The organism is Eoetvoesiella sp. (assembly GCF_035555955.1).
Lineage (GTDB): Bacteria > Pseudomonadota > Gammaproteobacteria > Burkholderiales > Burkholderiaceae_B > Eoetvoesia.
On sequence record NZ_DATMGA010000023.1, the window covers coordinates 1 to 48,784 of the forward strand.

Annotated in this window: 42 protein-coding genes; 25 read left to right on the forward strand and 17 right to left on the reverse strand. The window is 62.5% G+C overall.

The features are described from left to right. From VNT00_RS07060 to VNT00_RS17885, 10 genes are all read left to right on the forward strand, one after another. A partial coding sequence (locus VNT00_RS07060; protein ID WP_325585894.1) for an NADH-ubiquinone oxidoreductase-F iron-sulfur binding region domain-containing protein occupies positions 1-507 on the forward strand: 507 nt, incomplete at its 5' end. Positions 508-521: 14 nt separating this feature from the next. Then, the gene (gene nuoG / locus VNT00_RS07065; protein ID WP_325585896.1) at positions 522-2,849 is read left to right on the forward strand and encodes an NADH-quinone oxidoreductase subunit NuoG; all 2,328 of its coding nucleotides are present in this window, start codon (positions 522-524) and stop codon (positions 2,847-2,849) included. Then, the gene (nuoH, locus tag VNT00_RS07070; protein ID WP_325585898.1) at positions 2,850-3,923 is read left to right on the forward strand and encodes an NADH-quinone oxidoreductase subunit NuoH; all 1,074 of its coding nucleotides are present in this window, start codon (positions 2,850-2,852) and stop codon (positions 3,921-3,923) included. Positions 3,924-3,941: 18 nt separating this feature from the next. Further along, positions 3,942-4,430 (forward strand): NADH-quinone oxidoreductase subunit NuoI, encoded by a 489-nt coding sequence (gene nuoI / locus VNT00_RS07075; protein ID WP_325585900.1) that lies wholly within the window; start codon positions 3,942-3,944, stop codon positions 4,428-4,430. Between the two features lie 14 nt (positions 4,431-4,444). Continuing rightward, on the forward strand, positions 4,445-5,074 hold the full coding sequence (locus VNT00_RS07080) for an NADH-quinone oxidoreductase subunit J (protein ID WP_325585902.1): 630 nt from the start codon (positions 4,445-4,447) through the stop codon (positions 5,072-5,074). After that, positions 5,071-5,379 carry an NADH-quinone oxidoreductase subunit NuoK gene (gene nuoK / locus VNT00_RS07085; protein WP_325585904.1) on the forward strand — a complete coding sequence of 103 codons (309 nt, stop codon included), beginning with the start codon at positions 5,071-5,073 and terminating at the stop codon, positions 5,377-5,379. Before VNT00_RS07080 ends, nuoK begins: the two co-directional genes overlap by 4 nt. 16 nt (positions 5,380-5,395) lie before the next feature. Further along, positions 5,396-7,411, forward strand: a complete 2,016-nt coding sequence (gene nuoL, locus VNT00_RS07090; protein ID WP_325585906.1) for an NADH-quinone oxidoreductase subunit L — start codon at positions 5,396-5,398, stop codon at positions 7,409-7,411. Then, positions 7,408-8,910, forward strand: a complete 1,503-nt coding sequence (locus VNT00_RS07095; RefSeq protein ID WP_325585965.1) for an NADH-quinone oxidoreductase subunit M — start codon at positions 7,408-7,410, stop codon at positions 8,908-8,910. Before nuoL ends, VNT00_RS07095 begins: the two co-directional genes overlap by 4 nt. A gap of 9 nt (positions 8,911-8,919) precedes the next feature. Next, complete coding sequence (gene nuoN / locus VNT00_RS07100) at positions 8,920-10,407, forward strand: NADH-quinone oxidoreductase subunit NuoN (RefSeq protein ID WP_325585967.1); 1,488 nt, start codon at positions 8,920-8,922, stop codon at positions 10,405-10,407. 9 nt (positions 10,408-10,416) lie between these two features. Next, the gene (locus VNT00_RS17885) at positions 10,417-10,950 is read left to right on the forward strand and encodes a DUF2818 family protein (protein WP_414650903.1); all 534 of its coding nucleotides are present in this window, start codon (positions 10,417-10,419) and stop codon (positions 10,948-10,950) included. Between the two features lie 590 nt (positions 10,951-11,540). On the opposite strand, the gene VNT00_RS07115 is transcribed toward VNT00_RS17885, so the two are convergent. The 3 genes from VNT00_RS07115 to mfd form a co-directional block, all read right to left on the reverse strand. Beyond that, positions 11,541-11,966: a nucleoside deaminase gene (locus VNT00_RS07115; RefSeq protein ID WP_325585908.1), complete on the reverse strand. Its 426-nt coding sequence runs from the start codon at positions 11,964-11,966 to the stop codon at positions 11,541-11,543. Between the two features lie 62 nt (positions 11,967-12,028). Then, positions 12,029-12,874, reverse strand: coding sequence for a phosphoserine phosphatase SerB (gene serB / locus VNT00_RS07120; protein WP_325585910.1), 846 nt, complete (start codon positions 12,872-12,874; stop codon positions 12,029-12,031). Positions 12,875-12,902: 28 nt separating this feature from the next. Then, positions 12,903-16,400 carry a transcription-repair coupling factor gene (gene mfd, locus VNT00_RS07125; RefSeq protein WP_414650904.1) on the reverse strand — a complete coding sequence of 1,166 codons (3,498 nt, stop codon included), beginning with the start codon at positions 16,398-16,400 and terminating at the stop codon, positions 12,903-12,905. Between the two features lie 29 nt (positions 16,401-16,429). Between mfd and ispD the strand changes: the two genes are divergently transcribed. Both ispD and ispF read left to right on the forward strand, forming a co-directional pair. Beyond that, positions 16,430-17,158, forward strand: a complete 729-nt coding sequence (gene ispD / locus VNT00_RS07130; RefSeq protein ID WP_325585914.1) for a 2-C-methyl-D-erythritol 4-phosphate cytidylyltransferase — start codon at positions 16,430-16,432, stop codon at positions 17,156-17,158. After that, entirely contained in the window at positions 17,155-17,640 is a 486-nt protein-coding gene (gene ispF / locus VNT00_RS07135) for a 2-C-methyl-D-erythritol 2,4-cyclodiphosphate synthase (RefSeq protein ID WP_325585916.1), read from the forward strand. The genes ispD and ispF overlap by 4 nt, the downstream gene beginning before the upstream one ends. Positions 17,641-17,643: 3 nt before the next feature. Here ispF and VNT00_RS07140 read toward each other — a convergent pair whose 3' ends face one another. The 3 genes from VNT00_RS07140 to risA all read right to left on the reverse strand — a co-directional run bounded on the left by VNT00_RS07140 (position 17,644) and on the right by risA (position 20,410). Continuing rightward, a complete protein-coding gene (locus VNT00_RS07140) occupies positions 17,644-18,192 on the reverse strand; it encodes a peroxiredoxin (RefSeq protein WP_325585917.1) in 549 nt (182 codons plus the stop codon). Between the two features lie 81 nt (positions 18,193-18,273). Continuing rightward, complete coding sequence (locus tag VNT00_RS07145) at positions 18,274-19,641, reverse strand: sensor histidine kinase (protein ID WP_325585919.1); 1,368 nt, start codon at positions 19,639-19,641, stop codon at positions 18,274-18,276. A gap of 34 nt (positions 19,642-19,675) precedes the next feature. Beyond that, positions 19,676-20,410, reverse strand: coding sequence for a response regulator transcription factor RisA (risA, locus tag VNT00_RS07150; RefSeq protein WP_113931762.1), 735 nt, complete (start codon positions 20,408-20,410; stop codon positions 19,676-19,678). 472 nt (positions 20,411-20,882) lie between these two features. Between risA and tsaB the strand changes: the two genes are divergently transcribed. Together tsaB and VNT00_RS07160 are read left to right on the forward strand one after the other, a co-directional pair. Next, positions 20,883-22,169 carry a tRNA (adenosine(37)-N6)-threonylcarbamoyltransferase complex dimerization subunit type 1 TsaB gene (gene tsaB / locus VNT00_RS07155; protein ID WP_325585922.1) on the forward strand — a complete coding sequence of 429 codons (1,287 nt, stop codon included), beginning with the start codon at positions 20,883-20,885 and terminating at the stop codon, positions 22,167-22,169. A gap of 58 nt (positions 22,170-22,227) precedes the next feature. Beyond that, positions 22,228-23,103 (forward strand): uracil-DNA glycosylase, encoded by an 876-nt coding sequence (locus VNT00_RS07160; protein ID WP_325585924.1) that lies wholly within the window; start codon positions 22,228-22,230, stop codon positions 23,101-23,103. Here VNT00_RS07160 and lplT read toward each other — a convergent pair. Beyond that, positions 23,095-24,399 carry a lysophospholipid transporter LplT gene (gene lplT, locus VNT00_RS07165; protein ID WP_325585926.1) on the reverse strand — a complete coding sequence of 435 codons (1,305 nt, stop codon included), beginning with the start codon at positions 24,397-24,399 and terminating at the stop codon, positions 23,095-23,097. The genes VNT00_RS07160 and lplT overlap by 9 nt on opposite strands. A 276-nt stretch (positions 24,400-24,675) precedes the next feature. Between lplT and smc the strand changes: the two genes are divergently transcribed. Genes smc through ligA form a run of 3 tightly spaced genes read left to right on the forward strand, consistent with a single transcriptional unit; the run spans position 24,676 to position 31,368 of the window. Continuing rightward, positions 24,676-28,200, forward strand: coding sequence for a chromosome segregation protein SMC (gene smc / locus VNT00_RS07170; protein ID WP_325585928.1), 3,525 nt, complete (start codon positions 24,676-24,678; stop codon positions 28,198-28,200). A 40-nt stretch (positions 28,201-28,240) separates the two neighbouring features. Continuing rightward, positions 28,241-29,254: a cell division protein ZipA C-terminal FtsZ-binding domain-containing protein gene (locus VNT00_RS07175; RefSeq protein WP_325585930.1), complete on the forward strand. Its 1,014-nt coding sequence runs from the start codon at positions 28,241-28,243 to the stop codon at positions 29,252-29,254. Continuing rightward, on the forward strand, positions 29,251-31,368 hold the full coding sequence (gene ligA / locus VNT00_RS07180; protein ID WP_414650905.1) for an NAD-dependent DNA ligase LigA: 2,118 nt from the start codon (positions 29,251-29,253) through the stop codon (positions 31,366-31,368). Before VNT00_RS07175 ends, ligA begins: the two co-directional genes overlap by 4 nt. 46 nt (positions 31,369-31,414) lie before the next feature. On the opposite strand, the gene VNT00_RS07185 is transcribed toward ligA, so the two are convergent. After that, entirely contained in the window at positions 31,415-31,759 is a 345-nt protein-coding gene (locus tag VNT00_RS07185) for a glycine zipper 2TM domain-containing protein (protein ID WP_325585932.1), read from the reverse strand. A 209-nt stretch (positions 31,760-31,968) separates the two neighbouring features. On the opposite strand from VNT00_RS07185, the gene VNT00_RS07190 reads away from it, so the two are divergent. After that, positions 31,969-33,096: a zinc-binding dehydrogenase gene (locus VNT00_RS07190; protein WP_325585934.1), complete on the forward strand. Its 1,128-nt coding sequence runs from the start codon at positions 31,969-31,971 to the stop codon at positions 33,094-33,096. A 67-nt stretch (positions 33,097-33,163) separates the two neighbouring features. Here VNT00_RS07190 and VNT00_RS07195 read toward each other — a convergent pair whose 3' ends face one another. Genes VNT00_RS07195 through msrB form a run of 4 tightly spaced genes read right to left on the reverse strand, consistent with a single transcriptional unit; the run spans position 33,164 to position 35,181 of the window. Then, positions 33,164-33,940: a peptidylprolyl isomerase gene (locus VNT00_RS07195; protein ID WP_325585936.1), complete on the reverse strand. Its 777-nt coding sequence runs from the start codon at positions 33,938-33,940 to the stop codon at positions 33,164-33,166. A 13-nt stretch (positions 33,941-33,953) separates the two neighbouring features. Then, a complete protein-coding gene (locus VNT00_RS07200) occupies positions 33,954-34,214 on the reverse strand; it encodes a BolA family protein (protein WP_325585938.1) in 261 nt (86 codons plus the stop codon). Then, positions 34,211-34,789 carry a septation protein A gene (locus tag VNT00_RS07205; protein WP_325585940.1) on the reverse strand — a complete coding sequence of 193 codons (579 nt, stop codon included), beginning with the start codon at positions 34,787-34,789 and terminating at the stop codon, positions 34,211-34,213. The genes VNT00_RS07200 and VNT00_RS07205 overlap by 4 nt, the downstream gene beginning before the upstream one ends. Continuing rightward, positions 34,786-35,181, reverse strand: a complete 396-nt coding sequence (gene msrB / locus VNT00_RS07210) for a peptide-methionine (R)-S-oxide reductase MsrB (protein WP_325585941.1) — start codon at positions 35,179-35,181, stop codon at positions 34,786-34,788. Before msrB ends, VNT00_RS07205 begins: the two co-directional genes overlap by 4 nt. 433 nt (positions 35,182-35,614) lie before the next feature. Here msrB and VNT00_RS07215 point away from each other — a divergent pair, with 433 nt between their 5' ends. The 3 genes from VNT00_RS07215 to VNT00_RS07225 are packed head-to-tail and all read left to right on the forward strand — an operon-like array spanning position 35,615 to position 39,265. Continuing rightward, positions 35,615-36,652, forward strand: coding sequence for a branched-chain amino acid ABC transporter permease (locus VNT00_RS07215; RefSeq protein ID WP_325585943.1), 1,038 nt, complete (start codon positions 35,615-35,617; stop codon positions 36,650-36,652). A 4-nt stretch (positions 36,653-36,656) separates the two neighbouring features. Beyond that, entirely contained in the window at positions 36,657-38,501 is a 1,845-nt protein-coding gene (locus VNT00_RS07220) for a branched-chain amino acid ABC transporter ATP-binding protein/permease (protein WP_325585945.1), read from the forward strand. Then, entirely contained in the window at positions 38,498-39,265 is a 768-nt protein-coding gene (locus tag VNT00_RS07225; protein WP_325585947.1) for an ABC transporter ATP-binding protein, read from the forward strand. Before VNT00_RS07220 ends, VNT00_RS07225 begins: the two co-directional genes overlap by 4 nt. Before the next feature lie 176 nt (positions 39,266-39,441). Here the strand turns inward: VNT00_RS07225 and VNT00_RS07230 are convergent, their stop codons facing one another. From VNT00_RS07230 to fdxA, 5 genes are all read right to left on the reverse strand, one after another. Next, positions 39,442-40,155: an ABC transporter ATP-binding protein gene (locus tag VNT00_RS07230; RefSeq protein WP_325585949.1), complete on the reverse strand. Its 714-nt coding sequence runs from the start codon at positions 40,153-40,155 to the stop codon at positions 39,442-39,444. A 202-nt stretch (positions 40,156-40,357) separates the two neighbouring features. After that, positions 40,358-40,996 (reverse strand): endonuclease III, encoded by a 639-nt coding sequence (nth, locus tag VNT00_RS07235; protein WP_325585951.1) that lies wholly within the window; start codon positions 40,994-40,996, stop codon positions 40,358-40,360. After that, complete coding sequence (locus VNT00_RS07240) at positions 40,993-41,625, reverse strand: RnfABCDGE type electron transport complex subunit B (RefSeq protein WP_325585953.1); 633 nt, start codon at positions 41,623-41,625, stop codon at positions 40,993-40,995. Before VNT00_RS07240 ends, nth begins: the two co-directional genes overlap by 4 nt. Positions 41,626-41,803: 178 nt before the next feature. Beyond that, positions 41,804-43,114, reverse strand: coding sequence for a polyhydroxyalkanoate depolymerase (locus VNT00_RS07245; protein WP_325585955.1), 1,311 nt, complete (start codon positions 43,112-43,114; stop codon positions 41,804-41,806). Between the two features lie 348 nt (positions 43,115-43,462). Then, positions 43,463-43,786, reverse strand: coding sequence for a ferredoxin FdxA (gene fdxA / locus VNT00_RS07250; RefSeq protein ID WP_325585957.1), 324 nt, complete (start codon positions 43,784-43,786; stop codon positions 43,463-43,465). A 290-nt stretch (positions 43,787-44,076) separates the two neighbouring features. On the opposite strand from fdxA, the gene pncB reads away from it, so the two are divergent. From pncB to VNT00_RS07270, 4 genes are all read left to right on the forward strand, one after another. Then, complete coding sequence (gene pncB, locus VNT00_RS07255) at positions 44,077-45,246, forward strand: nicotinate phosphoribosyltransferase (protein WP_325585958.1); 1,170 nt, start codon at positions 44,077-44,079, stop codon at positions 45,244-45,246. 47 nt (positions 45,247-45,293) lie between these two features. Then, the gene (locus VNT00_RS07260) at positions 45,294-45,644 is read left to right on the forward strand and encodes a RidA family protein (RefSeq protein WP_325585959.1); all 351 of its coding nucleotides are present in this window, start codon (positions 45,294-45,296) and stop codon (positions 45,642-45,644) included. 69 nt (positions 45,645-45,713) lie between these two features. Further along, on the forward strand, positions 45,714-47,960 hold the full coding sequence (locus VNT00_RS07265) for a RelA/SpoT family protein (RefSeq protein WP_325585961.1): 2,247 nt from the start codon (positions 45,714-45,716) through the stop codon (positions 47,958-47,960). 114 nt (positions 47,961-48,074) lie between these two features. Then, on the forward strand, positions 48,075-48,784 hold a 710-nt coding region (locus VNT00_RS07270), incomplete at its 3' end, for a tryptophan synthase subunit beta (protein ID WP_325585963.1).

Consider the following 48,784-nt stretch of genomic DNA (forward strand, 5'->3'; position numbering starts at 1 on the left):
CTGGGCACGCCGTTCTCGACCTTGCTGGAACTGGCCGGCGGGGTCAGGGGCGGGCGCAAGCTCAAGGCCGTGATTCCCGGCGGCTCGAGCGCCCCGGTGCTGCCCGCCGACATCATGATGGACACCACCATGGATTACGACTCGATCGCCAAGGCCGGGTCCATGCTGGGGTCGGGCGCGGTCATCGTCATGGACGAAACCCGCTGCATGGTGAAGTCGCTGCTGCGCCTGTCGTATTTCTATTTCGAAGAAAGCTGCGGGCAGTGCACGCCGTGCCGCGAAGGCACGGGCTGGCTGTGGCGCATGGTCAACCGCATCGAGAACGGGCAGGGCCGTCCCGAAGATCTGGATGTCCTCGACTCGGTCGCTTCCAACATCATGGGGCGCACCATTTGCGCTTTGGGCGATGCCGCCGCCATGCCGGTGCGCAGTTTCATCAAACATTTTCGCGACGAGTTCGCACACCACATCGAGCACAAGAGCTGTGTGGTGCCCAAATATCTGTAGGCTCAGGACACGCAATGGTTGAACTTACCATCGACGGCAAAAAGGTTGAAGTCCCCGAGGGCAGCATGGTCATGCAGGCCGCCCACAAGCTGGGGCTTTACGTGCCGCATTTTTGCTACCACAAGAAACTCTCCATCGCGGCCAACTGCCGCATGTGCCTGGTCGAAGTCGAAAAGGCGCCCAAGGCCATGCCGGCCTGCGCCACGCCCGTCACCAACGGAATGATCGTGCATACGGCTTCCGCCAAGGCCGTCGCCGCGCAGAAAAGCGTCATGGAATTCCTGCTCATCAACCACCCGCTCGATTGCCCGGTGTGCGATCAGGGCGGCGAGTGCCAATTGCAGGATCTGGCCGTGGGCTACGGCGCCTCGGCATCGCGCTACCAGGAAGAAAAGCGGGTCGTGTTCCACAAGGAAATGGGCCCTCTGGTGTCCGCCGAGGAAATGCAGCGCTGCATCCATTGCACCCGCTGCGTGCGCTTCGGGCAAGAGGTCGGCGGCATCATGGAGCTGGGCATGGTCAACCGCGGCGAACATTCTGAAATCACGTCGTTCGTGGGCCGTGCCGTCGAGTCCGAGCTGTCGGGCAACATGATCGACATCTGCCCCGTGGGCGCGCTGACCTCCAAGCCTTTCCGCTATACGGCCCGCACCTGGGAACTGGCCCGCCGCCGTTCCGTCAGCCCGCACGACAGCGTGGGCGCCAACCTGGTCGTGCAGGTCAAGGGCGACCGTGTCATGCGCGTCGTGCCGTTCGAGAACGAAGACGTCAACGAGTGCTGGATCAGCGACCGCGATCGCTATGCTTATACCGGGCTTTATACCGAAGACCGCCTGGCCCATCCCATGATCCGCACGGCCGACGGCCAGTGGCGCGAAGCCTCCTGGAGCGATGCGCTGCAGGCGGTGGTCAAGGGGCTCAACCAGGTGCGCGACCAGCACGGCGCGACGCAGATCGGCGCCCTGGGCACCCAGGAGGCCACGCTCGAAGAGCTGGCCCTGCTGGCCCGGCTGACCCGCAGCCTGGGCTCCGAGAACGTCGATTTCCGCCTGCGCCAGACCGACGCCGGCCTGGATAAGGCCGTGGCCGGCGTGCCCTGGCTGGGCATGCCCATTGCCGAACTCGGCAAGCTGGACCGCGTTCTGGTGGTGGGTTCGTTCCTGCGCAAGGACCACCCCTTGTTCGCGCAGCGTCTGCGCCAGGCGGCCAAGCACGGCACGCAAATCTCCTTTATCGACTGTGGGGCCGACGACCCCCTGTTCCCCGTTCAAGGGCGTTTGACTGTAACGCCTGGCGCCTTGCCGAATGCCGTGGCCGAAGTGCTGGTCGCGCTGGCCCAGGCCACCGAGCAGACTGTGCCCGATGCCTTCGGCGCGCAGGAACCTTCGGAAGAAGCCAAGCGCATTGCAGCCAGCCTGGCTTCGGGTGAAAACGTGGCGGTGCTTTTGGGCAACCTGGCCGTGGCTTCGCCCCAGGCCTCGCTCATCGCCGCCAATGCGCAGGCCCTGGCCCAGGCGGCCAAGGGCAGGCTGGGCTTCCTGACCGCCGGCGGCAATACGGTGGGCGGCTACGTTGCAGGCGCCACGCCCCGGGCGGACGGCCTGACGGCGGCCCAAATGCTGGCCGACGGCTTGAAGGCCTATATCGTGCTGCATGCCGAGCCCGCGCTCGACGCCGACAACGGCGCGCAGGCGTTGCAGGCGCTGCAGGCGGCCGAGTTCACGGTGGCGCTCACTTCCTATCGCTCCGCCGCCCAGGACTGGGCGCATGTCATGCTCCCCGTTTCGCCGTTCACCGAAACCTCGGGCACGTTCATCAACGCCGAAGGGCGCGCGCAAAGCTTCAAGGGCGCCGCCGCGCCGTTCGTCGACACGCGCCCGGCCTGGAAGGTTCTGCGTGTGCTGGGCAACTTGTTCGAACTGCCCGGCTTCGATGACGAAACCTCGGAATCCATCCGCGACAGCGTTCTGGTCGGCGGCGTCGAGGCGCATTTGTCCAACGATGTGCAAAGCGCCATCGGGCTTGCCGCGGCGCCGGCGGGACTCGAGCGCGTTGCCGACGTGCCCATCTATCGCAGCGACGCCATGGTGCGCCGCGCCGAACCGTTGCAACAGACCGCCGCCTCCCAGGCTCCGCAGGCCCGCATGTGCGCCGCCACGCTGGCCAGCCTGGGTGTGGAATCGGGCCGGACTGTGCGTGTCCGTTCCCCGCAAGGAGAAATCACTGTGACAGCATTGCTGGACAATGCCGTGGCGCAGGGCGCGGTGCGCCTTTCCGCCGCATTCGCCGAAACCCTGCCGCTGGGCGGCGCTTTCGGGCAGCTTTCGGTGGAGGGCGTCTAAATGGAATGGGTGACCGCACTCGATAACTTCGGTACCAGCCTTATCGGCGCAACGCCCTGGTACGTGGTCTGGACGATTATCAAGATCGTCCTGATCGCCGTTCCCGTGATTCTTTGCGTGGCCTATCTTACCTATTGGGAACGCAAGATGATCGGCGCCATGCACATACGGCTGGGGCCCACCCGCGTGGGCTATCGCGGCTTGCTGCAGCCGTTCGCCGACGTGTTCAAGCTGCTGAGCAAAGAGCTCATCATGCCCAGCAAGTCCAACAAGGTGCTGTTCGTGCTGGCGCCCGTCGTCACGCTGATGCCGGCCCTGGCGGCCTGGGCGGTCATACCGTTCAGCCCGCAGCTGGTCCTGTCCAACGTCAACGCCGGCCTGCTGTACATCATGGCGGTTACGTCACTGGGCGTATATGGCGTCATCGTCGCCGGCTGGGCTTCCAACTCCAAGTACGCTTTGCTGGGCGCCATGCGCGCCGCGGCGCAAATGGTGTCTTACGAGCTGGCCGTCGGTTTCGTCATGATCACTGTGCTGCTGGTGTCGGGCTCGCTCAACATGAGCGACATCGTGATAGGGCAGGACAAGGGCTGGTTCGCGTCGCATGGCGTCAATTTCATGTCCTGGAACTGGCTGCCGCTGCTGCCGCTGTTCGTCATCTACGTGGTGTCCGCCGTGGCCGAGACCAACCGCCACCCCTTCGACGTGGTCGAGGGCGAGTCGGAAATCGTGGCGGGCCACATGGTGGAATACTCGGGCACGGCGTTCGCGCTGTTCTTCCTGGGCGAATACGCCAACATGATCCTGCTGTCGGCGGTGGCCTCCATCATGTTCCTGGGCGGCTGGCTGCCCATCATCGATGCGGCGCCCTTTACCTGGGTGCCGGGCTGGCTGTGGCTGGGCATTAAAACGTTTTGTGTGGTGTCGATGTTCATTTGGTTCCGGGCGACGTTTCCCCGTTATCGCTACGACCAGATCATGCGCCTGGGCTGGAAGGTATTCATTCCCTTCACCGGCATATGGCTGCTGATCGTTGCGATCTGGATGCAAACGCCGTGGAACATTTGGCATTGAGGCGGACTGGGGCAAGATATGGATGCAATTAAAGATTTCTTCGGCAGCTTCATGCTGTCCGAAATGCTGAAGGGCATGCGCCTGACCGGCAAGTATTTTTTCAAGCGCAAGATCACTCTGCGCTACCCGCAGGAAAAAACGCCTGCTTCGCCGCGTTTCCGGGGGCTGCACGCGCTGCGTCGCTATCCCAATGGCGAAGAGCGCTGCATTGCCTGCAAGCTTTGCGAGGCTGTGTGCCCGGCGTTGGCTATTACTATCGAATCCGAGGAACGCGAGGACGGTTCGCGCCGCACGACGCGCTACGACATCGATCTGGCCAAGTGCATTTTCTGCGGCTTCTGTGAAGAGAGCTGTCCCGTGGACTCCATCGTGGAAACGCATATCCATGAATACCACGGCGAAAAACGCGGCGACCTGTACTACACCAAGGACATGCTCCTGGCCATCGGTGATCGGTACGAGCCGGAAATTGCGCGTCGTCGAGCCGAAGACGCTCCTTATCGTTGATTCCAGGGCCTGATATGACTTTTGCTACCGTCCTGTTCTATGTGCTGTCCGTCATCCTGGTGGTGGCGGCGTTCCGCGTCATTTCGGCGCCCAACCCCGTTACCGGGGTGCTGCATCTCATTCTGGCCTTCTTTACGGCGTCCATGCTGTGGGTGCTGGCGGGGGCCGAGTTCCTGGGGCTGCTGCTGGTGCTGGTGTATGTCGGCGCCGTCATGGTGCTGTTCCTTTTCGTGGTCATGATGCTGGACATGCGCATGGCCTCGCTGCGCACTGGCCTGAAGGTTTACCTGCCGCTCGGTCTGGGCATAGGCCTGATCATGGTTCTGGAAATGGCGTTCGTCATCGCCAAGCTGTGGGCCGGCGCCGGCCCGCAGGCCTCAGTCCCGGCCGACTACAACAACACGCGCGCGCTGGGCACGCTCATGTATACCCAATACGTGTTCGCCGTCGAAGTGGGCGCCGTGATCCTGTTGCTGGGCATGGTTTCGGCGATTGCGCTGACCCTGCGCCGCCGGCGCGACGTCAAGTACAACAATCCCGCCGACCAGGTTCGCGTGCGCGCCAAAGACCGCCTGCGCCTGGTGAGCATTCCTTCGCAAACCGAGCCCAAGGCCCAGCCCGCCGCATCGGGAGAATCGAAATGACCATAACACTTGCCCATTACCTGGTTCTTGGCGCCATCCTGTTCGCCATCGGCGTGTTCGGCTTCTTCCTGAATCGCCGCAACCTGCTTATTTTGCTGATGTCGATCGAGCTTATCCTGCTTGCCGCCAACTTCAACTTCGTGGCGTTCTCGACCTGGTTCGGCGACGCTTCCGGCCAGGTGTTCGTTTTCTTCATCTTGACGGTGGCCGCCGCTGAAGCCGCCATCGGCCTGGCGATTCTGGTGCTGCTGTTCCGCAACCTGAATACGATCAATGTCGAAGAACTAGACCACCTTAAAGGTTGATGGGATTACAAATACTATGAGTTCAACCAGTCTCTATCTACTTATAGCATTGGCGCCGCTGGCCGGCGCTTTGCTTGTCGGCCTGTTCGGCACCGGCTTTCTGGGCCGCCAGGTAGGCCGCCAGGGCGCGCACATCATTACCATCCTGGGCGTGCTGATCTCGTTCATCGGCTCGGTCGTCGTACTGTTCCAGGTGCTCAATGGCCAGACCTTCGACGGCACGGTGTATACCTGGAACTTCATCGGCTCGGCCAAGCTGGAAGTCGGCTTCCTGATCGATTCGCTTACCGCCCTGATGATGGTGGTGGTCACCTTCGTGTCGCTGATGGTGCACGTGTACACCATCGGCTACATGGCCGACGATCCCGGCTACCAGCGTTTCTTCGCCTACATTTCGCTGTTCACCTTCTCCATGCTGATGCTGGTGATGTCGAACAATATGCTGCAGCTGTTCTTCGGCTGGGAAGCGGTGGGCCTGGTCTCGTACCTGCTGATCGGTTTCTGGTATACGCGGCCCACGGCCATTTTCGCCAACCTGAAGGCCTTCCTGGTCAACCGCGTGGGCGACTTCGGTTTCATCCTGGGCATCGGCCTGCTGTTCGCCTACACGGGCACCATGAACTACGGCGAAATCTTCCACCAGACCGACAAGCTGGCAAGCCTGGGCTTTCCCGGCACGGACTGGAAGCTGGTGACGGTGGCCTGCATTTCCTTGTTCGTAGGCGCCATGGGCAAGTCGGCGCAAGTGCCGCTGCATTCCTGGCTGCCCGACTCCATGGAAGGCCCTACGCCGATTTCCGCCCTCATTCACGCGGCAACCATGGTGACGGCCGGCATCTTCATGGTGGCGCGCTTCTCGCCGGTGTTCGAGCTTTCGTCCACGGCGCTGTCATTCGTCATCATCATCGGCGCCATCGGCGCGCTGTTCCTGGGCATACTGGGCATCATCCAGAACGACATCAAGCGCGTGGTGGCGTACTCCACCCTGTCGCAGCTGGGCTACATGACCGTCGCGCTGGGCGCCTCGGCCTACTCGGTGGCCATCTTCCACCTGATGACCCACGCCTTCTTCAAGGCGCTGCTGTTTTTGGGCGCCGGCTCGGTCATCATCGGCATGCACCACGACCAGGACATCCGCAACATGGGCGGCCTGCGCAAATACATGCCGATCACCTGGATCACCTTCCTGATCGGCACGCTGGCCCTGGTGGGCACGCCGTTCTTTGCGGGCTTCTATTCCAAGGAGCACATCATCGAGGCCGCCGGCGCGGCCAATGTATGGGGCGCGGGCTTCGCCTACTACGCGACGCTCATCGGCGTGTTCGTCACGTCGCTGTACTCTTTCCGCGTGTACTTCCTGGTCTTCCACGGCAAAGAGCGTTTCAATGCCGAGCCCGCCGCGCATGGGCATGACGACCATGGCGAACATGCCGAGCATCATGGCCATCACGGCACGCCGCATGAGTCGCCGTGGGTGGTGACCGTGCCGCTGGTGCTGCTGGCCATTCCTTCCGTCATCGCCGGCGCCTGGGCCATCGATCCGCTGCTGTTCGGCGGCTATTTCAAGGGCGTCATCGCCGTGCTTCCCCAGCATCCGGCCATGGCCGATCTGGCCGAGCACTGGCACGGCTGGGTCGAGTTCGCCCTGCACGGCTTCCTGACCCTGCCGTTCTGGCTGGTGGTTGCGGGCTTCGTGGTGTCCTGGTACGGCTATCTGGTCAATCCGCGCCTGCCCGAGGCCATAAAGAACAAGCTTTCCTGGCTGTACACCATCCTGGAAAACAAGTACTACGCCGACTGGTTCAACGAACAAGTCCTGTCGCGCGGCGCGCGTTGCCTGGGGCGCGGGCTGTGGCAGGGCGGCGACCGCGGCATCATCGACGGCATCGTGATCAATGGCAGCGCGCGCGTGGTGGGCATGGTCGCATCGATCAGCCGCTATCTGCAGTCGGGCTACATCTACCATTACGCTTTCGCGATGATCATCGGCATCATGGCGTTTCTAACCTTTTTCGTGCTGACGGTTCACTGATGACTAGCGATATGGCGTCTTCTACCTTTCCCTGGCTAACTCTTTCCATTTTCGTTCCCATCGTGGCGGGGCTGATCGTCCTGCTGGTGGGGCGCGACGACCGTCCGGGCCTTACGCGCTGGCTGTCCCTGATCGGCTCGGTATTGGGTTTCCTGGTGACCTTGCCGCTTTACACGGGTTTTCGCTACGACACGGCAGACATGCAGTTCGTCGAAAACGTGCCCTGGATCGAGACCTTCGCGGTCAACTATCACCTGGGCATCGACGGCATCTCGATGTGGTTCGTGCTGCTCACCGCTTTCTTCACCATTGTGGTGGTGCTGGCGGGCTGGGAAGTCATCACCAAGCGCGTGGCGCAATACATGGCGTCGTTCCTGATCCTGTCCGGTCTCATGGTGGGGGTTTTCTGCGCGTTGGACGGCATGCTGTTCTACGTGTTCTTCGAAGCCACGCTCATTCCCATGTACCTGATCATCGGCGCCTGGGGCGGCCCCAACCGCGTGTATGCCGCGTTCAAGTTCTTCCTGTATACGCTGGCCGGCTCGCTGCTTACACTCATTGCCTTCATCTATTTGTGGCATGTGGCGGGCGGTTCGTTCGACATCCAGACATGGCAGCACATGAAGCTGGGCTATACGCCGCAGCTCCTGGTCTTCCTGGCGCTGCTTGCCGCGTTCGCGGTCAAGGTTCCCATGTGGCCGGTGCATACGTGGTTGCCCGACGCGCACGTCGAGGCGCCTACGGGCGGTTCAGTGGTGCTGGCGGCCATCATGCTCAAGCTGGGCGCGTACGGTTTCCTGCGTTTTTCCCTGCCCATCGCGCCCGACGCCTCGCACAGCCTGGCAGGCCTGATGATCGCCTTGTCGCTGATTGCCGTCATCTACATCGGCCTGGTGGCCATCGTCCAGGACGACATGAAAAAGCTGGTGGCGTATTCGTCGGTGGCCCACATGGGCTTCGTCACGCTGGGTTTTTTCATCTTCAATACGGCAGGCCTGGAAGGCGCCATCGTGCAGATGCTCTCGCACGGCTTCGTGTCGGGCGCCATGTTCCTGTGCATAGGCGTGCTTTACGACCGCCTGCACACGCGCCGAATCGATGCCTATGGCGGGGTCATCAACGTCATGCCGCGCTTCGTCACTTTCTTCCTGCTGTTTTCGCTGGCCAATTGCGGCCTGCCGGCCACCAGCGGCTTCGTGGGTGAATTCACGGTCATCATGGGCGCGGTCGAGCACAACTTCTGGATCGGCCTTCTGACCGCCACCGCCTTGATCTGGGGCGCCGCCTACTCGCTGTGGATGTTCAAGCGCGTGGCGCTGGGCGACATTGTCAATGAAGAAGTGCGCGCCATGGCCGACCTGGGCAAGCGCGAGTTCTTCATCCTGGGAGTCCTGGCCATCCTGGTTCTGTACATGGGCATCCATCCCAAGCCGTTTACCGACGTCATGCATGTATCGGTGCAGGCATTGTTGCAACACGTCTCCGTCTCGAAACTGTAAGCCCGGATCATTATGCAAAATCATTTTCAATTCGCCCTGGCTTTGCCTGAGATTCTGCTGCTGATTTTGACCGTTGTGGTATTGATCTTCGACGCGTTCAGCAAATCGAAGAACCGCCATTCGACGTTCATCCTGAGCCTGCTGTCCTTGCTGATCGTTGCCGTGGCCAATGCGGTGCAATGGAGCGACGGTGTCGCCGGCACCACGTTCAACGGCATGTTCGTGGTCGACTCGCTGTCGCATTTCCTCAAGATTGCGTCGTACATTACGGTTGCCATTACGCTGATCTACGGCCGCCAATATGCCGAGGAGCGCGAAATGCTCAGCCACGGCGGCGAAATGTACACCTTGTCGCTGTTTGCCTTGCTGGGCCAGATGGTCATGATCTCGGCCGGCAGCATGCTTACTGTGTACCTTGGCGTGGAGCTCATGTCTTTCGCCCTGTATGCCCTTATCGCGCTGCGCCGCGAAAACGTCAAGGCCACCGAGGCGGCCATGAAGTATTTCGTGCTGGGTTCGCTGGCGTCCGGCATCTTGCTGTATGGCCTTTCCATGATCTACGGCGCCACCGGCCAGCTCGACCTGGCCCGCATCGCCCACATCATCGCCACCGGCCAGGTTCACACCTTGCCACTGGTGTTCGGCGTGGTCTTCATTGTGGCCGGCCTGGCCTTCAAGCTGGGCGCCGTGCCTTTCCACATGTGGGTGCCCGACGTCTACCACGGCGCGCCCACGGCGGTGACGCTGCTGGTTGCCGCGGCGCCCAAGCTGGCCGCCTTCGCGCTGATACTGCGCCTGCTCATCGAAGGCCTGCACGGTCTGGCGCTGGACTGGCAGCCCATGCTGCTGATCATGGCGGTGCTGTCGTTGGCCATCGGCAACATCACCGCCATCGCGCAGACCGATTTCAAGCGCATGCTGGCGTACTCCACCATTTCGCACATGGGCTTCGTGTTCCTGGGCCTGCTCTCGGGCGTGGTCGAGAACAATCCCCAGGCCACGGGGCAAGCATACGGCTCGGCGCTGTTCTACATGGTCATTTACGTGCTGACTACCCTGGTCACCTTCGGGCTCATCCTGCTGCTCAGCCGCAAGGGTTTCGAATGCGAGAATATCTCCGACCTTAAAGGCCTGAACCGGCGCAACCCGGTGCTGGCCGGCGTGCTGCTGCTTTCCATGTTCTCGTTGGCGGGCATTCCTCCGCTGGCGGGCTTCTACGCCAAGCTGGCGGTGCTGCAGGCCCTGGTCGGCGCGGGCCACGTCGCCATGGCTGTCGTGGCGGTCCTGTTCTCGCTGGTCGGCGCCTTCTACTACCTGCGCGTGGTCAAGATGGCGTATTTCGACGAGCCCGAGGGCGAGACGGCGCCTGTTGCGGGCGGGGTGTTGCCGCATGGCCTGATGTCGCTGAACGGCCTGGCGCTGATTGTCCTGGGCGTGTTGCCCGGCGGCCTGATGGCGCTTTGCGTGCATGCAATTCAAACATCGCTGGGTTTTTAAAGGGTAGTCATGGAGCAGCCGGTGGCGGTCTGGATTCTTATCGTCCTTGCATTGGCAACCGCCAGCCTCCCGTTTTTGATTCGGCGCCCGCTATTGATGCTGCCCTGGCTTCAAAAGGGGGAAGACCGCCGGCCGGCCTGGCTGCGCCTGCTGGAATCGATTGTGTTTTTCGCCATTCTGGTCGGCCTGCATTTTGCGATCCTGGGCTGGGTAGGGGGCGCGCTGGTCGGCGCCGACGCGGCGTCGATGGGCCTGTTCCTGGTCAAGATCGCGGTATTGGCCGTGGCCGTGGTGCTGCTGCTCAGCTATCCGGGCTGGCGTGACATCAACAAGCGCATCCACAAGTCGTTCGTGGTGCGTTTGCTTGAGGTCCTGGTGCTGTATGCCCTGGTGGGAACGCTGGGCCTGGCCTTCGAAATCAATATCGGCAACGCCTTTCCCAAGGACTGGGAGTTCTACGTCATCAGCTTGTGCCTGTACCTGGTGCTGGCTTATCCGGGCTTCGTGTACTGCTATCTGTTGCGGCATCGGCACCGGGGATAAGGGGCCAGTGTCGGCTTCCTTAAGCGGCCGATTTTGGAGTCCTTAACCGGCCGTTGCGGCCCCGCGGGTTTTGCTCAGGTCGCCACGGCCCCGGCTACGCCGGGGCTTCCCATTTCAACGCTTGTTTTCAGGCGCTCGCAAAACTCGCGCGAACGGCCAGCCCCCGGCTGGCCGTAAACGCCGCGCTCGAACAGATGCTCGCTTGCCTCCTGAAAACAAGCGCCGAAATGGCTTGCTCCAACTTCGCAAAACCCGCGGGGCCGCAACGGCCTTATGCATGTGTGTTGGGAGATTTGCGCCATCCATGGCAAGCATTGAATTTGCCTCAACCTTCATATCTGCAAGGCGGCTTTAGCTTGGCTGGATTTGTGAAGTTGGAGCCAGCCGGCTAGGCGAGTCAAATCGGGAGGCAAGTGAGCGGCTGTTCGAGCGCGGCGTTTACGGATACCCAGTGGGTATCCGTTCGCGCGAGTTCCGCGAGCGCCCGATTTGGCTTGGCTGGCCGGGTAGCTCCGGCGCAGCCGGAGCCGCAGCGACCTGAGCAAAACCAGCTAGGCTAAAACCGCCGGTCAAGGACTCAAAGACGCCTTTTATACCCCGATATCTTCGTTCCACAGCTCTGGCTTCAAATCGATGAAGGACTGCATCAATCCGATGCAGTCAGCGTCCTGCAGTACTTCGACCTCGACCCCGCGGGACCGCAGCAGGTCTTCATCGCCCATGAAGGTTTTGTTCTCGCCCACCACGATTTTCGGAATTCCGTACAGAAGGATCGCCCCGCTGCACATCGGGCAGGGCGACAGCGTGGTATAGAGAACCGATTCCTGGTAAACCTTGGCCGGTTGCCGGCCCGCGTTTTCGAAGGCGTCCATCTCGCCGTGCAGGATGGCGCTGCCTTTTTGCACGCGCCGGTTGTGGCCTCGGCCGATGATCTTGCCGTCGTGGACGATGACCGAACCGATCGGGATACCGCCTTCCGCCAGGCCGAGCCGGGCCTCTTCAATTGCCGCCAGCATAAAAGGGTCCATGAGCCGCTCCTTCTTGATTATGGGAATATCGCGCTACTGCTGGAATAGTACTATGCCCGGAACCAGTTAAGCACCGCGTCCAGCCCGCTGACGTTCAGGGCGAAGCGTGCCTGCGCGCGCACCACCGGCTTGGCCCGGTAGGCGACGGAATAGCCCGCCAGCGCCAGCATCTTCAGGTCGTTGGCGCCGTCGCCCAGGGCGATGATCTGGTGCTTTTGCGCGCCGGTGGCTTGCGCCAGCGCCTGTAGGCGATCCGCCTTGCCCTGGGCATCGACAATGTCGCCCAGCACCTTGCCGGTGAGCTTGCCGTCGGAAACGTCCAGCACGTTGGCGTGCGTTTCGTCCAGGCTCAGCCTCTGTTTGAGCTTGTCGGTGAAGAACGTGAATCCACCCGAGACCAGCATGATTTTCAGGCCGGCTTTTTTGGCGGCCTGGATCAGCGGCTCGGCGCCTGCGTTGAGCCGTAGCCGCTCGGCATAAACCTGTTCCAGGGCCTGCACGGACACTCCTTCGAGCAAGGCTACGCGCCGGCGCAGACTTTCGGAAAAGTCGGTGATCTCGCCGCGCATCGCGGCTTCGGTGATGGCCGCGACCTGGGCCTTGCGGCCGGCCATGTCGGCGATTTCGTCGATGCACTCGATATTGATCAGGGTGGAATCCATGTCCATGGCCAGGATCCTGCACTCGCCCAGGCGACGGACGATATCCAGAAAAGCGTAGTCCAAGTTGAGGCTGTCGCACTGGCGGGCGACTTCTTCCTTCTCGCTGTCGTCGATATTGAGCAGCCGCGCAGCGGTGCTGCCCAGGCTTTGCACCCCCTCGGCCCGCGCGATGGCGGCGATGTTCTCGGTGTTTTCGGTGCTGAGGCTGGGCGATTGCAGGATGAGATGGGTCATGGAATGGGCTGTGTGAAAATGTATGAAATCAGGCCAGGGCCTTGAGCACGTCGCGCACCGCCTCGATGCGGGCGTTGACGGGCGCGGCTTGCGGTGCATTCGGTGCCGCCTGTTTGGCGGAGCCCGAAGGCTTGATGTCTATCTTTATCTTGTCCTGGCCGGCCAGCTTGACGTTGCGCCGGGTCTGGATAAGCTGAATGATACGCAAAGGATCCACATTGGGCTTGGCGTTGAACTGGATCATGGCTTGCGCCTCGCTGGCGTCGATCTTGATCACGCCCAGCGGTTCGGCATGCAGGCGCAGCCGGTGCGTGGCCAGCAGGTTCTGGGCGGCTTCGGGCAGTTTGCCGTAGCGGTCGATCAGCTCTTCCTGTATGCCGATGAGGCCGTCCTCGCTGTCGGCGTGCGAAAGCTTTTTATAGAAGCTCAGGCGCGCGTGCACGTCGGGGCAGTAGTCCGCCGGCAACAGGGCCGAGGCATGCAGGTTGACCTCGCAAAGCGCGGTGAAGGGCGAGTCCAGGTCGGGTTCCTCGCCGGCCTTGAGCGCGCGCACCGCGGTGTTGAGCATCTCCGAATACATGGAAAAGCCGATCTCGTGGATATTGCCCGACTGCGATTCGCCCAGCACCTCGCCGGTGCCGCGGATTTCCAGGTCGTGCATGGCCAGGTAAAAGCCCGAGCCCAGTTCCTCCATGGCCTGGATGGCTTCCAGGCGTTTCTTGGCGTTGCTGGTGATGGCGTCTTCGCCGGGCGTCAGCAGGTAGGCATAGGCCTGGTGGTGGGAGCGCCCGACGCGGCCGCGCAGTTGGTGCAGCTGGGCCAGCCCCAGCCTGTCGGCGCGGTGTATGACGATGGTGTTGGCGGTGGGCACGTCGATGCCCGTCTCGATGATGGTGGTGCAAAGCAGGACGTTGTAGCGCTGCTGGTAGAAGCCCTTCATGACCTCTTCCAGCTCGCGTTCCGGCATCTGGCCGTGGGCGACGGCGATGCGGGCTTCCGGCACCAGTTCTTCCAGGCGGGCGCGGCGGTTGTGGATGGTTTCGACTTCGTTGTGCAGGAAGTACACCTGGCCGCCGCGCTTGAGCTCGCGCAGCAGGGCTTCGCGGATGGTGCTGCCGTCCTCGCGCCGTACGAAGGTTTTGATGGCCAGCCGTTTTTGCGGCGCGGTGGCGATGACCGAGAAATCGCGGATGCCTTCCAGCGACATGCCCAGCGTGCGGGGGATGGGAGTGGCGGTAAGGGTCAGGACGTCGACTTCGGCGCGCAGGGCCTTGAGGGCTTCCTTCTGGCGTACGCCGAAGCGATGCTCCTCGTCGATGATGACCAGGCCCAGGCGCTTGAACTTGACGTCCTTGGACAGGATTTTGTGCGTGCCGATGACAATATCGACGCGGCCGTCATTGAGGCCCTCGATGGCGGCGGCGATTTCCTTGGAGGAGCGAAAGCGCGACAGCTCCACGACCTTGACGGGCCAGTCCGCGAAGCGGTCGGCAAAGGTCTGGGCGTGCTGTTCGGCCAATAGGGTGGTGGGGCACAGTATGGCCACCTGCTTGTTGTTGGCGACCGCCAGGAAGGCGGCGCGCAGCGCGACTTCGGTCTTGCCGAATCCCACGTCGCCGCACACCAGCCTGTCCATGGGGCGGCCCGACGTCATGTCGCCGATGACGGCCTCGATGGCCGCTGCCTGGTCCGGCGTTTCGTCGAAGCCGAAGCCTTCGACGAAAGCCTGGTAGTCGTTGAGCGGTAGCTTGAACGAATAGCCTTCGCGGGCTGCGCGCAGCGCATACAGGGCCAGCAGTTCGGCGGCGGCGTCGCGCACTTGTTTGGCTGCCTTGCGCCGGGCTTTGTCCCATTGGCCGGAGCCGAGCTGATGCAGCGGGGCGTGCTCGGGATCGGCGCCGCTGTAGCGCGCAATGACGTGCAGTTGCGCGACGGGCACGTACAGCGTGCTGTTGTTGGCGTATTCCAGATGCAGGAATTCCATGACGCCGTCGCCGAGGTCCATGTCGACCAGGCCGCAGTAGCGGCCTATGCCGTGTTGCGTATGGACGATGGGGTCGCCCTCGCGCAGCTCGGATAGGTCGCGCACCATGGCTTCGACGTCGCTGCCGGCCGCTTGTGCCTGTCTTCTGCGCCGCGCCGGGCCGGCCTGGCTGGGGTACAGGTCGTTCTCGGTCAGCAGTGTAAGCGCGCCCTGAGCCAGGCCGAAACCAGTGTCCAGGGGCGCAACGGCCAGCCCGAACCGGCAGTCCGACTGCAGGAATTCGTGCAGCGTGTCGAACTGTGCGTCCGGTGCAATGCCGTATTCGCTCAGCATGAGCAGCAGGGTCTCGCGGCGCCCGGGCGAATCGGCGCAAAGGGCGACGCGCCCCGTGGCTTGTGCCAGCAAGGAACGCAGCCTGGCGACGGGGTCGTCGGCGCGCCGCGCCACGGCAACGTCCGGCGCCCTGGCGAAATCGGGATGCGCCCCTTCGGGAACGAGGGCCAGCCGCTCGAAATTCTTCAGATGCAGATAAAACGTTTCGGCGTCCAGAAAAAGCGCCTCGGGCGGCAGTACGGGGCGCTCTCGATCGGCTTTCAGGAATTGGTGGCGGCTGTGCGTGTCCTGGGCGAAACGCCGCATGGTTTCTTCAAGATCGCCCAGTGTGACGGTGAGCGTTTGCTCCGTCAGGTAGTCGAACAGCGTTGCGGTCTGGTCGAAGAACAGCGGCAAGTAATATTCGACCCCGGCAAAGGCAATGCCCGAGCCGATATCCTTGTAGGGCAGGGCGCGCGATGGGTCGCCTTCGAAGACTTCCCGGAAGCGGGCGCGGAAATGGTTGCGCGCCGCTTCGTCCATGGGAAATTCGCGGCCGGGCAGAAGCTGGACTTCCTTGACGGGATACAGGCTGCGTTGGGTGTCGATGTCGAAACTGCGTATGGATTCGATTTCGTCGTCGAACAGGTCGAGCCGGTAGGGCAGGGCCGAACCCATGGGGAAGAAGTCGATCAGGCCGCCGCGGATGCAGAACTCGCCCGGCGCCGTGACCTGGGTGACATGGGTGTAGTTGGCCAGGGTGAGCTGCTGCCTGAGGGCTTCTTCGTCGAGCTTGTCGCCCTGCCTGAACGAAAAGGTGTAGGCGGCCAGGAACGACGGGGGGGCGAGCCTGTACAACGCGGTGGTGACGGGTACTGTCAGCACGTCAACGCTTTTTTGCATGAGGGCATGCAAGGTGTGCAGGCGTTCCGAGATAAGGTCCTGGTGCGGTGAAAAACTGTCGTAGGGCAGGGTTTCCCAATCGGGCAATTGCCTTACCCGCAGTTCCGGCGCGAACAGCCGGATTTCTTCGGCCATGCGTTGCGCCGCCAGCGGATCGGCGCATAGCAGGACCACGGTTCGGCCGGCGCGGCGCGCCAGATCCGCCAGCAGCCAGGCATCGCCGGATCCGGGGGGGCATGGCACGGTATATCGAAGCCCGGGTTTCAGGGCCCGAATCAGGGATGGTGTCGAGGGAAGCAAAGGAGGGGGAGCAGTGTCTGAAGCCATTTGGTTTGTCATTATAAAATCTCTTTTCCATGACACAGAAAATCATTGCCATTGTTCCCGCCGCCGGCATCGGCCAGCGTGCCCATGCCGGCGCCGCCGATGCCGCTGGGCAGGCGCTGCCCAAGCAATATCGCCTGATTCGCGGCGAGCCCATGCTGCGCCTGGCGGTCAAGGCCTTGCTGGCCGATGCGCGCGTCGAGCAGGTGCGGGTAGCGGTTGCGCCGGGGGATGGCTGGGCGGAACAGGCTCTGGCCGGCTTGCCGCGCACGGTGTGGCGCCCCTGCGGCGGGCCCGGCCGCGCGGATACCGTGGCGGCGGCCTTGCAGGAGGCATCGCTGCAGGCCGATGACTGGGTTCTGGTGCACGATGCCGCCCGCCCCGGCCTGCCGCCGGATGCCTTGGCGCGGCTCCTCGATGCTTGCCTGGAGGACGGCGTGGGAGGCCTGCTGGCCCAGCCTGTTGCCGATACCGTCAAGCGGGCGGGAACCGATACCGCCGGCGTCGAGGCGGCCGGCCGGTTTTTCGTGCGGGCCACTGTGCCGCGCGATGCGCTGTGGCTGGCCCAGACCCCACAGATGTTTCCGGCCGGCTTGCTGCGGGATGCGCTGCGCGATGCTGGGGCAAGGCACGCGGCCATTACCGACGAGGCTTCCGCCATGGAACTGGCCGGGCATCACCCCCGTCTGGTGCCCGGCTCGGCCCGGAATTTCAAGGTAACATGGCCCGAAGATTTCGAACTGATGGAAAAATGGCTATGAGCATTCCGTTCCGCGTGGGGCAGGGTTTTGACGTGCACGCCTTGATTGAAGGGCGGCGCTTGGTGTTGGGCGGGGTGTCCATTCCCCATACCCACGGCCTGTTGGGGCATTCGGATGCGGATGCTTTGTTGCATGCGGTGACCGATGCGTTGCTGGGTGCGGCGGGCCTGGGCGACATAGGGCGGCATTTTCCCGATACCGACCCTGCGTATAAAGATGCCGATAGCCGTGAATTGCTGCGGCAGGCCTGCCGGAAGGTCATGGATGCGGGCTGGGCTGTGGGCAACATCGATGCCACGATACATGCCCAGGCGCCCAGAATCAGCCCTTATGCCAAGGCCATGGTGGCGAATATCGCGTCCGATCTGGACGTGGACGAAAGCCAGGTGAACATCAAGGCCAAGACCAACGAAGGCTTGGGTTACCTGGGCCGCAAGGAAGGCATAGCGGCCACCGTGGTGGCCTTGCTGGTGAAAGCCTAGCGGTTAAAGCGTAGCGCCGCCCAGCTTGCGGTTGCAGGCGCAAAGCCCGTCGGTCTGCAGGCCGTCCAGGATGCGCAGGGTCTCTTCGGGGCTGCGCCCCACGTTGGCGGTATTGACCGATACGTGCTGGATGACGTTGTCGGGGTCCACCACGAAGGTGGCGCGCAGCGCGACACCTTCGTTGCGGTCGCGGATGCCCAGTTGATCGATCAGCGAGCCGCTGGTGTCGGAAAACTGATAGTGAGACAGTTTTTCGAGGTCCGGTTGCGCCCGGCGCCAGGCCAGCTTGACGTATTCGTTGTCGGACGACCCGCCCATGAGGACGGCGTCGCGCTCTTCGAATTGTTCGGACAGTTCGTTGAAGCCCACGATTTCGGTGGGGCACACGAAGGTGAAGTCCTTGGGATAGAAATAAATGACCTTCCATTTTCCGGGGAAGGAGCTTTCGGTGATGTCCTCGAACGCCGACACGCCTTTTTCTTCGTGTTGCGTGAACCCGGGCTTGACGCCGATGATCTTGAAGGGTTCGAGTTTGTCGCCTACCGTTTTCATATGAACTCCTGAATCGCGAATGGCATGTTCTGTTTGTGTGATTACATTATGCCATTGGATCCAGCCCGCCGTGGTCGGGCTTCAGCCTTTGCTGCGGGGGAGCTCTATGCGGGCGATGAGGCCGCCCGAAGGGCGTGAAAGCAGCTTCAGCTGCCCCCCGACCTGGCCCAGCAGGCGTTCGACGATGGCCAGGCCCAGGCCGGCTCCGCTTACGCCGGTGCGGGCGGACTCCCCCCGCGAGAACGGCCGCAGCAGGCGTTCGATGTCCGACTCGGCGATGCCGGCCCCCTGGTCCGTGACTTCGATGGCGACGATGTTGCCTTCAAGGCGGGCGGACAGGTTGATGTAGACGCTGTCGTCGGCGGGCGAGCAGCCGTAGCGGCGGGCGTTTTCGATGAGGTTGCTGACCACGCGCTTGAGATCGTGCGCCGTGATGCGGGCATACAGGTTGGGCGCCAGGGCAGCGGTAAGGTGGCCGCCCAGCGACTCGGTATGCGAACGCTCGCGTTCGAAGAGATCGTGCAGGACCCGGGAAACATTGATGCCCTGGTCGGGCACCACGCCCGCCGGCCGGGCGTACTCCATGAGCTGGCCGATGCTGTGGTTGATCTGGCCCAGGTCGTCGTCGATGGCCTGGCGGGCTTCGTCGCTGATGGAGCTCATTTCGATCTCCAGGCGCATGCGGGCCAGGGGGGTGCGCAGGTCGTGCGAGATCCCCGCGAGCATGATTTCCCGGTCGGCTTCGGTTTGCCGCAGGTCGCGCGCCATGCGGTTGAAGGCGATATTCATGTCGCGTATTTCCAGCGGGCCTTTTTCGGGCAGGGGCGAGGGGGTTTCGCCGCGGGCGAGCTGCTGCGCCACCTTGGCCAGTTGAGCCAGGGGGCGGTTGACGAAGCGCACGCTGATTGCCGACCCGATGAGGGCCAGAAGCAGGGCGGTGGCGCCCCAACTGAACCATTCGATGCCCGCGGTCAGCCCCAGTTGCTCGCGGTCGAAGACCAGCCAGTAATGGTCGCGGTTGATGTCGAAGCTGACCCAGATGCCCGGCGTGCGGTTGACCGCCCACATGACCTGGGTGTTGGCGCCCTGCCGCTTCTTGATTTCGGCCGCGACATGGTTCCAGTAATTGGAATTGGGCAGCGGCTCCAGCGTGTCGGTGGGTTCACGCGGCTGGACCCGCAGGCTTTCCTTGGTGGCCAGGTCGAGCATGAGGGCGGGGCGCACGCTGGGCGGGGCATAAATAAGCGCCGACCGCGTGATGCTGACCGAGGTCGTGACCCGTTGCGCCATTTGTATGGCGCGCGGCCCTTCTTCCATGCTGAAGAAGACTTGCAGCCATGCCCCCAGGCTGACCAGCATGAGCGCGGCCAGCAGCAGGAAGGAACGGCTGAAAAGCCCTAGCTTGAGCCGGGCGGTTATCCGGCTGAAGTGCTGCGGAAGAAGCGACATTTAAACTTGCCGGAGCGAGGCTTCCAGGAAAGTGTTATCGGCCGCCGTCCGGGACGAAGACATACCCCAGCCCCCAGACGGTTTGAATGAATACGGGCTTCGAGGGATTGGGCTCGATGAGTTTGCGCAATCGGGAGATCTGTACGTCCAGGCTGCGGTCGAAGGCTTCGTATTCGCGCCCTCTGGCCAGTTCCATGAGCTTGTCGCGGGACAGCGGGATTTTGGGGTGGCGCGCGAACACCTTGAGTACGGAGAATTCGCCGGTGGTGATGGGAACCTGTTCGTCGTTGCGGGTAAGCGTGCGCGTGGACAGATTGAGCACGTAAGGCCCGAACTCGATGGATTCGTTTTCCTGGCTGGGGGCGCCGGGGTGTTCTTCGGTGCCGCGTCGGCGCAGGATGGCGTTGACCCGGGCGAGCAGTTCGCGGGGATTGAACGGTTTGGAAAGGTAATCGTCCGCGCCCATTTCGAGACCGACGATGCGGTCGATTTCCTCGGCCTTGGCGGTAAGCATGATGATGGGGGTGTTGTCGTGCCCGCCGCGCAAGCGCCGACAGATGGATAGCCCGTCTTCACCGGGCAGCATCAGGTCGAGCACCAGCAGGTCGAAGTGTTCACGCTGCCAGATTTTGCCCATTTCTTTCGCGTCTTCGGCAACGAAGACGTTAAATCCTTGCTCCGACAGGTAGCGGCGCAGCAGGTCGCGCAGCCTGGGGTCGTCGTCGACGACAAGGATTTTGCGTGTCAGGGATTGGTTTTGTGTGTTCATGGCTGAAAATGTAACAGGGACGAGAAGGCCCGTGAAGGGGCGGGTAGCAAGATATTACATATTAAGCGTTTGGTAGAATGCCTTTTACAGTTGTCAATCAATGCAAACGCCTGTCGATTCAACCTGATTACCTACCTGACTAGCTTATCATTACATATGTAAATTCGATAGAAATTTTTATCAATTCCGCCAAACAGCCCATAACGCCTCGTCAAAATCCCGTTATTTTGCTTTATGGCTCCGGCTGGCAAACAGGCCGCCGGGGGTGGGTGAAACGGCCCGCGAAACGCCTCCGCATGCCCCGCACAATGCACCAGATGTAAAAGTGTATCTGCGATTTTTGCAATTCGGGTACCCAAAATGCCGCACGAGACCGGCGTGGATTCATGCTGTTTTGGGCCGTATTTTCTTTTTTGCCTCGATTTTTCCCGCATTGTCGGGTTCAGGGGGTTCCTTGCGTAAAATGTCGCCCATGGATCTACATATTCTTGCGCTGGAAACCTCGTCCAGCCTGTGCGGCGTCGCCTTGCTTTCGGCCTGTGAAGGGCAGTTGCAGGTGCGCTCCATGGGGCACGATGCGACCGGAGAACACGCCGAGCGCCTGCTTCCCATGGTGGACGCCCTGCTGGAAGAGGCGGGCATCGTCCGTACGCAACTCAATGCCATTGCCTTCGGGCAGGGGCCGGGGGGATTTACGGGCTTGCGGGTGGCGTGCGGCGTGGCGCAGGGTATTGCCTATGCCTTGAGTCTGCCGATCATTCCGGTGCCTTCCCTGCTGGCGGTGGCCGAGCAGGACCAACCTGGCGACGCGGTGCGCGTCGTGTTGCAGGATGCGCGCATGAACGAGCTTTATGCCGCCGCCTACCGTCCGGCGCCGACGGGTGAGCCGGCCTGGCAAGCGGTGCGCGAGGCCGTGCTGCTCAATGTGCAGGATGCGGCTGCCTGGTTGGCGCAGTTGATGCGGGAATTGCATCACGAACCGGCAATGGTCTCTTCATCGGCGGGCGCCGATGGTTTTTCAGGGCATATCCGCCTGTTGGGAGATGCGCTTGCCGCGTATCCGGTGCTGGCCGCCCTGGGAGACGCCGGCGCCGCCTCGCCCCGCAGCATCCGCTGGGGCAATGTCCAGCGGGCCACGGCCGAAGGGGTCGTTCGCTTGGCGTACGGGGCCTGGATGCGAGGCGAATTTATTCCGCCCGATCAGGCGGCGCCGCTGTACGTGCGCGACAAAGTAGCCTATACGGTGGCCGAGCGCGAGCGCGGGCTGGGCGGCAATCCCAGGGCCCAGGCTCCTGTCGTCATCGAACCCATGCAGGCCGCCGACTTGCAGGCTTCGGCGGCCATCGAGGCCAGTGTCCAGGCGTTTCCCTGGACGCTGGGCAATTTCCGCGATGCGCTCGAGGCGGGGTACGGCGCCTGGGTGGCACGCCAGGGCGAGCGGGTGGTGGGGTTCAGCCTGGTACTGTTCGCCCCGGATATCGCGCATTTGCTGCTCATTGCCGTCAGTCCCGATGCCCAGCGCAAGGGGGTCGGCTATGCCCTGTTGCGCCATTGTGAACAGGAAACCTTGCGGCGGGATCTGCCGGCGCTGATGCTCGAGGTGCGGCCTTCCAATGAACAGGCCGTGGCTTTCTACCGCAACCGGGGGTTTGTGCATACGGGCACGCGCAAGGGGTATTACCCCACCGGCAAGGGCGAGCGCGAAGATGCCTGGGTCATGGAGCGGCCCCTGAAGGCGCCGGATGAGAGGGAATCATGACCACACGCCAAAACGTCCGGCCCTTGGGCCGGGGCTCTTCACTGCCGGCGGCCATCCCATGGTGCAACTGACTCCCGTTCAGCTTGCCTGGCTGCAGGAAATCGGCATGGACCGGCGCCAGTTGCAGCCGTATGCGCGGCGCGCCGAGGATGTTTCCGCCGCTGCGCCAGCCGTGTCGGCCCAGGGGCCTCAGGCCCGCCGGGCATCCGCTGAAGGATTGCGCCCGGCGGCGGAGCTCTTGGCGGGGCAGTCCGCCGCTGCCGGCGCGGCGCGGCCCGATCCGGCCAGCGGGGCCGCTCGTCCGCCCGCCGCGGCGCCGGCGGCGCGCAAGCTTGCCAAAGCGCCCGCGGGCGTGGGTTCCTCCGGGCCTTTGCCGCTTGATTGGCAGGCGCTCCAGGACCACGTTGCGGCTTGCGAGGCGTGTTCATTGCATACGGGCCGCAGCCAGACGGTGTTTGGCTCGGGCGCCACCGAAGCGGTTGACTGGATGATTATCGGCGAGGCTCCCGGCGATCGCGACGATCGCCTGGGCCAGCCGTTTCAGGGCAAGGCGGGCGAGTTGCTGGGCGCCATGCTGCGGGCGGCCGGCGTGGGGCCTGAAACCCCGGTCTTCTATACCAATCTCATCAAGTGCCGTCCGCGCGGCAACCGCACGCCCAAGCCCGAGGAAATCGCCGCGTGCCGGCCCTATTTGCAAAGGCAGATCGCCATGCTCAAGCCGCGGCGCATCCTGGCCCTGGGATGGCTGGCGGCCCAGGCGCTGCTAAGCGAGTCCTCCGACCTGGAGCAATTGCGTGGCCAGGTGCATTGGCTGCAGGCCGAGGACGGCCAGCGGATTCCGGTGGTGGCTACGTATCACCCGGCATCGCTGCTGTCGCGGACGCGGCACAAGGCCAATGCCTGGCGCGACCTGAATCTGGCCCGCTCAGTGTAGGGCCTGCCCGTGGCCGTGCTGGCCTATTTGCCGCAGCAGCGACGGATCGGTCTTGATGTTGCGGTGGCTCCAGCGCATGAACAGCAGCATCAGCAGGGCAACCAGCAGGCCGAAGAATACGATGATGGTGTTGATGGGGATGCTGAACCAAAGCATCAGGCTGTACAGCGCCAGCATGAGCAGGATGTTCAATTGCTCGTTGAAGTTCTGCACGGCAATGGAATGCCCGGCCGAAAGCAGGACATGGCCGCGATGCTGCAGCAGGGCGTTCATGGGCACGACGAAGAAGCCCGAAAGCGCCCCGACCAGCAGCAGGACGCCGTATACCGCCCAGGGCGAGTAGACGTAAGGCATGAGCAGCACCGTGAAGCCCATGACGACCCCAAGTGGAAGCACCGCCAGGGCCTTTTTAAGCGGAATCTTGCCTGCGCAGATGGAGCCCACCACCGTGCCGACGGCCGCGATGCCCATCAGTATGGAAGAGCGTTCCAGCGGCAGGCCCAGGTGATGCGAGCCCCATTCGATGACGATGAGCTGCAGCGTGGCGCCGGCTCCCCAGAACAGGGTGGTGACCGCCAGCGAAATCTGCCCCAGCTTGTCCCTCCAGAGAATGGACACGTAGCCGGCGAACTCCGAGACCAGCTTGATGGGGTTGGTCTGCTGCTTTGGGTAGCTGACCCCGGTATCGGGAATGAGCAGGTTGCAGGCCGCCGCCGCGAAGTAGACGATGCCGATGATGAGTATGGCCGCTTCGGTGCGGCTTTGCGCGAACACGTTAACCCAGGAGTGGCCCAGCAGGACGCCGGATACGCTTGGGCTGATCAGGACGCCGCCCAGCACGGTGCCCAGGATGATGGACAGCACGGTCAGGCCCTCGATCCAGCTATTGCCCTTGACCAGTTGATCGGGCGGCAGCATTTCGGTGACGATGCCGTATTTTGCGGGAGAGTAGGCCGCGGCTCCGATGCCCACTAGGGTATAGGCGACGAATATCTGAATGAGCTGCATGTCGTTGTTCTTGGACAGCATCTGCGCGGTGAACATGAGAATACAGCCGGCCAGCTTGATGGCATTGGTGGCGAACATGACCCGCCCCTTGGGGAAGGAGTCGGCGAAGGCCCCCACGAACGCGGCCAGGACGACATAGGCCAGGGCGAACCACCACTTCATCATGGGTACCATCCAGTCGGGGCCGCTGGAGTCCGCGATCAAGGCGATGGCTGCGATAAGCAATGCGTTGTCTGCCAGAGATGAAAGCGCTTGCGCTGTCATTACGAGATAGAAGCCTTTTTTCAATCGTCAGTCTCTGGAGTGGAAGTGGTCGGGAAATGCGTAAAAATAATAAAAACAGTTAGTGAGTATAGCGTCAGGTTTACGATCGTATCGAAATTATTCGGTAAACAGCGGCTGTGCGAGAGTTCCCTGGGGATAGCCCTCGTCCTGCGTTATCATACGAAACAGTTTCCGCGCGGCTTCGGGCGCTCGGGGTTTTTTGCCGGCGGGCGCCGCTTTCGAGCTTATGGCGCCAAAGCCGTCCCACAGTCTTTTTTTGCTCACTTATCGTTCCCAATTGTGCGTCTGACTCAAATAAAACTGGCTGGTTTTAAATCGTTTGTTGAGCCAACGGTCATCCCCACGCCCAGCCAATTGGTTGGCGTCGTGGGGCCCAACGGCTGCGGAAAGTCGAACATCATCGACGCCGTGCGCTGGGTGCTGGGCGAAACCAAGGCTTCGGAACTGCGTGGCGAATCCATGCAGGACGTCATCTTCAACGGCTCGGGCAATCGCAAGCAGGCTGCCAGGGCATCGGTCGAACTGGTGTTCGACAATTCCGAAGGCCGCGCCGTGGGCCAGTGGAGCACCTATTCCGAAATCGCCGTAAGGCGGGTGCTTACGCGCGACGGCACCAGCAGCTACTACGTCAACAACCAGCAGGTGCGGCGGCGCGACATTCACGATATTTTCCTGGGCACCGGCCTGGGCGCTCGCGGCTACGCCATCATCGGCCAAGGCATGATCAACCGCCTCATCGAGGCCCGGCCCGAGGAGCTCAGGGTGTTCCTCGAGGAGGCCGCCGGCGTGTCGCGCTACAAGGAAAGGCGTCGCGAAACCGAGAACCGCCTGTCCGATACCCGGGAAAACCTGACGCGCGTCGAAGACATCATGCGCGAACTGAATACGCAGCTGGAAAAGCTCGAGGCGCAGGCCGAAGTGGCGGGCCGGTATCGCGGCTTGCAGGAAGAGGGCGAGCAAAAGCAGCAAGTGCTTTGGTTGCTGAAGGAAAACAATGCCCGCGACGAACAGAAAGCCAAGTTCCTGGCCATAGAGCAGGCCCAGACCGAGCTCGAGGCGGCCATGGCGGGCTTGCGCGCGGGCGAGTCGGCGCTCGAATCCAGGCGCCAGGCGCATTTCGAGGCGGCCGACGCCGTGCACGCCGCCCAGGGCCAGTTGTTCGAGGCCGGCGCCTTGGTAAGCCGGCTCGAAGCCGAAATACGCCATGTGGTCGATTCGCGCAATCGCGTGCAGGCGCGCCGCAACCAGTTGCAAAGCCAGATGCAGGAATGGGCCGATCAGCAGGCTCATTGCACCGAGCAACTGGCTCAAACCGAGGCCGAGCTGGAAATGGCCGCCGTTCGCACCGAAGAGGCTCGGGCGCGAGCCGATGAGGCCGCAAGCAGCCTGCCCGAAATGGAGGCGCGTGTGCGCGCTGCAGGAGCGTCTCGCGATGAAATGCGCGGCGCCCTGGCGCGCGTCGAGCAGAACCTGGCCCTGGCGGCCCAGGCGCAGCGCGATGCCGACCGGCAGATTGCGGCGCTTACGCAGCGCCACGAGCGCCTCGAGCAGGAACTGCGCGAACTGAATGCGCCCGATCCAGCCAATCTCGAGCGGCTGACAGGCGAGCGTGCCGTCCTGGAGCAGCAGGCCGAAGAGGCCCAGGGCCAATTGGCCGAGCTCGAAGAGCGTCTGCCCGAGCTGGACGCCGCGCGCCGCGAGTCGCAATCGGCGGCGCATCAGGACGCCCAGGAAGTGGCACGGCTCGAGGCCCGGCTGTCGGCGCTTTCCAAACTGCAGGAAGACGTGCAGAAACAAGGGGCTTTGCAGCCCTGGCTGGACAAGCACGAGCTGACCTCCCTGGGGCGTTTGTGGCAAAAGCTGCATGTGGAGCCGGGCTGGGAAACCGCGCTGGAAGCCGTGCTGCGTGAACGCATGGCCGCCCTGGAGGTTCGCCAACTCGAGCATGCCAGGGCTTTTGCGGCCGACGCGCCGCCGGCCCGGCTGGCTTTTTACCAGTTGCCGCCCGCGGCGCCGGCGCTTCCCGTCCTGCAGGACCAAACCTCGCTTTCTTCGCTGTTGCGTATTACCGACCCGGATTTGCGCACCTTGCTCAATGAATGGCTGCGCGACGTCTATGTGGCCAAGGATGTCACCGCCGCCCTGGCGGGGCGCGGCGATTTGCCGGCCACGGCCGTGTTTGTCGTCAAAGAGGGGCATCTGGTCGACAAGCACAGCGTGCGTTTCTACGCACCCGATTCCGAGCAGGCGGGCCTGCTGGCCCGGCAGCAGGAAATCCAGAACCTGCAGCGCGAAATCAAGGCCAAGCAGCTTATCGCCGATCAGACGCTGGCCGCGGTCGCGCGCGCCGAGGCCTCCTGGCAGCAGGTTTCGCAGGCCATGGCGCCGGCCAGGCTGCGGGTTTCCGAACTTACCCGGCGGCTGCACGATGTGCAACTCGAGCATTCCCGCCTGCAGCAGCAAGCCCAGCAGTCGGGCGAGCGCGCGGCCCGCATTCACCAGGAGCTAGCCGAAATCGCGGCGCAGTCCGAAGAGCAGCGCGCCAGCCGCGAAGAGGCCGAGGCGCGTTTCGAGGCGCTGGACCTCGAGCTTGCCGAGCATCAATCGCGGTTTTCCGACGCGCAGCTTTCCGGCGAGGATCTGGCCGAAAAAACCGAACAGGCCCGTTTGCGACTGCGTGAGCTGGAGCGGGCGGTGCACGAATCGGATTTCGCCGAAAAGGCGCTGCAGAACCGCAAGGCCGACCTGAACCGCAACCTGCAGCTGGCTTCCGAACAAGCCCGGCGCGCCGGCGACGAACTCGAAGGCCTGCAGGGCGAGCTTTTCGAACTGGATGCCTCGGCGGCGCAGGCTGGCTTGCAGGATGCCCTCGAGCAGCGCGCCGAACGCGAAGAGGCGTTGAACCGGGCGCGCATCGAGCTGGACAATCTTGCCGCCCTGTTGCGCACCGCCGACGAAGAGCGCGTGACGCTCGAACGCACGCTGGAACCGCGCCGCGCGCGCATCACCGAGCTGCAACTGCAGGAGCAGGCTGCGCGTCTGGCGGTCGAGCAGTTTTCCGAACAGCTTGACGCCGCCCAGGTCGATCGCGCTTCGCTTCAGGCCTTGTTGAACGACCGTCCCGAGGAATGGCGCCGCGTCAACTGGCTGCAGTCCGAAGTGCAGCGCATTTCACGCCAGATCGACAGCCTGGGGTCGGTGAACCTTGCGGCGCTCGACGAACTGAACGCGGGGCGCGAACGCAAGGGCTTCCTGGATTCGCAATACCAGGACCTATGCAGCGCCATCGAAACCCTGGAAGACGCCATCCGCAAGATCGATCGCGAAACGCGCGAGTTGCTGCAGGAAACCTTCAACACGGTAAACGGGCATTTCGGCGAGCTTTTCCCCAGGTTGTTCGGCGGGGGCGAGGCCAGGCTGGTGATCACCGGCGAAGAAATCCTGGATGCAGGGGTGCAGGTCATGGCGCAGCCGCCCGGCAAGCGCAACAGCACCATCCATTTGTTGTCGGGCGGGGAAAAAGCGCTTACCGCCACGGCCCTGGTGTTTGCGTTGTTCAAGCTCAATCCGGCGCCGTTCTGCCTGCTTGACGAGGTCGACGCGCCGCTGGACGACGCCAACACCGAGCGCTATGCCAATCTGGTGGCCAACATGAGCGACCAGACGCAGTTTTTATTTATTTCCCACAATAAAATTGCCATGCAGATGGCCAAGCAACTGGTTGGCGTGACCATGCAGGAGCAGGGCGTGTCGCGCATTGTCGCGGTGGATATCGATTCCGCCATGCAATTGGCCGAAGTGTAGGCAAAAAGGGTTAACGTATCGTGATGCGGCGGAACAAAAAATGAGTGAACTGCAAATCGGGCTGATTTCTTTGGGTGTGGTCTTGATCGTCGTGGTCCTGTGCTTCAACTGGTGGCAGGACAGGCGAGTGCGCCAGCGCATGCAAGAGCACTTTCCCGAGGGCGAGCATGACCCGCTCATGGGCGGCGTGTCGTCGGGGCGGCGCGAGCCCGGCATGTCCAGCCTGGCGCAACGGGACGGCGCGGACGACGAAGAGGCCGAGGCCGATCCTACCTGCGAGGCGGTCATCGACATTGGTTTTGCCCAGCCGGTGCCGGGCCTGCAGCTTTATCAGGCGATCCGGGACGTGGACAAGGTGGGCGGCAAGCCTGTGCGTGTTTTCGCCACGCACGACGGCAACGTGCATCGTATGCGCCTGCGGGAAGACGAATCGTACGACTCCCTGCAATTGGCGGTGTTGCTGGCCAACCGCAGCGGGGCGCTCACGGATATCGAGTGGTCGCATCTGTGGGCCATAGCGCAAAGCCTGGCCGAGCGGTTCGATGGTTCGGTCGAGGGGCCTGAACAGGCGCAGGTGCTTGCCCGGGCTCGCGAGCTCGATGCACTGTGCGCCGACCTGGACGCCACGGTGGGTCTTACCCTGAAACTGCGTGGAACCCAGCCTGTGGCTGATGTGGCGCAAGTGCTCAAAAACACCGGCTTCCTGCCGTATGGCCGGCAAATGGCCTGGATGTCCGACTCGGGCGTGCCACGCTTTACCGTGTTGTTCGACGGCCTGCTTGTGGACGATGTGCAGTCCGCGGGCGTGGACAAGCTGGACCTGTTGCTGGACTTGCCCAATAGCCCGTCCGACGAGCAGGCCTTCAGCCGCATGGCCAGCGTGGGCCGGGACCTGGCCGCCAGGCTCGATGCCGAGCTCATCGACGATCAGGGCCGGCCGCTTGCCGACGGCGCCGACCACACCATCGATGCGCAGTTGTTCCAGCTGTACGCCAAACTCGAAAGCCAGGGCTTTCCGGCCTGCGATGCCCGTACGGTAAGGTTGTTCTCGTGAGCGGCACGGCCCATGTGCCTCCCGAAGTCCGGGAGGAGCTTCAGGCGCTGCGCCAGACCATCGAGCATCACAACTATCTATACTACGTGCAGGACGCCCCCCAGGTGTCCGACGCTGAATACGACAGGCTGATGCTGCGCCTGCAGGCCATCGAAGGCCAGTATCCGGAATTGATCGTGCCCGAGTCCCCGTCGCAGCGCGTCGGGGGGGCGCCCCTGGCGTCGCTGGAAAGCGTGCGCCATGCGCGGCCCATGCGTTCGCTGGGCAACGGCTTTTCCGAAGACGATGTGTTCGCATTCGACAAACGGGTTTCCGATACGCTGCGCGATGCCGGGCTGCTGCGGGCCGACGAGCTGGTCGAGTATTCCGTCGAGTTCAAGTTCGATGGCCTGGCCATCAATTTGCGCTATGAGCATGGCCTGTTGACCCAGGCCGCCACTCGCGGCGACGGCCAGGTCGGCGAGAACGTCACCAGCAATATCCGGACCATGCGCTCCGTGCCCCTGAAACTCAAAGGCGATGCTCCCGCCGTGCTGGAAGTGCGCGGCGAGGTTCTGATCAATCGCGCCGATTTCGAGCGCCTGAACCAGGCCCAGCAGGCGCGCGGCGACAAGATTTTCGTCAATCCGCGCAACGCGGCGGCCGGCAGCCTGCGCCAATTGGATCCTCGCATTACAGCCCAGCGCCCGTTGCGGTTTTTCAGCTACGGCTGGGGTGAGATAGTCGGCGCCAGGCCTGTGGCGCCGACGGCCGGGCAGGCGAGCCTGTTCGATCCGGCCGCAGGCGAGGGCGATAACGAGGGCGCGCCCTGCTCCAGCCATGCGCAGATGCTCGACTGGTTCGAGTCGCTGGGCTTGCCCGTCAACCGCGACCGCCGTGTGGTCAAGGGGGCCAAGGGCCTGCTGGAGTTCTACGCGGCGACGGGCGCCGGGCGGGGCCAGTTGCCTTTCGACATCGACGGCGTCGTGTACAAGGTCAACTCGCTGGCGGCGCAAGAGGTGCTGGGCTATGTGGCGCGGGCGCCGCGCTTCGCCCTGGCGCACAAGTTTCCCGCCCAGGAAGAAACCACGCAATTGCTGGGCATCGAGGTTCAGGTCGGGCGCACCGGGGCGATCACCCCCGTGGCGCGCCTGAAACCCGTTTTCGTTGGAGGGGTCACGGTCACCAACGCCACGCTGCACAACGAAGACGAGATCCGCCGCAAGGACGTGCGTATCGGCGATACGGTCATTGTGCGCCGCGCCGGCGACGTTATTCCCGAGGTGGTCGGCCCCGTCATCGAACTGCGTCCCGAAGGGACTTCGCTGTTCGTGATGCCCACTCAGTGCCCGGTGTGCGGCTCCGCCATCCGGCGCCTGGAGGACGAGGCCATTTCCCGTTGCACGGGCGGCCTGTTCTGTGCGGCGCAACGCAAGCAAAGCCTGATCCACGCGGCGGGCCGCAAAGCCCTGGATATCGAAGGGCTGGGTGAAAAGCTGGTGGATCAATTGGTGGACAGCGACCGCGTCAAATCGCTGGCCGATCTGTTTACGCTGAAAGTCGAAGACCTGCTGCTGTACGAGCGGATGGGCCGCAAGTCGGCCGAGAACCTGATCGAAGCCCTGGAAAAGGCCCGCGAACCGGGGCTGGGCCACTTGTTGTTCGCCCTCGGCATTCGTCATGTGGGCGAAACCACGGCCCGCGATCTGGCGCGCCATTTCGGGTCGGTGGAGGCGGTCATGCAGGCCAGCGAAGAGCAATTGCTGGAGGTGAACGACGTAGGGCCTGTGGTGGCCCATTCCATCCGGCAGTTCTTTGGCGAACAGCATAACCGCGACGTGATCCACGCTCTGGAGCTGGCGGGTGTGCGTCCGCATCTCGAGGCCGGCCCGGCGGGCCAGGCGCTGGCCGGCAAGACGCTCGTGCTGACCGGAACCATGCCCACGCTGACGCGCGACGAAGCGACTCGCCTGATACTTTCGGTAGGCGGCAAGGTAAGCGGTTCGGTCTCGAAGAAAACCGCCTACGTGGTTGCGGGCGAGGAGGCCGGCAGCAAGTTGGTGAAGGCGCAGGAGCTGGGCGTGACGGTATTGGACGAGGCCGGGCTGCTGGCCTTGCTGAAGGACGGCCCCTGACCCCTGGACGATCAGCCCGGCGGCCGGTTGCCGCCGAACCGCGTTCCTAGCGGTGGCGGGGCGGTTGGTAGTAGCCGCGATGGCTTGGACGGCCCCTGTGGTCGAAGCGCTCCTGCACGTAGCGGGGCTGAGGACCGCGGTTGTAGGAGGCGCGGTAGCCGCGGCGATGATGTCCATCGTCGGTCAGGATATTGCCGAGCAGTCCGCCCGCGGCGGCGCCGCCGATGGTCGCCAGCGGGTCTCCCTGCGAGAACACGGCGCCGGCCACGGCGCCCAGGCCCGCGCCCAGCAGTGTGTTGTCGGTCTTCGGTCCCGCCAGCGCGGTGCCTGAGACTGCCAGGGCGGCCAGGCCGCAAAAGGCGGCTTGAGTTGCATAGCGGCGTAATGACATGGCGATACTCCAATAGTTGAATCCGTAATCCAAGCGTACGCGTGCGCCGCCAGGCAGGCAAGGCGCCATGCGGGTTTTGCAGCCGACTGAAATAAGCGCCGGGCCTTGCTTACAGTTTGCTTGCGATGTTGTAACCGAGATTTTCACCGGTTTGATAATATTCCAATGTTGGCCATGCAGGCGAAAGCACGAGTTATCGGAGGCGGAACATGGTTTGGACCGGACGTGAATTGCGATCCACGATCGACAAGAACGGCATGCTCGTTTTGTCGCTGGAGCCAGTTGAATTGACGGAACCTGGCGATGATGAAGTCATCGTCCGCATTGAGGCGACGCCGGTCAACCCCAGCGACATTGGCCTATTGCTGGGCCCTGCGGATCTATCCAGCATCGAAAAGCCTGAAGGCGGCGGAGTGGCAAGGCTCGTGCTCACTGTACCGCCGGCAGGCGTGGCGGCGGTTGCCGGGCGGATTGGGCAATCGCTGTCCGTGGGCAATGAAGGCGCCGGCACAGTCGTGGCGGCAGGAAGGAACGCGGCCGCCCTACGGGGCAGGCGGGTCGGCATTTATGGTGGCGCCATGTATGCTGATTACCGTAAGATCAGCATGGATCATGTCATTCCCTTGCCTGAAGGCGCCAGCGCTGCCGACGGCGCCTCCATGTTCATCAATCCGATTACCGCCCTTGGTTTCGTCGAAACCGCTCGCAGGGAAGGGCACAAGGCCATCGTGCACACTCCGGCGGCATCCAATCTTGGCCAGATGTTGCAACGAATCTGCCTGGCTGACGGTATCCCGTTGGTCAACATCGTTCGCTCCGACGAGCAGGTAGTCCTGATGCGCGGATTAGGTGCGACCCATGTGCTGAACTGCAAAGACGAGGATTTCGCCGCGCGACTGACAGACGCGGTTGCCGAAACGGGCGCCACCATCGCCTTTGACGCGATCGGGGGCGGAAAGCTCGGTAGCGATATTCTGCAGGCTATGGAACGCGCCGCCGCCCGGATTCCAGGCACATACAGTCGCTATGGCACCACTGTATTCAAGCAGCTCTACGTCTACGGCAGCCTCGACACGGCGCCGACCATCCTGGATCGCACCGGGCTGGGCTATGCATGGAGCGTGTCGGCATGGCTGCTCTTCCACTACTTGTCCAAGGTTGGACCGGAAACCGTGCGGCGTTTTCGCCAGCGCGTCGTCGATGAATTGACCTCCACCTTCGCGAGCCACTACACGCGCACCATTGGCTTGGCGGATGTGCTGCACCCCGACACGCTGCGCGCCTTCGATCGCAAGGCGACTGGCGAGAAATTTTTGATCGATCCCAGTCGGGGCTGAATTTGCCCGTTTCACGCAAGCCGCCACCACGAAAGTGGCGGCATTCCGGCACGGCTGCAGGTTGCGGTTACTTGATGGTGGCGGCCTTCATGAGTTTTTGCTGGTATTCGCCGAGCTCTTGCTGGCGCAGCATTTCGGTGATTTGCGGCTTGACCTTTTCCAGCGAGGGGAACTCGATGGGGCGGGTGTCTTCGACTTCGATGATGTGCCAGCCGAATTGGGTTTGCACCGGCTTGTCGGTCATCTGGCCTTTTTTCAGGCTTTCCACCGCCTGGGCGAACTCGGGGACGTAGTTGCTGGTGGGCGCCCAGCCCAGTTCGCCGCCGTTCTTGCCGCTGCCCGGATCGATGGAGTCTTTCTTGGCTGCTTCCGCGAAGGTGATTTTCTTGCTCTTGATCTGGGAGATCAGATCTTGCGCGGCTTTTTCATCCTTGACCAGGATGTGGCGCAGTTTGTATTCCTGACGCCCGGCCTGTTCCTTCTTGATCGTGTCGTAGTCGGCCTGGATCTTGGCGTCGGTGATGGGGTTCTTTTTGAGGTGGTCGGCCATCAGGGCGCGGACAAGAATGCCTTGGCGGGCCAGTTCGATTTCCTGCTTGACCGAAGCCTGCTTGTCGATGCCGGCTTTTTCGGCGGCCTGAACCGCCACCATGCGGCCGATCATTTCCTGTTTGACCTGCTCGCGCAGTTGCGGCGAATCCTTGGCGCCTTGGCTGACCAGCAGGGAAACAAATTGATCCACTTGTTTTTGCGTAAGGGGTTTGCCGTTGACGGTGGCCACGTTTTGAGCGTAAACCGGAGCAGCGATGGCAATTGCTGCAGCGAACATCACGAGTCGTTTCATTAAATCGCCTTTACTAAGTTGTACTGGCAACAATTGCCAGAGCATGAATGGGGTGGGGAATTAAATCGTGCATGCGATCATACACGAGTCGGTGGCGTGCCAAGGGGGTGAGACCCTTGAATTGGTTGCTGGCTATGACAATACGAAAGTGGCTCGCGCCGCCCTGCGCGCCGGCGTGGCCCGCGTGCAGATGCGATTCGTCGATGATTTCGAGCCGCGCCGGCTCCAGCCCGGCCAGCCGCTCGCGGATCTGTCTTTGAAGGTCGTCGTTCATGGTTGTTCCGGTTTGCCGGGCTTGGGCAGGGGCTGCGGGTCTTCCTTCATGTAGCGGCCAAGCCATATGGATTGCGCGATCACGAACGCCAGCATCAGGGCCATCAGCCCGAACACCTTGAAGTTGACCCATTGCGCCTCGGTGAACCGGCCCGAGAACGCGACATACAGGTTCAGGGCGCCCGAGACGATGAAAAACAGCGCCCAGCTCAGGTTGAGCTTGTTCCAGACCGGGCCGGGCAGGGCGATTTGCGTGCCCATGACCTTTTGGATGAGATTGCGCCCGAACAGCAGTTTGCCGCCCAGCAAGATGCCCGCGAACAGCCAGTACAGCACGGTGGGCTTCCATTTGATGAAGGTGTCGTCGTGCAGCAGCAGGGTGGCGCCGCCGAACACCACGATGATGGTCAGGTTGATCCAGTGCATGGCCTCGATGGCCTTGCCGCGCGCTTTCAGCCAGATGATCTGCCCGATGCCGGCGGCAATGGCCACCGCCGTTGCGGTGAAAATATCGGAAAACTTGAATGCCAGAAAAAACAGGATCAGCGGGAACAGGTCGAACAGGAATTTTTTCATTCGGCGGGTTCAAATTTCAGCGAAAGGGAATTGATGCAATAGCGCAGGCCCGTTGGCGGCGGGCCGTCGGGAAACACGTGGCCCAGATGGGAGTCGCATACATTGCACAGGACTTCGGTGCGCACCATGCCGTGGCTGGTGTCGCGCTCTTCGCGCACGTTGGCGGGATCGAGAGGTTCGAAATAGCTGGGCCAGCCGCAGCCGGCGTCGAACTTGGTGTCGGAGGCGAACAGCGCCGTGCCGCAACCCACGCAGCGGTAGATGCCGGGAGAGGTGTTGTTCCAGTAGCGCCCTGTGAAAGCGCGTTCTGTGCCCTTTTGGCGGGCGACGTGGTATTCCTCGGGGGTGAGGAGGGCTTGCCATTCGGCATCGGATTTATGGATTTTTTCCATTTTGCTGCACCTTGACTGCTGTAACGATGGATCCACGCAGGGTTTGCGTTCATATCATCCAGACTATTTTAGTCATGTTACATCGACCGTGTATCCTTGCGCAGGTTCCCCGGCACAACGTCGATTTTCATACTTTTCATTTGTCTACGCAGGGAATCCCCTAAAAGACTTTGTATCGGGATTTGTCGATAATCGGGGTTGCGTATCAGGTAACTTGAGTCACTCATGCAGTCAAAGAGGAATTCCTCCCGCCGCTACCGACATATCGTTATCGCTGAAACGGGCCTGGCTATGCATATATAGCCGTATGGGCATTGTGTCAGTTTCCTTTTTTTTATCGACGCGGACATTGTTCCTTCGGGTCAGTGTTGCGCGTCGGCTGTGATGGGGCAGCGGGCTTTTCCTAATCCCATAAATTATTGGTGTTGTTTAAATGGATTCGACAATCATATTCATCTTGCTACAGGATGGCATCTTGAACGGTGCTGTTTATGCATTATTGGGTTTGGCGTTGGTTTTGGTCTTTGTGGTTACCCGGGTCGTATTCATACCTCAGGGCGAATTCGTGGCCTATGGCGCCCTGACCCTGGCTTTCATGGTCAATGGCAAGGTCCCGGGCACGGTGCATCTTTTGCTTATCGTAGGGATCGTGGTGTTCCTGGCCGAGGTCTTGTCCGCCGTGCGCAACAAGGACTGGTCGAAAATGCCCAAGACCATAGGCTGGTCGCTGGTATTGCCGGGGGCTCTGTATTTCGCGGCGCCCATGGTCGTCAGCACGACGACTCCGCTGTGGATCAACGTGCTGTTCTCGCTGGCCCTGGTCATTCCGCTTGGCCCCATGCTGTACAGGCTGGTCTACCAGCCCATCGCCGAAGCCAGCGTGCTGGTGCTGCTCATCATCTCGGTGGCGGTGCACTTCGTGCTTACCGGCCTGGGCCTGGTGTTCTTCGGCGCCGAAGGCTGGCGCACCCCGGCCTTTCTGGATGGCGACGTACAGCTTGGCTCCGTGACCTGGTCGGCGCAAACCTTCTTCGTGCTGGGCACCTGCGTTGCCCTGATCATCGTGTTGTGGCTGTTCTTCGGTAAAACCCTGTATGGCCGCGCCTTGCGAGCCACTGCCGTGAACCGCCGCGGCGCGCGCCTGGTGGGCATCAGCACCAATATGTCGGGCAGCCTTACCTTCACGCTGGCTGCGGCCATCGGCGCCTTGTCGGGCATGCTGATCGCGCCCGTCACCACCATTTACTACGATACGGGCTTTCTTATCGGCCTCAAGGGCTTCGTGGCCGCCATCGTCGGCGGCATGGTCAGCTATCCGCTGGCAGCGGCCGGCGCCTTGTTCGTGGGTATTCTCGAAGCTTTCTCGTCGTTCTGGGCTAGCGCCTATAAAGAGGTAATAGTGTTTACGTTGATTATTCCGGTACTTATGTGGCGATCGTTCGGCACAGTCCATACCGACGATGAGGAGTAAGGCCATGAAACGTCTTCCCCTTATCGTTCTGCTTGTATTGCTCGTCGTGCTGCCTTTGCTCGCGGCCACTCCTGAATTCTGGATCACCCAGCTCAACTACATCGGCCTGGCCACGCTGGTCGTCCTGGGCCTGGTGCTGCTTACGGGCGTCGGCGGCCTGACCTCCTTCGGGCAGGCGGCCTTCGTCGGCATCGGCGCGTATTCAACGGCCTACCTGACCACCGCCATGGGCTGGTCGCCCTGGGTGGCGCTGATCGTCGGGCTCATCCTTACGCTCGTGGTGTCCTATATTCTGGGCGCCATTACCTTGCGCCTGTCGGGGCACTATCTGCCCCTGGGCACCATTGCCTGGTGCCTGTCGCTGTTCTACTTGTTCGGCAACCTCGAGTTCCTGGGCCAGTACGACGGCATTGCCGGCATCGAGCCCATCCACATCTTCGGCATTTCATTGTCCGAAGGGCGGCATATTTATTATTTGATCTGGGTCGCCGTGCTGCTGTCCACGTGGGCCACCCGCAACCTGCTCAGTTCCCGTCCGGGGCGCGCCATCCGCGCGCTCAAGGGCGGCGGCGGCATGGCCGAGTCCTTCGGCGTCAACATGCTGTCGTACAAAATCATCATCTTCGTGTATTCGGCGCTGCTGGCCTGCCTGTCGGGCTGGCTTTACGCCCACATGCAGCGCGCCGTCAGCCCGAGCCCCTTCGGCCTGAACTACGGCATTGAATACCTGTTCATGGCGGTGGTGGGCGGCGGCAGCAGCGTCTGGGGCGCGGTGGTGGGGTCGGGCCTCATCCTGGTGCTCAAAGATCAAATCCAGAACGTCCTGCCGCAAATCATCCACACCACGTCCAACTTCGAGCTGGTGGTGTTCGGTGTGCTGATGGTGCTGGTGCTGCAATATGCGCGCGATGGCGTATGGCCCATCATCGTTTCGTGGTGGAATGCCCTGACCGGCCAGAAGGCTTCGCAGCGCAAGCAGGCTCCGCCGCCCAAGGCCGCCGACCTGCCGCAGCGGCCTCGCCCCGAGCGCGGGTCGCTGGTGCTCGAACTCGACGCCGCCCGCAAAGAGTTCGGCGGCCTGGTGGCGGTCAACGACATCAGCTTCACGCTGCGCGCCGGCGAAATCATGGGCCTCATCGGCCCCAACGGCGCCGGCAAGTCCACGACCTTCAACCTCATAACCGGCGTGCTGCCGACCACCAGCGGCACCATCAACTTCCTGGGCAACCGCCTCGACAAGCTGCCTTCGCGTGAAATCGCCAAGCTGGGCGTCGGCCGCACCTTCCAGCACGTGCAGTTATTGCCCACCATGACCGTCATCGAGAACGTGGCGCTGGGCGCGCACCTGCGTCGCCAGGTCGGCGTGGTGCCTGCCGCGCTGCACCTCGAGCGCAAGGACGAGTCCGAGCTTCTGTACGAAGCCGCCAAGCAGCTCGAGCGTGTCGGCCTGGGCGACTACCTGTACGAGCAGGCCGGCAACCTGGCCCTGGGCCAGCAGCGCATCATCGAGATCGCGCGCGCCCTGGCGGCCGACCCCGTCCTGCTGCTGCTCGACGAGCCGGCGGCCGGCTTGCGCTACAAGGAAAAGCAAGAGCTTGCGAAGGTTCTCGGCCAGTTGCGCGAAGAGGGCATGAGCATCCTGCTGGTCGAGCACGACATGGACTTCGTCATGAACCTTACCGATCACCTGGTCGTCATGGACTTCGGCACCAAGCTGGCCGAAGGCCTGCCTGCCGACGTGCAGCAGAATCCCAAGGTTCTGGAAGCCTATCTGGGAGGTATCGACGACGATCTGGAACTTGACGATGAACCGGCGGCAGCGCCCGTTGTAGCAGGAGGTGCGGCATGACGACGCCCGCAAACCAACAGCCTCTTCTCGAGGTCGACAATCTATCCACGCAATACGGCAAGGTGCATGCCCTGGTGGGCGCCAAAATCGCCGTGCCGCCGGGCAGCATCGTTACCGTCATCGGCGGCAACGGCGCGGGCAAGTCCACCTTGCTCAACTCCATTATGGGTTCTTTGCCCACGGCGGGCCACGCCAGCGGCGCCGTGCAGTACCTGGGCACCGACATCGCCGGCTGGCAGGTCGAGCGCCGGGTGGCCGGCGGCATGTCGCTGGTGCCCGAGCTGCGCGAATTGTTCGGCAGCATGTCCGTCGAGGACAACCTGCTGCTGGGCGGTTTCCGGCTGTATCGCCAGAAAAAAGCCGGCTGGAAGCAAAAAATGGAAGAGGTCTACGACCTGTTCCCGCGCTTGCGTGAACGGCGCATGCAGCAGGCCGGCACCTTGTCGGGCGGCGAGCGCCAGATGCTGGCCGTGGGGCGCGCCCTGATGGCCCAGCCGCAATTGCTGATGCTGGACGAACCCAGTCTTGGCCTGGCGCCCCGCATCGTGCGTGAGATCTTCCATATCATCGCGCGGCTGCGCAGCACCGGCGTATCCATCCTGCTGGTCGAGCAGAACGCCCGCGCGGCGCTGCAGGTGGCCGACTACGGCTATGTGCTGGAAACCGGCGAAATCGTGCTGGAAGGCCCCGCCAAAGACCTCAGCGGCAATCCCAGGGTGATCGAAAGCTATCTGGGCCTGGGCAACAAGAAAGAAGAGGGTTGATACACCCGCCATAGCCACGGGCTGAATGCGGCCTTGTCCGCATGAACGACGTACCCCACGCCACGCGGCTTGCTGCCCCCCTAGGGGGCGCTTTTTTTGCCTTGCCGCCGCGTTGTATAGGAGAGGCTTGCTTTGGCCCGAAAGAGACGCCCGGCCGGTGGTGGCCTACCTGGGGGCTATACCCCCAGCACCGCGTTCAGGGTTTCCTGGCGGGCCGGCAACTCGCTGGAGTTGAATTGCGCGGCAATGGCGCCGTGTTCGATGAGGTAGAAGCGGCTGGCCAGGGATGCGGAGAAATGCGGGCTTTGGTCGACCATGATGATGGTGTAGCCCTGTTCTTTCAGGACGGCGATCATGTGGACCAGCGCGTGTTCGACGACAGGCGCCAAGCCGTCGGAAACCGCATCCAGCAGGAGGATGTTGGCGCCGGTGCGCAGGATGCGCGCGATGGCCAGCATTTGCTGCTCGCCGCGCGAGAAGTGCGAGCCCGGCAAGTGCCGGCGTTCTTCGAGATAGGGGAAGAGTTCGTAGATTTCGGCCAGGGACATGCCGCCGCCAAGCGTGTCTTCGGTGGATGGCGGCAGCAGCAGGTTTTCTTCGCAGGTGAGCCCCGTGAAAATATCGCGGCTTTCGGGGCAGTAGCCCATGCCCAGGTGCGCGATTTTCGAGGTGGGCAGATGTATGGATTCGGTGCCGTGTATAAGAATGGAGCCCGCGCGTTTTCCGGTGAGGCCCTGCAGGGCGCGCAGCGTGGTGGTGCGCCCCGAGCCATTGCGTCCGAGCAGGGTAATGGCTTCGCCCGCTGCGGCATTGAAGTGGATGCCGTGCAGAATCTGGAAGCCGTCGTGCCATGCTTGCAGTCCGACGACTTCAAGCGCGAGCTTGGCCATGATTACGCTCCTTGTTGTCGGCGAGATTCGCTTGAAACCAGTATGCAGTATGGGATTTTCTTTTTTAAAAGAATATGCGGGTTTGTCATAGGTCTATGGAAAACCCCAAAGCCGCATGAATACTGAGTTTGTGCAGGGAGCAAGGCCCAATCGGACAGTGCGCGGATACGTTGATATATGTGACGAAAAAAAGGCTTGCCGCCTACTTGCCGATGGTCTTGTCCTTGTATTCGCAAAGATCGGCGATGCCGCATTGCGGACACTTGGGCGTGCGGGCAACACAGATGTAGCGGCCGTGCAGAATCAGCCAGTGGTGCGCGTCCAGGCGGTATTGCGCCGGCACGAATTTCTCCAGCTTGCGTTCGACCTCCAGCACGGTCTTGCCGCGCGCCAGCCCGGTGCGGTTTGCGACCCTGAATATGTGCGTGTCCACGGCGATGGTCGGGTGGCCGAACGCCGTGTTGAGCACGACGTTGGCGGTCTTGCGGCCCACGCCGGGCAGGGCTTCCAGGGCAGCCCTGTCGTCGGGGACTTCGCCGCCGTACTGCTCGAGCAGGATTCTACAGGTTTGAATGACGTTCTTGGCCTTGGTGCGGAACAGGCCTATGGTTTTTATGTATTCGGTCAGGGCCTCGAGCCCGAGGTCGAGCAGGCCCTGGGCGGTGCCGTGTTCCGGAAAGAAGCGGGCGGTCGCGATATTGACCGACTTGTCGGTGGCCTGGGCCGACAGCATCACGGCAATCAGCAGCTGGAACGTGCTTTGGTAGCGCAGCTCGGTGGTCGGCTTGGGATTGGCTGCCTTCAGGCGGGCGAAGATTTCGTGGCGGATGGTGTTGTTCATGAGGCGGTATTGTGGCGGCGTGCGCGGGCCCGGGCAAGGGCGTCGGCAATGGCCTGGCGCTTGACGGCTTCGTTGGAGGCCGACGAGGACACCACCGCCTTGTTGGCCAGGGTACGGGCGGCGGCCGACAGCGTTTCGGGATGCTGGGCGTTCAGGCGCGCCTGGCGTCTTGCATAGTTGGTGCGCGCCTGCGCCGCCAGTTGCGGCGTCCATTCGCGGCCGGCGGGCACCATGGCGATGCAGTCGACCGGACAGGGATCCACGCACAGGTCGCAGCCCGTGCATTGGTCGGGCAGGACGGTATGCATCAGCTTGTTGGCGCCCACGATGGCGTCCACCGGGCAGGCCTGGATGCACAGGGTGCAGCCGATGCAGTGGGCTTCGTCGATGACGGCAAGCTGCAGCGCTTTGTGCGGGCCGCACTCTGCGTTCAACGGCAGCGCGGGCCGACCCAGCAACGCGGCCATTGCCTGTATGCCGGCATCGCCGCCGGGCGGGCAGCGATTGATGGCTTCGTTGTCGGCAACGATGGCCTGCGCGTATGGGCGGCATCCGTCGTAGCCGCACTTGGTGCATTGCGTTTGCGGCAGCAGGGCCTCGACGCGATCGATCAGGAAATCAAGTGACATATGACAACGGAACCCGCGGCGTCTTGCCTGGCTGGTTCGCATGAACTGGCCAAACAGGGCGCCAGGCCCCGGAATCGTGGCGGAAAAAGTGAAAAAAGCCCCCACGCCGCGCCGCAGGAGCGGCTTGCTGCCCCCCGAGGGGGCGCTTTTTGCCTTGGGGCGGCCCGGTGGCAAAAAACTACGCCGAACGGCGAATGAATTCGGCTATTTTAGGGCATATCGTGGCGCGCCAGCGGCGGCCCGAGAAAATACCGTAATGGCCGCAATCCGGCGCGGTGTAGTGCTGCTTGCGTTCTTTGGGAATGCCGCTGCAAAGGCTTTGCGCCGCGCGCGTCTGGCCTTGGCCGGAGATGTCGTCCAGTTCGCCTTCGATGGTGAACAGGGCGACGTCGGAAATGGCCGAGGGGTCGACCTTCTGGCCGTCTATGACCCACAGGCCGCGGGGCAGTTGATGTTCCTGGAACACGATCTTGATGGTGTCCAGGTAGAACTCGGCCGGCATGTCCAGGACGGCGTTGTATTCGTCGTAGAAGCGCCGGTGCGCCTGGGCGTCGTCCTCGTCGCCCTTGAGCAGGTCGAGGTAGAAATCGTAATGCGAGCGCAGGTGCCGGTCGGGATTCATGGCGATGAAGCCGGCGTGCTGCAGAAAGCCGGGGTAGACAAGGCGTCCTTCGCCCGGATAGCGCACCGGAACGCGATGGATCACGGTGTCCTCGAACCAGGAGTAGGGCTTGGTGGTTGCCAGCCGGTTGACCTGGGTGGGGGATTTGCGCGTATCGATGGGGCCGCCCATCATGGTCATGCTGCGTGGCCGACAGGGATCGTTATTGGCGGCCATGAGCGAAATGGCGGCGAGCACCGGCACGGTGGGCTGGCACACCGAGACGACATGCACGTCCGGACCCAGAAAACGGATGAATTCCTGCACGTACTTGACGTAGTCGTTCAGGTGGAAGGCGCCGTCGGCGACCGGCACCATGCGCGCGTCGACCCAGTCGGTGACGACGACGTCGTGGGCCGGCAGCAAGGCCTTGACTGTGTCGCGCAGCAGCGTGGCGTGATGGCCCGAAAGCGGCGCCACCAGCAGGACGGTGGGGTCTTTTTTACCGCCGGGCCGCCCCAAGGTAAAAAGCTCCCCCTCGGGGGGCAGCGAGCCGTGTAGCGGCGAAGCGTGGGGGTCTTTTTTACCGGTGGTCTTGGGCAGGGCGCGCTCGAAGCGAACCAGATTGCAGAACGGCTTCGAGAGGATGGTGTGTTCGGTGACGGCGACTTCCTTGTCGCCGACCAGGATGCTGGCGATGCCCCATTGGGGTTTTTCGTAGTCCTTGCCCAGGCGATGGGCCAGCTCGCATGCCGCAGCCAACTGTCGGGAGACGGGTGTGTAGGCAAGCGGGCTGTATGGGTGGGAGAAAAGCTGCGAACCGGTATCGGTAAAGGCTGCCATCGGCGTCAGGAACGCCCGTTGAAGTTCGTGAAGGTCGTACAGCATATATATGGTTTGCCTATTGTTGTTTCTGTTTTGGCGGCGCCCGGGAGCTGCCAATATTCTACAGAATGTATCGCTTGGTTATTAGCAAAACACAAAAATGCATAAATTACCACCGCACTACATGTCATTAATGCTGGCTTGCCAGGGATTTCCCGCAGCCAGGCCTTAAAAATTATTGTAAAGGCCCCTTATAAAGTTGCGCTTGGGCAACAGTTGAGGGCGGTGGCACGCCGCGTTGCCGCCGGCGGCACGCGATTTTGGATGCAACGGGATCCAAAGAGCCATCGAGTCTGGACAGGCCGATCGGGATACGCCTGTTTGCGGGATCCCGTCAGGGAACCCGGCGCGTCAGCGCTCGAGGTGCTGGAGCTTGCCCTCGACGCCATTCCAGTCGTCGGCGTCGGGAAGCGGCTTTTTGGTGCGGTTGATCATGCTGAACACCTGGGAAAGCTCGGCATTCAGGGCCATGAAATTGGTTTGATCCTGCGGCACGTCTTCTTCGGCGAAAATGGCATTGGCCGGGCACTCGGGCACACAGACGGCGCAATCGATGCATTCGTCCGGATCGATGACCAGGAAATTCGGGCCTTCGCGAAAACAGTCGACGGGGCAGACGTCGACACAATCGGTGAATTTACACTTGATGCAGTTTTCGGTTACGACGTGGGTCATGGTGAAGCTCCAACTATTAGATATTGCAATGCTCAATCGCCCCGCCCGAACCCCGGGAATGCGGGGCAAAGCCCGCCCCGCGCGGCATTAAACATTACAATATCCACTATTATCCGTTGCCATTGCCTTCGACAACACAGGGCGATTTTACTCAATAAACGCAGTTCGCTCTTTATAGACCTGACCGGATATCGGGTCTTTGCCGCGCAAACGGCCTGGCAGGCCGTTATGCTATGGTTGTCACAGACATCGCGTGCGTGCCACGCCTACCGCAAAGCAGTGCCTTTTCAATGATCATAACTTCGCTTCTCGATACCGATCTGTACAAGTTCAGCATGATGCAGGTGGTCTTGCATCATTTTCCGGCCGCCCAGGTCGAGTATCGCTACAAATGCCGCACGCCCGACATCAATGTCAGCGCCTACCTGGACGAGATTCGCGCCGAAATCCACAGCTTGTGCCAGCTTCGGTTCACCGACGAAGAGCTCGATTATCTGCGCGGTCTGCGTTTCATAAAAAGCGACTTCATCGATTTCCTGGGGCTGTACCACATGCCCGAGAAATGCATTGTGGTTTCCCAGGGCGCGCGACCGGGCGAAATCGACATCACCGTCAAAGGACCGTGGCTGCACACCATCTTGTTCGAGATACCCGTGCTGGCCATTGTCAACGAGGTGTACTTCCGCAACGAGTGCAAGGATCCGGGCTGGGAAGAAGGCCGCCTGCGGCTGCAGAACAAAATGCAGCTCGTCATCGACGACCCGGCCCTGGCCGATTTCCGCGTGGCCGAGTACGGCACCCGCCGCCGCTTTTCCAAGCAGTGGCATGAAGAAGTCGTTACCACCATGAAGTCGCAGATGGGCGTGCATTTCGCGGGAACCAGCAATGTCAGGCTGGCCATGAAGCACAATGTGACCCCCCTGGGCACCATGGGCCACGAATACCTGCAGGCCTGCCAGGCCCTGGGGCCGCGCTTGCGCGATTCGCAGGTCTTCGCTCTGGAAGTGTGGGCCAAGGAATATCGTGGCGACCTTGGGATCGCCTTGTCCGACGTCTACGGCATGGACGCTTTCCTGCGCGATTTCGACATGTATTTCTGCAAGCTTTTCGACGGCGCGCGCCACGATTCGGGCGATCCCTTTGTCTGGGGCGAAAGGCTGCTGGCCCACTATGCGGCCAATCGCGCCGACCCGCGCACCAAGACCCTGGTGTTCTCCGACGGCCTGACCATTCCGCGCGCCATCGAGCTGGCCAAGCATTTCGCGGGGCGCTGCAAGGTGTCGTTCGGCATCGGCACCAACCTTACCAACGACCTTGGGCACGAGCCTTTGCAGATCGTCATGAAGATGGTCCGGTGCAATGGCCAGCCCGTTGCCAAGGTGTCGGATGCGCCCGAGAAGACTATGTGCGATGATCCCGCCTACCTGGCGTATTTGCGCCAGGTATTTCAATTAGCCTAGGTTTAGCCGCCGCATCGGCGGAGACTATTCAATTGCATGGAGCAAACATGAGCGATATCAAGCGGGTCAGCGTGGGCAAGCGCCTGTCCGAAGTGGTGGTGTACAACGGCGTGGCCTATCTGGCCGGCCAGGTGCCGGACGATGCCGGGCTCGATGCCGAAGGGCAGACCCGGCAGGTTCTGGCGAGCATCGACCGGTTGCTGGCCGAGGTCGGCTCCGACAAAAGCCGCATCCTCATGACGCAAATCTTTCTTGCCAACATGGGCGATTTCTCCGACATGAACAAGGCCTGGGATGCCTGGGTGCCCGCCGGCCACGCACCGGCGCGAGCCACGGTCGAGGCGCGCCTGGCCAACCCCGGCTTCAAAGTCGAAATCGTCGTGACGGCCGCCGTCTAGGCAATGTTCAAAGGCTCCGGGCTTTTTGCCCGGAGCCCGTGGTTCTCGTTATTCGCCCGGTTTCCCATCATGCCCACGACAGTCCGCCCCGATACCGACCAGAAGCCTTTCGAACAGGCGTGGTTCGAGCGCGTCAGTGCCGATTTGGACGATGAAGGCCGGGCTTTGCTTGCGCAGGCGGTCGACTGGGTGCGTGGCCCGCTCGAGGGGCTGACGGCCAGCACCGGCGAGCCGCTGGCCGAGCATGGCGCCGCCGTGGTGGGCATCCTGACCGAACTGGGCACCGATGCTCCCACCCGCGCCAGCGCCTTGCTCACCATCACCCCCGAGCGCGCTCCCGCTGCCGCCGAGGGCAAGACGCCGCCATTGCAAAAAGCCTTCAGCGCCGAGGTTGTCGCCCTGGTGCAGGGCACGCGTTCGCTGTTGCGCCTTAGCCATCTGACCGGAAAATCCAGCGATACCGCCGTGGTCGGCGGGGGCCAGAAGGAAATGCAGCGCAAAATGCTGCTTGCCATGGCGGCTGACCTGCGCATTGTCTTGCTGCGCCTGGCATCGCGCCTGCAGTCGCTGCGCTGGTATGCCAGTTCCAAGGCACCTTGTCCGGAGACATTCGCGCGCGAAACCCTGGAGCTGTATACGCCGCTGGCCAATCGCCTGGGCATCTGGCAACTGAAGTGGGAAATGGAAGACCTGGGCTTCCGCTTCCTGGAGCCCGAAACCTACAAGTCCATCGCGCGCCAGCTCGAAGAAAAACGGGCCGAGCGCGAGGCTTTCATTTCCCAGGTCGTGGCACAGCTGCAGGCGGCGCTTGCCCAGCATCATATTGCCGCTGACGTGTCGGGCCGTCCCAAGCATATCTACAGCATCTGGAACAAAATGCGCAACAAGCACCTGGATTTCTCCAGGCTGTACGATCTGCGGGCGTTGCGCGTCATCGTCGAGGACGAGCGGGCCTGCTATGCCGCGCTGGCCCTGGTGCATTCCCTGTGGACGCCGGTTTCCGACGAATTCGACGACTACATCTCCCGGCCCAAGCCCAATGGCTACCGTTCGCTGCATACCGTGGTCAGCGATGCCCAGGGCCGGGCTTTCGAAGTGCAGATCCGCACCCACGACATGCACCGATTCGCCGAATACGGGATGGCGGCGCATTGGCGCTACAAAGAGGCCGGCGCCAAGGGCGGCACGCAAACCGCGGCCAGCCTGTACGACAAGAAAATCTCCTGGATGCGGCAACTGCTTGCCTGGGAGAAAGACGGCGTCCAGCCGCCTCCCGACGCCCGGCCCGTCCATGGCGACACCGTGCCGGATGCCGCGCAGTCGGCCGACCGCATCTACGTCATGACGCCGCAGGCCAGGGTCATCGAATTGCCTGCCGGCGCAACGCCCGTGGATTTCGCGTATTACCTGCATACCGATCTGGGACACCGCTGCCGTGGCGCGCGGGTCGACGGCCAGATGGTGCCGCTGCTGACCCGGCTGCAGACCGGCCAGACGGTGGAGATCATTGCGGCCAAGTCCGGCGGACCGTCGCGCGACTGGCTCAATCCGCAATTGGGCTACCTGGCCAGCCCACGTTCGCGTGCCAAGGTTCGGGCCTGGTTCAATGCCGTCGAACTGCAAGAGCGCATCTCCCAGGGCCAGGCGCTGGTCGAGAAAGAATTGCAACGCCTGGGCAAAACCGCCGTCAACCTCGAACAGTTGGCCCAGCAGCTTGGTTTCGCGCGCGCCGACGATTTATATGTGGCGGCCGCCAAGGAAGAGTTCAGCCTGCGCCAGATCGACTACCTGTTCCGGGAAGAGGCGGCGCCGTCCTTGCCGCAGGCCGACGACAAGGTCGTACTTGGCAGCGGACAGGCCAATGTGGCCCGAACCGGCAAAAGCGGGGTGCTGGTGGTGGGCGTCGATTCGTTGATGACGCAGCTGGCGCGTTGCTGCCGCCCGGCTCCGCCCGACCGGATAGCCGGCTTCGTCACACGGGGCCGGGGCGTTTCCATTCACCGCGACGACTGCCCCGCCTATGCCGCCCTGAAGATCAAGCAGCCTGAGCGCATCATCGACGTGGCCTGGGGAGATACCGGCGACACGGTCTATCCGGTCGATATCAGCATCCATGCCCAGGAGCGTTCCAGCCTGTTGCGCGACCTGTCCGATGTGTTCGGACGCCTGCGGCTCAATGTCGTCAGCGTGAATACGCAAAGCCGGCGATCGTTGGCCCATATGATCTTTACCGTCGAGGTGCGCGATGGCGAGCAGATCGTTCGGGCCCTGGCCGCCTTGAACGAGTTGAATGGCGTGACGGCCAGCCGCCACTGATTGCGCGCGCGGCGAAAGCGGCGCATGACGCCGCACGCTGGTAAAATGCTTAATTACCCGCAAATTTCATTGCCGCTGTCGGCGGATGCCGATGCGTAACCAGAGAGTAATTCATTGAAAGCTTACAATCTGCCCGACGATAACGGGCATTTCGGCCGGTTTGGCGGCTCGTTTGTGGCGGAAACGCTGGTGCATGCGCTGGACGAACTGCGCGATGCCTACAAAAAGTACAGCAACGACCCGGACTTTCTCAACGAATTCGCCTACGAGCTCAAGCATTTCGTGGGCCGGCCGAGCCCGCTTTATCATGCAAAGCGCTGGTCCGAGCAACTGGGCGGGGCGCAAATCTGGTTCAAGCGCGAAGACCTCAACCATACGGGCGCGCACAAGATCAACAACTGCATCGGCCAGATACTGCTGGCGCGGCGCATGGGCAAGCCGCGCATCATTGCCGAAACCGGCGCGGGCCAGCATGGGGTGGCCACGGCGACCGTGGCGGCGCGCTACGGCCTGGAATGCGTGGTCTACATGGGCAGCGAAGACGTGCGGCGCCAGGCCTCCAACGTGTACCGCATGAAACTGCTGGGCGCCACGGTGGTGCCGGTCGATTCGGGCTCGTGCACGCTCAAGGACGCGCTCAACGAAGCCATGCGCGATTGGGTCACCAATGTCGAAAATACCTTCTACATCATCGGCACCGTGGCGGGCCCGCACCCTTATCCCATGATGGTGCGCGACTTCCAGTCGGTCATCGGCACCGAGTGCATTGCGCAAATGCCGGTCGATGCCGGCCGCCAGCCCGATTACGTGGTGGCCTCGGTGGG

What these genes read in the sequence shown, in the direction of transcription:
- nuoG (WP_325585896.1), top strand. Translation starts at nt 522, where the DNA reads ATGGTTGAACTTACCATCGACGGCAAAAAGGTTGAAGTCCCCGAGGGC.
- nuoH (WP_325585898.1), top strand. Translation starts at nt 2,850, where the DNA reads ATGGAATGGGTGACCGCACTCGATAACTTCGGTACCAGCCTTATCGGC.
- nuoI (WP_325585900.1), top strand. Translation starts at nt 3,942, where the DNA reads ATGGATGCAATTAAAGATTTCTTCGGCAGCTTCATGCTGTCCGAAATG.
- VNT00_RS07080 (WP_325585902.1), top strand. Translation starts at nt 4,445, where the DNA reads ATGACTTTTGCTACCGTCCTGTTCTATGTGCTGTCCGTCATCCTGGTG.
- nuoK (WP_325585904.1), top strand. Translation starts at nt 5,071, where the DNA reads ATGACCATAACACTTGCCCATTACCTGGTTCTTGGCGCCATCCTGTTC.
- nuoL (WP_325585906.1), top strand. Translation starts at nt 5,396, where the DNA reads ATGAGTTCAACCAGTCTCTATCTACTTATAGCATTGGCGCCGCTGGCC.
- VNT00_RS17885 (WP_414650903.1), top strand. Translation starts at nt 10,417, where the DNA reads ATGGAGCAGCCGGTGGCGGTCTGGATTCTTATCGTCCTTGCATTGGCA.
- VNT00_RS07115 (WP_325585908.1), bottom strand. Translation starts at nt 11,966, where the DNA reads ATGCTGGCGGCAATTGAAGAGGCCCGGCTCGGCCTGGCGGAAGGCGGT.
- serB (WP_325585910.1), bottom strand. Translation starts at nt 12,874, where the DNA reads ATGACCCATCTCATCCTGCAATCGCCCAGCCTCAGCACCGAAAACACC.
- mfd (WP_414650904.1), bottom strand. Translation starts at nt 16,400, where the DNA reads ATGGCTTCAGACACTGCTCCCCCTCCTTTGCTTCCCTCGACACCATCC.
- ispD (WP_325585914.1), top strand. Translation starts at nt 16,430, where the DNA reads ATGACACAGAAAATCATTGCCATTGTTCCCGCCGCCGGCATCGGCCAG.
- ispF (WP_325585916.1), top strand. Translation starts at nt 17,155, where the DNA reads ATGAGCATTCCGTTCCGCGTGGGGCAGGGTTTTGACGTGCACGCCTTG.
- VNT00_RS07140 (WP_325585917.1), bottom strand. Translation starts at nt 18,192, where the DNA reads ATGAAAACGGTAGGCGACAAACTCGAACCCTTCAAGATCATCGGCGTC.
- VNT00_RS07145 (WP_325585919.1), bottom strand. Translation starts at nt 19,641, where the DNA reads ATGTCGCTTCTTCCGCAGCACTTCAGCCGGATAACCGCCCGGCTCAAG.
- risA (WP_113931762.1), bottom strand. Translation starts at nt 20,410, where the DNA reads ATGAACACACAAAACCAATCCCTGACACGCAAAATCCTTGTCGTCGAC.
- tsaB (WP_325585922.1), top strand. Translation starts at nt 20,883, where the DNA reads ATGGATCTACATATTCTTGCGCTGGAAACCTCGTCCAGCCTGTGCGGC.
- VNT00_RS07160 (WP_325585924.1), top strand. Translation starts at nt 22,228, where the DNA reads ATGGTGCAACTGACTCCCGTTCAGCTTGCCTGGCTGCAGGAAATCGGC.
- VNT00_RS07175 (WP_325585930.1), top strand. Translation starts at nt 28,241, where the DNA reads ATGAGTGAACTGCAAATCGGGCTGATTTCTTTGGGTGTGGTCTTGATC.
- VNT00_RS07185 (WP_325585932.1), bottom strand. Translation starts at nt 31,759, where the DNA reads ATGTCATTACGCCGCTATGCAACTCAAGCCGCCTTTTGCGGCCTGGCC.
- VNT00_RS07190 (WP_325585934.1), top strand. Translation starts at nt 31,969, where the DNA reads ATGGTTTGGACCGGACGTGAATTGCGATCCACGATCGACAAGAACGGC.
- VNT00_RS07195 (WP_325585936.1), bottom strand. Translation starts at nt 33,940, where the DNA reads ATGAAACGACTCGTGATGTTCGCTGCAGCAATTGCCATCGCTGCTCCG.
- VNT00_RS07200 (WP_325585938.1), bottom strand. Translation starts at nt 34,214, where the DNA reads ATGAACGACGACCTTCAAAGACAGATCCGCGAGCGGCTGGCCGGGCTG.
- VNT00_RS07205 (WP_325585940.1), bottom strand. Translation starts at nt 34,789, where the DNA reads ATGAAAAAATTCCTGTTCGACCTGTTCCCGCTGATCCTGTTTTTTCTG.
- msrB (WP_325585941.1), bottom strand. Translation starts at nt 35,181, where the DNA reads ATGGAAAAAATCCATAAATCCGATGCCGAATGGCAAGCCCTCCTCACC.
- VNT00_RS07215 (WP_325585943.1), top strand. Translation starts at nt 35,615, where the DNA reads ATGGATTCGACAATCATATTCATCTTGCTACAGGATGGCATCTTGAAC.
- VNT00_RS07220 (WP_325585945.1), top strand. Translation starts at nt 36,657, where the DNA reads ATGAAACGTCTTCCCCTTATCGTTCTGCTTGTATTGCTCGTCGTGCTG.
- VNT00_RS07225 (WP_325585947.1), top strand. Translation starts at nt 38,498, where the DNA reads ATGACGACGCCCGCAAACCAACAGCCTCTTCTCGAGGTCGACAATCTA.
- VNT00_RS07230 (WP_325585949.1), bottom strand. Translation starts at nt 40,155, where the DNA reads ATGGCCAAGCTCGCGCTTGAAGTCGTCGGACTGCAAGCATGGCACGAC.
- nth (WP_325585951.1), bottom strand. Translation starts at nt 40,996, where the DNA reads ATGAACAACACCATCCGCCACGAAATCTTCGCCCGCCTGAAGGCAGCC.
- VNT00_RS07240 (WP_325585953.1), bottom strand. Translation starts at nt 41,625, where the DNA reads ATGTCACTTGATTTCCTGATCGATCGCGTCGAGGCCCTGCTGCCGCAA.
- VNT00_RS07245 (WP_325585955.1), bottom strand. Translation starts at nt 43,114, where the DNA reads ATGCTGTACGACCTTCACGAACTTCAACGGGCGTTCCTGACGCCGATG.
- fdxA (WP_325585957.1), bottom strand. Translation starts at nt 43,786, where the DNA reads ATGACCCACGTCGTAACCGAAAACTGCATCAAGTGTAAATTCACCGAT.
- pncB (WP_325585958.1), top strand. Translation starts at nt 44,077, where the DNA reads ATGATCATAACTTCGCTTCTCGATACCGATCTGTACAAGTTCAGCATG.
- VNT00_RS07260 (WP_325585959.1), top strand. Translation starts at nt 45,294, where the DNA reads ATGAGCGATATCAAGCGGGTCAGCGTGGGCAAGCGCCTGTCCGAAGTG.
- VNT00_RS07265 (WP_325585961.1), top strand. Translation starts at nt 45,714, where the DNA reads ATGCCCACGACAGTCCGCCCCGATACCGACCAGAAGCCTTTCGAACAG.